Origin of the sequence: Tenacibaculum sp. FZY0031 (assembly GCF_036350695.1) — a bacterium.
GTDB lineage: Bacteria > Bacteroidota > Bacteroidia > Flavobacteriales > Flavobacteriaceae > Polaribacter.
In genome coordinates this window covers 230,687-288,357 of the sequence record NZ_JAZDVY010000004.1, presented here as the reverse complement: position 1 = coordinate 288,357, position 57,671 = coordinate 230,687, and the positions used below count along the sequence as shown (strand labels likewise).

57 protein-coding genes and 3 tRNA genes (1 of these 60 cut by a window edge) are annotated in these 57,671 nt (G+C 32.6%); 30 read left to right on the top strand and 30 right to left on the bottom strand.

The window, feature by feature from the left end; genetic code table 11:
- Nucleotides 1–8 precede the first annotated feature (8 nt).
- Nucleotides 9–1,391: a TlpA disulfide reductase family protein gene (locus tag V1T75_RS07535; protein WP_330487932.1), complete on the top strand. Its 1,383-nt coding sequence runs from the start codon at nucleotides 9–11 to the stop codon at nucleotides 1,389–1,391.
- 59 nt (nucleotides 1,392–1,450) lie between these two features.
- Here the strand turns inward: V1T75_RS07535 and V1T75_RS07530 are convergent, their stop codons facing one another.
- Nucleotides 1,451–1,810, bottom strand: coding sequence for a YraN family protein (locus V1T75_RS07530; protein ID WP_330487931.1), 360 nt, complete (start codon nucleotides 1,808–1,810; stop codon nucleotides 1,451–1,453).
- A 52-nt stretch (nucleotides 1,811–1,862) separates the two neighbouring features.
- On the opposite strand from V1T75_RS07530, the gene V1T75_RS07525 reads away from it, so the two are divergent.
- A complete protein-coding gene (locus V1T75_RS07525; RefSeq protein WP_330487930.1) occupies nucleotides 1,863–2,060 on the top strand; it encodes a YgaP family membrane protein in 198 nt (65 codons plus the stop codon).
- Here V1T75_RS07525 and V1T75_RS07520 read toward each other — a convergent pair.
- Nucleotides 2,057–3,043: a S66 peptidase family protein gene (locus V1T75_RS07520; protein WP_330487929.1), complete on the bottom strand. Its 987-nt coding sequence runs from the start codon at nucleotides 3,041–3,043 to the stop codon at nucleotides 2,057–2,059. The two genes, V1T75_RS07525 and V1T75_RS07520, sit on opposite strands and share 4 nt — an antisense overlap.
- Before the next feature lie 115 nt (nucleotides 3,044–3,158).
- Here V1T75_RS07520 and metG point away from each other — a divergent pair, with 115 nt between their 5' ends.
- The 3 genes from metG (at nucleotide 3,159) to V1T75_RS07505 (ending at nucleotide 8,979) form a co-directional block, all read left to right on the top strand.
- Entirely contained in the window at nucleotides 3,159–5,213 is a 2,055-nt protein-coding gene (gene metG / locus V1T75_RS07515) for a methionine--tRNA ligase (protein ID WP_330487928.1), read from the top strand.
- A gap of 70 nt (nucleotides 5,214–5,283) precedes the next feature.
- Nucleotides 5,284–6,786 (top strand): hypothetical protein, encoded by a 1,503-nt coding sequence (locus V1T75_RS07510; protein ID WP_330487927.1) that lies wholly within the window; start codon nucleotides 5,284–5,286, stop codon nucleotides 6,784–6,786.
- Between the two features lie 69 nt (nucleotides 6,787–6,855).
- Nucleotides 6,856–8,979, top strand: coding sequence for a Tex family protein (locus V1T75_RS07505; RefSeq protein ID WP_330487926.1), 2,124 nt, complete (start codon nucleotides 6,856–6,858; stop codon nucleotides 8,977–8,979).
- A 69-nt stretch (nucleotides 8,980–9,048) separates the two neighbouring features.
- On the opposite strand, the gene V1T75_RS07500 is transcribed toward V1T75_RS07505, so the two are convergent.
- The gene (locus V1T75_RS07500; RefSeq protein WP_330487925.1) at nucleotides 9,049–10,443 is read right to left on the bottom strand and encodes a hypothetical protein; all 1,395 of its coding nucleotides are present in this window, start codon (nucleotides 10,441–10,443) and stop codon (nucleotides 9,049–9,051) included.
- A gap of 128 nt (nucleotides 10,444–10,571) precedes the next feature.
- Here V1T75_RS07500 and V1T75_RS07495 point away from each other — a divergent pair, with 128 nt between their 5' ends.
- From V1T75_RS07495 to V1T75_RS07485, 3 genes are all read left to right on the top strand, one after another.
- Nucleotides 10,572–11,090, top strand: coding sequence for an RNA polymerase sigma factor (locus tag V1T75_RS07495; protein ID WP_330487924.1), 519 nt, complete (start codon nucleotides 10,572–10,574; stop codon nucleotides 11,088–11,090).
- A gap of 53 nt (nucleotides 11,091–11,143) precedes the next feature.
- Nucleotides 11,144–12,046, top strand: a complete 903-nt coding sequence (locus V1T75_RS07490) for a FecR family protein (RefSeq protein ID WP_330487923.1) — start codon at nucleotides 11,144–11,146, stop codon at nucleotides 12,044–12,046.
- Between the two features lie 85 nt (nucleotides 12,047–12,131).
- Nucleotides 12,132–14,537 carry a TonB-dependent receptor gene (locus V1T75_RS07485; protein WP_330487922.1) on the top strand — a complete coding sequence of 802 codons (2,406 nt, stop codon included), beginning with the start codon at nucleotides 12,132–12,134 and terminating at the stop codon, nucleotides 14,535–14,537.
- A gap of 123 nt (nucleotides 14,538–14,660) precedes the next feature.
- On the opposite strand, the gene V1T75_RS07480 is transcribed toward V1T75_RS07485, so the two are convergent.
- The 3 genes from V1T75_RS07480 to V1T75_RS07470 form a co-directional block, all read right to left on the bottom strand.
- Nucleotides 14,661–17,498 (bottom strand): TonB-dependent receptor domain-containing protein, encoded by a 2,838-nt coding sequence (locus tag V1T75_RS07480; RefSeq protein ID WP_330487921.1) that lies wholly within the window; start codon nucleotides 17,496–17,498, stop codon nucleotides 14,661–14,663.
- 39 nt (nucleotides 17,499–17,537) lie between these two features.
- Complete coding sequence (locus V1T75_RS07475; RefSeq protein WP_330487920.1) at nucleotides 17,538–18,281, bottom strand: energy transducer TonB; 744 nt, start codon at nucleotides 18,279–18,281, stop codon at nucleotides 17,538–17,540.
- Nucleotides 18,282–18,440: 159 nt separating this feature from the next.
- Nucleotides 18,441–18,776: a single-stranded DNA-binding protein gene (locus V1T75_RS07470; RefSeq protein WP_330487919.1), complete on the bottom strand. Its 336-nt coding sequence runs from the start codon at nucleotides 18,774–18,776 to the stop codon at nucleotides 18,441–18,443.
- A 171-nt stretch (nucleotides 18,777–18,947) separates the two neighbouring features.
- On the opposite strand from V1T75_RS07470, the gene V1T75_RS07465 reads away from it, so the two are divergent.
- Both V1T75_RS07465 and V1T75_RS07460 read left to right on the top strand, forming a co-directional pair.
- Entirely contained in the window at nucleotides 18,948–19,490 is a 543-nt protein-coding gene (locus V1T75_RS07465; RefSeq protein ID WP_330487918.1) for a GNAT family N-acetyltransferase, read from the top strand.
- On the top strand, nucleotides 19,480–19,830 hold the full coding sequence (locus V1T75_RS07460; RefSeq protein ID WP_330487917.1) for a hypothetical protein: 351 nt from the start codon (nucleotides 19,480–19,482) through the stop codon (nucleotides 19,828–19,830). Before V1T75_RS07465 ends, V1T75_RS07460 begins: the two co-directional genes overlap by 11 nt.
- On the opposite strand, the gene V1T75_RS07455 is transcribed toward V1T75_RS07460, so the two are convergent.
- Nucleotides 19,831–20,298 (bottom strand): CBS domain-containing protein, encoded by a 468-nt coding sequence (locus V1T75_RS07455; protein ID WP_330487916.1) that lies wholly within the window; start codon nucleotides 20,296–20,298, stop codon nucleotides 19,831–19,833. It lies immediately after the preceding gene.
- 101 nt (nucleotides 20,299–20,399) lie between these two features.
- Between V1T75_RS07455 and V1T75_RS07450 the strand changes: the two genes are divergently transcribed.
- Complete coding sequence (locus V1T75_RS07450; RefSeq protein WP_330487915.1) at nucleotides 20,400–22,700, top strand: M20/M25/M40 family metallo-hydrolase; 2,301 nt, start codon at nucleotides 20,400–20,402, stop codon at nucleotides 22,698–22,700.
- A 55-nt stretch (nucleotides 22,701–22,755) separates the two neighbouring features.
- Here the strand turns inward: V1T75_RS07450 and pyk are convergent, their stop codons facing one another.
- The 5 genes from pyk to V1T75_RS07425 all read right to left on the bottom strand — a co-directional run bounded on the left by pyk (nucleotide 22,756) and on the right by V1T75_RS07425 (nucleotide 26,980).
- The gene (pyk, locus tag V1T75_RS07445) at nucleotides 22,756–24,183 is read right to left on the bottom strand and encodes a pyruvate kinase (RefSeq protein WP_330487914.1); all 1,428 of its coding nucleotides are present in this window, start codon (nucleotides 24,181–24,183) and stop codon (nucleotides 22,756–22,758) included.
- A 4-nt stretch (nucleotides 24,184–24,187) separates the two neighbouring features.
- Complete coding sequence (locus tag V1T75_RS07440) at nucleotides 24,188–24,658, bottom strand: IPExxxVDY family protein (protein ID WP_330487913.1); 471 nt, start codon at nucleotides 24,656–24,658, stop codon at nucleotides 24,188–24,190.
- Between the two features lie 84 nt (nucleotides 24,659–24,742).
- Nucleotides 24,743–25,480, bottom strand: a complete 738-nt coding sequence (gene rnc / locus V1T75_RS07435; RefSeq protein ID WP_330487912.1) for a ribonuclease III — start codon at nucleotides 25,478–25,480, stop codon at nucleotides 24,743–24,745.
- 6 nt (nucleotides 25,481–25,486) lie between these two features.
- Complete coding sequence (gene fabF / locus V1T75_RS07430) at nucleotides 25,487–26,737, bottom strand: beta-ketoacyl-ACP synthase II (protein ID WP_330487911.1); 1,251 nt, start codon at nucleotides 26,735–26,737, stop codon at nucleotides 25,487–25,489.
- 6 nt (nucleotides 26,738–26,743) lie between these two features.
- Complete coding sequence (locus tag V1T75_RS07425; protein WP_028891431.1) at nucleotides 26,744–26,980, bottom strand: acyl carrier protein; 237 nt, start codon at nucleotides 26,978–26,980, stop codon at nucleotides 26,744–26,746.
- A gap of 180 nt (nucleotides 26,981–27,160) precedes the next feature.
- Here V1T75_RS07425 and purN point away from each other — a divergent pair, with 180 nt between their 5' ends.
- Nucleotides 27,161–27,730 carry a phosphoribosylglycinamide formyltransferase gene (gene purN / locus V1T75_RS07420; RefSeq protein ID WP_330487910.1) on the top strand — a complete coding sequence of 190 codons (570 nt, stop codon included), beginning with the start codon at nucleotides 27,161–27,163 and terminating at the stop codon, nucleotides 27,728–27,730.
- Nucleotides 27,723–28,361, top strand: coding sequence for a ribonuclease H family protein (locus V1T75_RS07415; protein ID WP_330487909.1), 639 nt, complete (start codon nucleotides 27,723–27,725; stop codon nucleotides 28,359–28,361). The genes purN and V1T75_RS07415 overlap by 8 nt, the downstream gene beginning before the upstream one ends.
- Nucleotides 28,362–28,417: 56 nt before the next feature.
- On the opposite strand, the gene V1T75_RS07410 is transcribed toward V1T75_RS07415, so the two are convergent.
- The gene (locus V1T75_RS07410; protein WP_330487908.1) at nucleotides 28,418–28,765 is read right to left on the bottom strand and encodes a toxin-antitoxin system YwqK family antitoxin; all 348 of its coding nucleotides are present in this window, start codon (nucleotides 28,763–28,765) and stop codon (nucleotides 28,418–28,420) included.
- A gap of 172 nt (nucleotides 28,766–28,937) precedes the next feature.
- Here V1T75_RS07410 and V1T75_RS07405 point away from each other — a divergent pair, with 172 nt between their 5' ends.
- From V1T75_RS07405 to V1T75_RS07395, 3 genes are all read left to right on the top strand, one after another.
- Nucleotides 28,938–29,138: a dodecin family protein gene (locus V1T75_RS07405; protein ID WP_330487907.1), complete on the top strand. Its 201-nt coding sequence runs from the start codon at nucleotides 28,938–28,940 to the stop codon at nucleotides 29,136–29,138.
- Nucleotides 29,139–29,209: 71 nt separating this feature from the next.
- The gene (locus V1T75_RS07400) at nucleotides 29,210–29,566 is read left to right on the top strand and encodes a DUF1304 domain-containing protein (RefSeq protein WP_330487906.1); all 357 of its coding nucleotides are present in this window, start codon (nucleotides 29,210–29,212) and stop codon (nucleotides 29,564–29,566) included.
- Between the two features lie 55 nt (nucleotides 29,567–29,621).
- Nucleotides 29,622–30,428, top strand: coding sequence for a mechanosensitive ion channel family protein (locus tag V1T75_RS07395; RefSeq protein ID WP_330487905.1), 807 nt, complete (start codon nucleotides 29,622–29,624; stop codon nucleotides 30,426–30,428).
- On the opposite strand, the gene tsaB is transcribed toward V1T75_RS07395, so the two are convergent.
- From tsaB to cyoE, 9 genes are all read right to left on the bottom strand, one after another.
- Nucleotides 30,425–31,099 (bottom strand): tRNA (adenosine(37)-N6)-threonylcarbamoyltransferase complex dimerization subunit type 1 TsaB, encoded by a 675-nt coding sequence (gene tsaB / locus V1T75_RS07390; protein WP_330487904.1) that lies wholly within the window; start codon nucleotides 31,097–31,099, stop codon nucleotides 30,425–30,427. The two genes, V1T75_RS07395 and tsaB, sit on opposite strands and share 4 nt — an antisense overlap.
- 97 nt (nucleotides 31,100–31,196) lie before the next feature.
- A complete protein-coding gene (locus V1T75_RS07385) occupies nucleotides 31,197–32,528 on the bottom strand; it encodes a TolC family protein (protein WP_330487903.1) in 1,332 nt (443 codons plus the stop codon).
- A 400-nt stretch (nucleotides 32,529–32,928) separates the two neighbouring features.
- Nucleotides 32,929–33,453 (bottom strand): DUF420 domain-containing protein, encoded by a 525-nt coding sequence (locus V1T75_RS07375; RefSeq protein ID WP_330487901.1) that lies wholly within the window; start codon nucleotides 33,451–33,453, stop codon nucleotides 32,929–32,931.
- 1 nt (nucleotide 33,454) lies between these two features.
- On the bottom strand, nucleotides 33,455–34,102 hold the full coding sequence (locus tag V1T75_RS07370) for an SCO family protein (protein WP_330487900.1): 648 nt from the start codon (nucleotides 34,100–34,102) through the stop codon (nucleotides 33,455–33,457).
- 11 nt (nucleotides 34,103–34,113) lie between these two features.
- Nucleotides 34,114–34,761: a hypothetical protein gene (locus V1T75_RS07365; RefSeq protein ID WP_330487899.1), complete on the bottom strand. Its 648-nt coding sequence runs from the start codon at nucleotides 34,759–34,761 to the stop codon at nucleotides 34,114–34,116.
- 66 nt (nucleotides 34,762–34,827) lie between these two features.
- On the bottom strand, nucleotides 34,828–35,166 hold the full coding sequence (locus V1T75_RS07360; protein ID WP_099215117.1) for a cytochrome C oxidase subunit IV family protein: 339 nt from the start codon (nucleotides 35,164–35,166) through the stop codon (nucleotides 34,828–34,830).
- Nucleotides 35,167–35,185: 19 nt separating this feature from the next.
- Nucleotides 35,186–36,169 (bottom strand): cytochrome c oxidase subunit 3, encoded by a 984-nt coding sequence (locus tag V1T75_RS07355; RefSeq protein ID WP_330487898.1) that lies wholly within the window; start codon nucleotides 36,167–36,169, stop codon nucleotides 35,186–35,188.
- Nucleotides 36,170–36,225: 56 nt separating this feature from the next.
- A complete protein-coding gene (locus tag V1T75_RS07350; RefSeq protein WP_330487897.1) occupies nucleotides 36,226–36,810 on the bottom strand; it encodes a cytochrome c oxidase subunit 3 in 585 nt (194 codons plus the stop codon).
- Complete coding sequence (cyoE, locus tag V1T75_RS07345) at nucleotides 36,810–37,748, bottom strand: heme o synthase (protein WP_330487896.1); 939 nt, start codon at nucleotides 37,746–37,748, stop codon at nucleotides 36,810–36,812. The genes V1T75_RS07350 and cyoE overlap by 1 nt, the downstream gene beginning before the upstream one ends.
- A gap of 137 nt (nucleotides 37,749–37,885) precedes the next feature.
- On the opposite strand from cyoE, the gene V1T75_RS07340 reads away from it, so the two are divergent.
- The 10 genes from V1T75_RS07340 (at nucleotide 37,886) to arsM (ending at nucleotide 44,096) form a co-directional block, all read left to right on the top strand.
- Nucleotides 37,886–37,957: transfer RNA gene (locus V1T75_RS07340), tRNA-Gly, on the top strand.
- A 23-nt stretch (nucleotides 37,958–37,980) separates the two neighbouring features.
- A tRNA-Leu gene (locus V1T75_RS07335) sits at nucleotides 37,981–38,069 on the top strand.
- A 63-nt stretch (nucleotides 38,070–38,132) separates the two neighbouring features.
- A tRNA-Leu gene (locus tag V1T75_RS07330) sits at nucleotides 38,133–38,218 on the top strand.
- A 357-nt stretch (nucleotides 38,219–38,575) separates the two neighbouring features.
- Nucleotides 38,576–39,283: a DUF547 domain-containing protein gene (locus V1T75_RS07325; protein WP_330487895.1), complete on the top strand. Its 708-nt coding sequence runs from the start codon at nucleotides 38,576–38,578 to the stop codon at nucleotides 39,281–39,283.
- A 73-nt stretch (nucleotides 39,284–39,356) separates the two neighbouring features.
- On the top strand, nucleotides 39,357–39,692 hold the full coding sequence (locus tag V1T75_RS07320; protein ID WP_330487894.1) for an arsenosugar biosynthesis-associated peroxidase-like protein: 336 nt from the start codon (nucleotides 39,357–39,359) through the stop codon (nucleotides 39,690–39,692).
- A gap of 162 nt (nucleotides 39,693–39,854) precedes the next feature.
- The gene (gene arsS / locus V1T75_RS07315) at nucleotides 39,855–40,910 is read left to right on the top strand and encodes an arsenosugar biosynthesis radical SAM (seleno)protein ArsS (RefSeq protein ID WP_330487893.1); all 1,056 of its coding nucleotides are present in this window, start codon (nucleotides 39,855–39,857) and stop codon (nucleotides 40,908–40,910) included.
- 224 nt (nucleotides 40,911–41,134) lie between these two features.
- Entirely contained in the window at nucleotides 41,135–41,578 is a 444-nt protein-coding gene (locus V1T75_RS07310; protein ID WP_330487892.1) for a rhodanese-like domain-containing protein, read from the top strand.
- The gene (locus V1T75_RS07305; protein ID WP_330487891.1) at nucleotides 41,571–42,173 is read left to right on the top strand and encodes a TIGR04282 family arsenosugar biosynthesis glycosyltransferase; all 603 of its coding nucleotides are present in this window, start codon (nucleotides 41,571–41,573) and stop codon (nucleotides 42,171–42,173) included. Before V1T75_RS07310 ends, V1T75_RS07305 begins: the two co-directional genes overlap by 8 nt.
- A gap of 48 nt (nucleotides 42,174–42,221) precedes the next feature.
- The gene (locus tag V1T75_RS07300; RefSeq protein ID WP_330487890.1) at nucleotides 42,222–43,037 is read left to right on the top strand and encodes a purine-nucleoside phosphorylase; all 816 of its coding nucleotides are present in this window, start codon (nucleotides 42,222–42,224) and stop codon (nucleotides 43,035–43,037) included.
- Between the two features lie 90 nt (nucleotides 43,038–43,127).
- Complete coding sequence (gene arsM, locus V1T75_RS07295; RefSeq protein WP_330487889.1) at nucleotides 43,128–44,096, top strand: arsenosugar biosynthesis arsenite methyltransferase ArsM; 969 nt, start codon at nucleotides 43,128–43,130, stop codon at nucleotides 44,094–44,096.
- Between the two features lie 83 nt (nucleotides 44,097–44,179).
- On the opposite strand, the gene V1T75_RS07290 is transcribed toward arsM, so the two are convergent.
- The 3 genes from V1T75_RS07290 to V1T75_RS07280 all read right to left on the bottom strand — a co-directional run bounded on the left by V1T75_RS07290 (nucleotide 44,180) and on the right by V1T75_RS07280 (nucleotide 47,137).
- Nucleotides 44,180–44,665 carry a hypothetical protein gene (locus V1T75_RS07290; RefSeq protein WP_330487888.1) on the bottom strand — a complete coding sequence of 162 codons (486 nt, stop codon included), beginning with the start codon at nucleotides 44,663–44,665 and terminating at the stop codon, nucleotides 44,180–44,182.
- An 80-nt stretch (nucleotides 44,666–44,745) separates the two neighbouring features.
- Complete coding sequence (locus V1T75_RS07285; RefSeq protein WP_330487887.1) at nucleotides 44,746–45,933, bottom strand: hypothetical protein; 1,188 nt, start codon at nucleotides 45,931–45,933, stop codon at nucleotides 44,746–44,748.
- A 10-nt stretch (nucleotides 45,934–45,943) separates the two neighbouring features.
- On the bottom strand, nucleotides 45,944–47,137 hold the full coding sequence (locus tag V1T75_RS07280; protein ID WP_330487886.1) for a hypothetical protein: 1,194 nt from the start codon (nucleotides 47,135–47,137) through the stop codon (nucleotides 45,944–45,946).
- 141 nt (nucleotides 47,138–47,278) lie between these two features.
- Between V1T75_RS07280 and V1T75_RS07275 the strand changes: the two genes are divergently transcribed.
- Nucleotides 47,279–49,462 (top strand): transglycosylase domain-containing protein, encoded by a 2,184-nt coding sequence (locus V1T75_RS07275; RefSeq protein WP_330487885.1) that lies wholly within the window; start codon nucleotides 47,279–47,281, stop codon nucleotides 49,460–49,462.
- A 26-nt stretch (nucleotides 49,463–49,488) separates the two neighbouring features.
- On the opposite strand, the gene V1T75_RS07270 is transcribed toward V1T75_RS07275, so the two are convergent.
- The 5 genes from V1T75_RS07270 to panC form a co-directional block, all read right to left on the bottom strand.
- The gene (locus V1T75_RS07270) at nucleotides 49,489–50,841 is read right to left on the bottom strand and encodes a TlpA family protein disulfide reductase (RefSeq protein ID WP_330487884.1); all 1,353 of its coding nucleotides are present in this window, start codon (nucleotides 50,839–50,841) and stop codon (nucleotides 49,489–49,491) included.
- 106 nt (nucleotides 50,842–50,947) lie between these two features.
- Nucleotides 50,948–52,309: a DNA repair protein RadA gene (gene radA / locus V1T75_RS07265; protein ID WP_330487883.1), complete on the bottom strand. Its 1,362-nt coding sequence runs from the start codon at nucleotides 52,307–52,309 to the stop codon at nucleotides 50,948–50,950.
- 35 nt (nucleotides 52,310–52,344) lie between these two features.
- A complete protein-coding gene (locus V1T75_RS07260; protein ID WP_330487882.1) occupies nucleotides 52,345–53,295 on the bottom strand; it encodes a lysylphosphatidylglycerol synthase transmembrane domain-containing protein in 951 nt (316 codons plus the stop codon).
- Between the two features lies 1 nt (nucleotide 53,296).
- Nucleotides 53,297–53,647, bottom strand: a complete 351-nt coding sequence (gene panD, locus V1T75_RS07255) for an aspartate 1-decarboxylase (protein WP_028891458.1) — start codon at nucleotides 53,645–53,647, stop codon at nucleotides 53,297–53,299.
- 96 nt (nucleotides 53,648–53,743) lie between these two features.
- Nucleotides 53,744–54,595: a pantoate--beta-alanine ligase gene (panC, locus tag V1T75_RS07250; protein ID WP_330487881.1), complete on the bottom strand. Its 852-nt coding sequence runs from the start codon at nucleotides 54,593–54,595 to the stop codon at nucleotides 53,744–53,746.
- Nucleotides 54,596–54,691: 96 nt separating this feature from the next.
- Here panC and V1T75_RS07245 point away from each other — a divergent pair, with 96 nt between their 5' ends.
- The 3 genes in view from V1T75_RS07245 to glmS are tightly spaced (at most 9 nt apart) and all read left to right on the top strand, a layout consistent with a single transcriptional unit that may run on beyond the window.
- On the top strand, nucleotides 54,692–55,507 hold the full coding sequence (locus V1T75_RS07245) for a glycogen/starch synthase (protein WP_330487880.1): 816 nt from the start codon (nucleotides 54,692–54,694) through the stop codon (nucleotides 55,505–55,507).
- A complete protein-coding gene (locus V1T75_RS07240; protein WP_330487879.1) occupies nucleotides 55,507–57,060 on the top strand; it encodes a DUF4270 family protein in 1,554 nt (517 codons plus the stop codon). The genes V1T75_RS07245 and V1T75_RS07240 overlap by 1 nt, the downstream gene beginning before the upstream one ends.
- Before the next feature lie 9 nt (nucleotides 57,061–57,069).
- A protein-coding gene (glmS, locus tag V1T75_RS07235; RefSeq protein WP_330487878.1) for a glutamine--fructose-6-phosphate transaminase (isomerizing) crosses the window boundary here: on the top strand, nucleotides 57,070–57,671 show its 5' end (the start). The gene runs 1,255 nt beyond the window's last position; only the first 602 of its 1,857 coding nucleotides appear in the window; it begins with the start codon at nucleotides 57,070–57,072; its stop codon lies off the right edge, out of view.

The following is a 57,671-nucleotide window of genomic DNA, read 5'->3' as shown; positions in this document are numbered from 1 at the left end:
AAAATATTATGATGAAAAAATTACTGGCTCTATTAATATTCACCACATCACTTGTAAATGCACAGTACACTGTTAAAGGTACCATGACCCCTCCAGACAAAGGAGATTGGGTTATTTTATATAAAATTGAGGGAGCAAAACAAAAGTTTCTTTCAAATACCACTATTAAATTTGACACAGTTGCTATAAGTGGTGAACAACAAGTTTTAGGAAAGTTTAGCTTTGAACTACCTAACACAGCAACTCCTGGAGCCTACAGAGCTACTTATAGAAATTCTGGTGCTGGTTTTGTTGATTTTTTCTTCAATAAAGAAAATGTTGAGTTTGTTTTCAACCCAAGATATCCTGATCAATCAGTTCTTTTCACGAGTTCTAGAGAAAATAAACTATACAGTGAATACTTACAAGCATACAATGCTGTACAAAAAAAGATAGATTCGTTACAGGCTTCTTATATCGAAACAAATTCAAAAGATGCAAAAAAAGCATATAAAAAAGAACTTAAAGAATTAGAAGATGTACAGGAAACTTATGAAAACAAGTCTGAAGGAATGTTGGTCAATAGCTTTATAAGAGCTTCTCGTCGATATAATTCATCTAACCCGCATGATAACATACAAGATTACTTATCTGCTACCAATGAAAACTTTTTTGAATATGTTGATTTTAAGAGTGATGAATTATACAACTCTTCTTTTTTAATTGATAGAATTAACGACTATGTTTTTTACTTAAACTATTCTGAAGATAAAAATGTTCAACAAAAATTAATTAAGGAATCTATTACCAATGTTATGAAGAAAATTTCTTCTAACAAGTTAGAAAAAGCAGTAATCGATTATTTAATTAGTGCACTTACTGACAAGCGTAACGGACCAGTTGTAGATTGGATGTTTGCGGAATATTATGATAAACTTCCTACTGAAGATCAAGATGCCGATTTTAAAAAGGAAAAGCTAGATGTGTTACTAGCAACAGTAGGTAGAGTAGCTCCTGACTTTTCTTGGAAAGAAGGTGATGAAGAATACAAACTATCTACATTAAATGATGGTAACAAGTATTTATTAGTATTCTGGAGTACTGGTTGTCCACACTGTGTAAAAGAAATTCCTGAACTTTATAAGTTTATGCAAACTCATAAAGAAGTATCGGTAGTTTCTTTTGGTATTGAAAATGAAGAAAACGAATGGGATGAGTTTGTTAAAAACCTACCAGGATGGCACAATGCTATAGGAACACATCCTGAATATAAATTTGACAACGAAACCGTAAAAAAATATAACCTACTTGGTACTCCATCTTATTTCGTATTAGATAAAGACAAGAACATTATTGCCATGCCTGATCATGAAGAAGATGTAGAAAAGTACTTTAATAGTAATAACGAATAGTTAAACACTAATAAAACAGCATAAAAAAAGCTCAACAAACTTGTTGAGCTTTTTCTTTTTTAAAAATATAAAAATGCATCTTCAATATGTGTTATTACAAACTCATTTCGTTGTTTAATAATAGCAATGATATCAAACCGTATTTCTACATCTAAATCACGCTTTATAACGTAATCGTCTATAGCTGTAACTAATAGTTTTATTTTCTTTGGATTCACAAAGTCTTGTGGATTTCCAAAATAAGTTGTCGATCGCGTTTTAACTTCAACAACGGCTAATACATCTTTATTTTGGGCAATGATATCAACCTCCGCTTTTTGAAATCGGTAATTTGTTTCAACAATAGTATATCCATTTTTAACAAGATAATCTATTGCTAATTGCTCTCCTTTCTTACCAAGTTCATTGTGTTGTGCCATTTAAAAACTTATATTTGAGTAACCTTAAATCTTTTTATCATGAAAAAAAAACATGGGAAACACCGATAAAGCTATTAGAACTTTAATCGCTTTAATAATAGCTGCGCTATCTTACTTTGAATTTATTTCAGGAATTTTTGGTAATATCTTACTCGTACTGGCCATAATCCTTTTAGTTACAAGCTTGATAAATTTTTGTCCACTATACAAGTTATTAGGAATAAACACCTGTAAAACAAAAAACAGTTAATTAAACTCTACCAAACACTGCTTATTCTTACGTATCAATAATTTAACTTCGCTACCCATTATCAATGCTCTATTATCTGGTTCGTGACCTGCGGGAAAATTAAATAGCACAGGAATATCTTCAGGAACAACCTCTAAAATTAATTGTTCTATGGAGCTTCCCCACGGTGTTGTGTTTCTTTTAATTTTAGTCATATCACCAACAACAACAGCCTTTACTTTTGTAAAGTACCCTGCACGCTTTAAGCTTTGCAACATCCTATCTATCGAATATTTATACTCCCCTATTTCCTCTATAAACAAAACTTTTCCATCTGTAGAAAGTTGACTTTCTGACCCTAGCATAGAAGCCAAAATAGCAATATTACCGCCTATTAACTCTCCTGAAACCTCACCTACTCTATTCTCTTGTGAAGCAGGAATTTCATAGCGTAATTTTTCTCCAAATAATGCTTTCTTAAAAGTAGCGATTGTTTGTACAAGATCTTCTGGGTCTTCTTCCATACTTGTACCCATCATCGCATGTAACGTTTCAATTCCTAAGTTATGAACGTGATTATGAAATGCTGTAATATCAGAATAGCCTATAATCCATTTTGGATGTTTTTTAAACTTCGTAAAATCCAATTTATCTAAAATCCTCACAGAACCATATCCTCCACGTGCACTCCAAATTGCCTTAATACTAGGATTGTCTAACGCATCTTGAAAATCTTGACAACGCTCTTCATCGGTACCTGCAAAATGATCATTCTGAGCAAATAGATGTTTTCCATACACCACTTTTAAGCCCCAACTTTCTGCTAATTCTTTTGCTTTATCAATGGTTTGTTTACGATTTTTTAAAATTCCTGCAGGAGCAACAATTGCAATAGTATCTCCTTTCTTTAAATACGGTGGTGTGGTCAACTTCATAGTTTCATTTTGCGCGTAGACTGATGTAATTATCAGTAAAAAAAATAAGATGAAAATTCTTTTTTCCATAAACAAGTCTCTTTTCTTGATCTTAAAGGTTTAAAATCTATCAAATGTACCTAATTTATAACAGTATAAAAAATTGCTTTTTCGTACTTTTGCGCTTTAATTTTAGTAGAAAAACATGAGTACACCAAAAAGATATACAATTACAGCAGCATTACCTTACACCAATGGACCAATCCACATTGGACATTTAGCAGGTGTATATGTTCCTGGAGATATTTATGCACGTTACCTGCGTCAAAAAGGAAAAGACGTAGCCTATATTTGTGGTTCAGATGAACACGGAGTTGCAATACCCATGCGTGCTAAAAAAGAAGGTGTTACTCCACAAGATATTATTGATAAGTACAACGGAATCATCAAAAAATCATTTGAAGATTTTGGTATTTCTTTTGATAACTATTCTCGTACTTCAGCTGAAATTCATCACAAAACAGCTTCTGATTTCTTCACAAAGTTGTACAACGATGGTGAATTTATTGAAGAAGTTACTCAACAATTATATGACGAAGAGGCAAATCAGTTTTTAGCAGATCGTTTTGTCATTGGTACATGCCCTAAATGCGGAAACGAAGAAAGTTATGGTGATCAGTGTGAAAAATGTGGTACCAGTCATAACGCTACCGATTTAATCAATCCTAAATCGGCTATTACTGGAAATGTTCCTACCTTAAAAGAAACTAAACACTGGTTTTTACCATTAGATAAGCACGAAGATTTTTTACGTGAATGGATTTTAGAAGGACATAAGAACGATTGGAAACCAAATGTATTAGGACAATGTAAATCTTGGATTGATGACGGTTTACGCCCTCGTGCCGTAACTCGCGATTTAGATTGGGGAATACCTGTTCCTGTGGAAGGTGCTGACGGAAAAGTATTATATGTTTGGTTTGATGCTCCTATTGGTTACATCTCTTCTACTAAAGAATGGGCAGAACGAGAAGGTAAAAATTGGAAAGATTATTGGAAAAAAGACGATACTAAATTAGTCCACTTTATTGGTAAAGATAATATTGTATTCCACTGTATTATTTTCCCTGCCATGTTAAAGGCACATGGTGATTTTATTTTACCAGAAAATGTACCAGCTAACGAGTTTTTAAATTTAGAAGGAAATAAACTATCAACTTCTAAAAACTGGGCGGTTTGGTTACATGAGTATTTAGAAGAGTTTCCTAACCAACAAGATGTATTGCGCTATACCTTAACAGCCAATGCTCCTGAAAATAAAGACAACGATTTTACTTGGAAAGATTTTCAAGCTAAAAACAACAACGAGTTAGTTGCTATTTTTGGAAATTTCATTAACCGTGTGGTAGTATTAACAAACAAATACTACAACGGACAGGTACCACCTGCGGGGAAATTCTCAGAAATTGACAAAGATACTTTAGAGCAATTACAGCAATTCCCAGATATTATTGCAAAATCTATCGAACGTTATCGTTTTAGAGAAGCGTCTCAAGAAATGATGAATTTAGCTCGTTTAGGTAATAAGTATTTAGCTGACGAAGAACCTTGGAAGGTGATTAAGGTTAACGAAGAGCGCACCAAAACTATTATGAATGTTGCCTTGCAAATCGCAGCAGGTTTAGCGATAGTATCAGAACCATTTTTACCATTTACCTCAAGTAAATTAAAGTCAATTTTAAATATTGATACTATGCTTGCTTGGAATGATGTAGCTGAAAAAGATATTCTATTACCAGCTGATCATCAAATTAATAAAGCTGAATTATTGTTTTCTAAAATTGAAGACACTGCAATTCAAGCACAGTTAGACAAACTAGAAGCTACTAAAAAAGCGAATGAAGCTGCTAACAAAGTAGTTGAGCCTCAAAAAGAGACTATTGAATTTGATGATTTCACCAAAATGGACATTCGAATAGGAACTATTGTTGCGGCTGAAAAAGTAGCTAAAACAAAAAAGCTACTGAAACTTACCGTAGATGTTGGCATTGACACACGTACGATTGTTTCTGGAATTGCTGAAAGCTTTAAACCAGAAGATATCGTTGGGCAACAAGTATCTGTACTGTGTAATTTAGCTCCAAGAAAATTACGTGGTGTAGAGAGCCAAGGAATGATTTTAATGACCGATACTCCTGATGGTAAATTAGCCTTTGTACAACCTTCAGAAAAGGTGAATAATGGAGAATTTATCGCTTAAACAAAAAACTGTATTTACTATATTTGAAACCTCGCATAAAATGCGAGGTTTTTTTATAGTATAAATTAGCATGAAAAAAAATTTTACAACTACCTTCCTATTAACCTTTTGTACAACGTTTTTTAGTCAACAAAAACTGGTTGAATTTAATAATTCACTGAAAGATAATAACTCTAACATAAAAGACATTTATACTCTGGTAAATCACCAAAATAATTTCTTTTCAATTTTCTTTGCTGACGCCAAAAATGTATACTCTTATAATTTTGATAATACTTTCTCTATTAAAAGTAAGCTATTGTTTGAAAATAAAAGGAGAAAATACAAAGACATTATTGGTTATAGTTTTCTCGAAAATGGAGATTATAAACTATATCTTAAAAATAAAGAAAATGATTTTTTAGAAATTTATTTTTCTTTAAATGAAAATACTTCGACATCTAAAGAATTTAAACTTTTTAAAGATTATGAAACGTATCTACAATCTGTTACTATAAATAATAAATTTTACCTTATATCTGGCTCAAAAGAAGTTAATGGTTTATACTTCTATACTTTTGATGAAGATAAACCACGAAGAAATAAGATTAATTTGGATAAACTAGACTTAGTATCATCTTCTGGTGAAAAAAAAGAGCTAATGTCTATTTTAATGAAATCATTACCTCTATTTAAGTTTGATGAGAACACACCTAATTCCATGGAAATTTCTTCAAAGAAACAAAAAATGTATGCTCAAGATGAATCAATTATTTTTACCCTAAATAATAACTCAGATTTTACACAAATTGTCAAAATAGATTTAAAGAATTTTATTGCTTCTTCTTTTAAATTAAAGACCCCTCAGGAAGATATAAAAAGGCGCAAAAAGAAATCCAACTCATATTTACTTAATAATAAAGTATTTTCTCTTACCTTTTCTAAAGAAAAACTCAATTTTAATATTATAGATTTAGCAAATAGAAGAACTATAAAAGAGTTTTCAGTATCAAAAACAGATACTATTAAATTTAAAAACTCTCCTATTGAAACACGTACTGGCACCTACAAAAAATACAATGATTTAAAAAAAACGAAGAAATTTTTTAACACTATGAGCTATGCCAACCCAGCTATTAATGTTGTTTTTAATAATGATAAATATTATCTAACGATTGGAGGTTCATTAGGTCCAGTTACCCGAGGTGTTAGTAGTTCTGGAGTGGGGGGTGGTTTTGGTACCAACAGTTTAACTTTACCAAAAGGTCACTCTGTTTCTTACTCTAACAATGTTGGCAACAGTTTTTACTATTACACAAATTCAGATGAATTTAACTTTATAAAATTTTCTAGCATTTTAAATGAAAAGTTTTCTCATTTAGAAGACGAAAAAAACGCAAATGTTTTTGAAAAAATTAAAGACTATCTAGACCCTGAAAGATCTAAACTTAAACTTTCTGATTTTTTTCATTTACCTTTTAAAGGAGATAAGTTTGATCCAAATGATGGAGTATTTAAGTACAAAGACTTTTATATTTATATTGATTATAATCAGAAAAATGAAACTTTTAAACTGTTAAAATTTACCAACTAAGACAAAAGTTAATACTATGTATAAAAGCCTCGAAAATAGCAAGGTTTTTTTATTCTAAAATATTTTTAAATGCAACTTATCTCCTATATAACCTCTCGTACACAAATCTCAAAACAATCAATTCAAAACACGATTGAACTGTTAAATGAAGATTGTACCATTCCTTTTATATCCCGTTACCGAAAAGAAAAAACAGGAAATTTAGACGAAGTTGAAATTGGTCAAATTGTACAGTTCAAAGAACAATTTGAAGCCTTAGAAAAACGGAAAGCAGCAATTTTAAAAGCCATTGAAGAACAAGATGCTTTAACTGATGAGTTAAAAGCAAAAATTGAAAAGACAGATGATGTAACTACCCTAGAAGATATTTACCTACCTTATAAGAAGAAACGTAAAACCAAGGCTGAAACCGCTCGTAAAAATGGCTTAGAACCTTTGGCGAAGATGATTATGAGTCAGCGAGTAAACGATTTGGACTACACCGCTTCAAAGTATGTAAACAATGACGTTGAATCTGAAGAAAAAGCGTTAGAAGGCGCTCGCCATATTATTGCTGAATGGATTAATGAACGTACGGATATTCGAAATAACATTCGTTATCAATTAGAGCGTTTTGCTACCATTGCAACCAAGGTTGTCAAAACTAAAAAAGAGGACGAAGCTGCTCAAAAATTTAAAGATTATTTTGATTGGGAAGAAAATCTAAGTCGAATTCCTTCTCACCGATTGTTAGCTATTTTACGTGCAGAAAAAGAAGGATTTATTCGTGTAAAAATTAGTATAGACGACGAACGAGCATTGCAAAAAATGGAAGACAGAGTTATTCGTTCACATAACGAATGTGCTGAACAAATTGAATTAGCCATTACTGACGCTTACAAACGTTTGTTATTCCCTGCGCTGTCAAACGAAGCTTTAACAATTGCTAAGGAAAAAGCAGACGAAAGCGCCATCAACGTATTTGCTAAAAACCTACAACAATTACTGTTAGGTTCCCCATTGGGTGAAAAACGAATTTTAGCTATTGATCCTGGATTCAGAACAGGGTGTAAAGTGGTTTGTTTAAACGAACAAGGAGACTTATTACATAACGAAACTATTTTTCCGCATGCACCTCAACATCAATCTAAAGAAGCAATGAACAAGCTTTGTTCTTTGGCAGATGCTTATAAAATAGAAGCGATTGCTATAGGTAACGGAACCGCTTCAAGAGAAACAGAACAATTAGTAAAACGTGTATATTTTAAAAATTCAGTAGAAGTCTTTGTAGTAAGCGAGGCTGGTGCATCCATTTATTCAGCTTCTAAAATTGCACGAGATGAGTTTCCTAATTATGATGTAACTGTTCGTGGGGCTGTTTCAATCGGGCGTCGATTAGCTGACCCTTTAGCTGAACTGGTAAAGATAGAAGCAAAATCAATTGGAGTTGGGCAATATCAACACGATGTAGACCAAACACAATTAAAAAAATCATTAGATACGGTAGTAGAACACTGCGTAAATAAAGTTGGTGTAAATATTAACACTGCCAGCGCTTCCTTATTAAGTTATGTTTCTGGTATCGGTCCTAAATTGGCTGAAAACATTGTGAACTATCGAAATGAAAATGGGGCTTTTCCCAATAGAATAACGATAAAAAAAGTCCCTCGTTTAGGCGGAAAAGCATTTGAGCAATCCGCTGGATTCCTACGAATTAAAAACGGTGATAATCCACTAGATGATTCTGCTGTACATCCAGAGCGCTATGCTTTAGTAAAACAAATAGCCAAAGATGTTGGCAAAAAAGTAGATGACTTGATTGGAAATTCTTCTGTTTTAAAACAAATTAAACTCCAGCAGTACGTAACTGAATCTTTCGGGTTGCCAACACTACAAGATATTGTGAAAGAGTTGGAAAAACCTGGCTTAGATCCTCGTGAAAAAGCCAAAGCTTTTAGCTTTAATGAACATATTAAAACGATAGATGATGTACGAATAGGTATGGTACTACCCGGAATTGTAAATAACATTACTAACTTTGGTTGCTTTGTTGATATAGGTATTAAAGAAAGTGGCTTAGTACATGTATCCAATCTTGCTGATACATTCGTACAAGATGTTAACGAGCATGTAAGTTTACATCAACATGTTCAAGTTAAGGTACTAGAAGTAGATACTGCCAGAAAACGGATTCAATTAAAACTCGAAAAATAAAAAACCAGCTACTCTAGCTGGTTTTTCCCAATCAAAATCAATAAAAGGAATATAAATTTGGCACTTCCTTTAGTTGATACGTTTTATAACTAACCTTTTATCATTCGCTTCTAAAACTACTTCTGTTTCAGACATTACAGCAACTTCCCACTCTTTATTAAATGCATTTACAGGTTCGTCTGAAAAGTTTAAAGCTAGCATACTCCCATCATTTAACGACTCCCAAACACCTTCTATTACAGCTCCGTCCTTTTTTGCTTTAACTACATTCTCTGAATAAAAATAAATTTGATAATCGGCAAAAACTGCTGTTTCATCTTCTCCGGTATTTTTATAGCTTTCAACAGCCCAAATGCTACCTTCTGCTAATAGAATAGCATTCAATCCATCTTTTACAGTAGAGCATTGACTTTTAAAGCGAAGGTGGTTTCCTTCAAGTAATAAATGCACACTTACTTCCCCTGAATCTTCTTTAACTTCGTGTAAATACCACGTTCCGTTAAAAGCTGGATAATCCGGTATATTGATTGAAAAACTCATCTCATTCCCTTCTCCTGTTATTTCCCATATTCCTTCTGAAATATCTCCGTTATTATCTATTTTTATTGACCCGTTTTCTCTAAATGAAAATGTAAACATTTTAAACTCTTCCGTAAGATACTCTTCATTTAAGTATAATTTTTCTACACTCCATTCATTACAATTTGCAAATATTTTTTTAATTCCTTCTGTACTACATTTATCACAATCATCATCGTTATAGTCATTATCATCATCTTCATCACAACTATTTTTTGCTGCTTCTAGCGCTTCTTCTAACTCTTGCATATTATTAATATACACATAGGTATCTCCATTTAATATTACTTTAAAAGGAAACTCTATTGTTACTGCTGAGTAGTCTTCTAAGTCTTCAATCAGCTTATGCATTTGTTCATCATCTTCAATGGTAATGGTGAGTATTAACTCTAAATTAGCATTAAATACTGATGCTTTAAGTGGGTAATAAAAATCTAAGCACTCAATATCATCGTCAGCTTCATTTTCTCCTGTACAATTTTCTGCTAAACGCTGTAATTCTTCATCAGAATTTACTGTTTTAACCGTATAATCACTTAGTATAACTTCTATAGGATACGAAATAACAATAGCATCTACATCGTTGTCAAACAAATCAAAAATATCTTCAATTTCTTCATAGCCATCTTCATCATTTACTGTTATTTCTTTTGAATTTACGGTAACGGTTACTGGTAATTTAACACTCAAACAACTAGCCTTATCAATAATATTGTCTTTAGAACCATCTTTTGCAACAGTATTTTTCATCAATTTAGCTACTGTCGAATTTGCAGCAAGTTCATTTTCTATTGGGGGATCAATAATTTGAATCTCTTCCGTTCTACACGAAAACAATATTAGTAATGTACTAAATAGCAACAAGGATGTTTTAAAAAATTTCATAATTTCTGGGTTATTTATTTGTTTTAGTTCGATTTATTGCTCCTTTCATATAAAACAACTAACTTTTACAATATCCCAATAAAAAAATATTTTTTATACCTTTCTCCCTCTTAAAACCTTATTTTAGTTTGTCTAAATCCCTATATCATAACATTTGTGGTGAAAAGAAATTTTCTTTATTGTATAAAAAACATGCTCAAGAGCTGGGTGCTTTTTTATACTACAAGTACGGAAGTGCTTTAAACCCTACCGATAAAGTTCAGGATGCTTTTATTAAGTTATGGGAAAATTGTGAAAAAATAATTCCTGAAAAAGCTAAGTCCTTTCTTTATACCGTTGCTAATAATTTAATGTTAAACGCTGTGAAGCATCAAAGAGTTGTTTTTAAGCACCAAGAGATAAAGCCCAAAGATTACACAAATGAATCTCCTGAATTTATGCTTCGTAAAAAAGAATTTTTACAGCGATATGAAAAAGCTTTATCAAACCTCAAAGAAGAGGAACGTGTGGCTTTTATGTTGAATAAAATAGAAGGTAAAACACACAAAGAAGTTGGAGAAATATTAGGCATTACAAAAAAAGTTGCTGAACATAGAATTTATTCGGCGTTTAAAAAATTAAAAAATCAATTAGATGATTTGAAATAAAAATTTTGGGATATTTACCTACTAAGGTGTTTTATTAATATAGACAATCAGTCATGAAGAAGGATGATTTAATACAAAAATGGTTACACAACGAGTTAACCGATAAAGAACAAGCAGCTTTTGACGCTCTGGAAGAAGCCAAGTTTCTTGAGGAAATTATTCAAGAAGGTCAACGTTTTAAAGCTGACAAGCATATTTCTATCCCTTCTTTCGAGAGCTTAAACAAGCGTTTATCTTCAAAAACAACCTCAACAAATTGGTTTTCGATTCTCTCTAAAATTGCCGCAGTATTTATTATAGGTTTAGGAATGTTTTATTTTTTGAATACTGATGACGTAACCGTTTTTAGTACTCGATATGCCGAGAGCAAAGCCTTTACACTTCCAGATAATTCTTTAGTAAGACTCAATGAATTTTCTCACCTTGAATACAATGCGAGCACATGGAAAAAGCGACGAAGTTTGCACCTTAAGGGTGAAGCCTTTTTTGATGTTGAAAAAGGAATGCGTTTCGATGTAATAACTAAAAATGGAGTTGTGAGTGTTTTAGGTACTGAATTTAATGTACTAGACAGAGATAGTATTTTGAAAGTTTCATGTTATGAAGGATTGGTCCAAGTGAGTTATGATGATAAAATTACAACACTCCCTGCTGGAAAAGAGTTGAGTATTATAAAAGGCATTGAACAAAACACCCATACCGTTTTATCCCAACCCAAGTGGTTAAAAAACATGAGTGCTTTTGAAAACGCATTATTTACTGATGTTGTTGTTGAACTTGAACAACAATACAACATTAAGATACAACTTAACATACATAATAGTACTCTAAAATTTACTGGTGCTTTTACCAATAATAATCTTGACAAAGCCCTAAAATCTATCACTCATCCGTTTAATTTATCGTACGAAATTAAAAATGAGCAACGAGTAATTATATGGGATGAACAACAGTAAGTTTTACATTTTATTTACATTCTTCTGGTGTCTTTGGCTCTCAAGTATACAGGCCCAGAAAATAGATGAAAAAACACCGCTTAAAGTGGTTTTACAACAAATTGCTTTTACTCACAATGTTCAATTTAACTACAATAGCAATTTAATTAAAAACACCTATACATACCCTGTTTCTAATAAGCTTAACTTAAATGAAAAACTTAAAACACTAGAAGTCCAAACTGGTTTTGTATTTACTCATATAGACACGCAAATAATTGGCATATCTTCTCCCTTAGTAATTTGTGGTTATATCAAAGACATTACCACAAAAACTCCTTTGATTGGAGCAACCATAACTACAAAAAAAAGCCATGCCATAACTAATAATGAAGGCTTTTTTAAACTCAAAGTTAAAAGCAGTTCAGAAAAAATAAACATTCGTTTTATCGGTTATCATACAATGACTCAGTTAGCTAGCGAATTGGCTTCTACAAACTGCAAAAACCTTTATTTAACTGAGTATCAGGAATTAATTTCTAACATCAGCATTAATGGATATTTGGTAAAAGGTATTGATAAAACTATTAATGGTAGCACAACAATCGATTTTACAAAATTCACACTGCTCCCTGGATTAATTGAAACAGATGTACTACAAACGGTACAAGCTTTACCAGGTATTCAAAGTGTAGATGAAACCGTTTCAAACATTACAATTAGAGGGGGGTCACACGATCAAAACCTTATTTTATGGGATGGCATAAAAATGTATCAAACTGGACATTTTTTTGGATTAATTTCAAGCTTCAATCCAAAAATCACACAAACTGCAACCGTAATTAATAATGGTACTGATGCTTCTTACTCTAATGGGGTTTCAGGAACCATTCATATGAAAACCAACAATGAATTACAAACAGATTTTACTGGAAGTTTGAGTTTGAATTTTATCAATGCCAACATTTTTGCTGATATTCCTTTAGGAAGAAAATCTTCACTACAAATTGCTGCTCGAAGATCTATTGACGATTGGATTAAAACCCCTACCTACCAAAATTACTTTAAACGTGTTACCCAAAGTACCGAAATAGAAAACAATGACAAAAACGTTACCAATTCTAATCAAGATTTTAATTTTTACGATACTTCTTTACGATGGTTGTACACCCCAACCAACAAAGATATTATTCGGGTAAACTTTATTTTAATTGATAATAACTTAACTTTTGATGAAACTGCTATTGTACATAACTCAACAGAAACTAAACAAAGTAGTTTGTCACAACAAAGTATTGCTGGTGGTATTCATTATCGTCGAAAATGGACCCCTAAATTTAGTACCATCATACAACTTTATGAAACAGATTATAACTTACAAGCTACCAATGCAAATATTTTAGATAACCAACGTTTTTTTCAAGAAAACATCGTTTCAGAAACGAATATAAAACTAGAAGCTGCCTACACCAAAAATAACTGGAAATACAGTGGTGGTTATAATTTTGTTGAAACACAAATAACCAATCGTAACGATGTTGACAATCCTAGATATTTAAGATTATTCTCTAATGTTATAAGAGAGCATGCTATTTTTGGACAAACACAATACCATAATTCATATAGTAATATTACGATAAAACCTGGGGTACGTGTAAACTATATTAAAAAATTTAACCAAATACTTATTGAACCTCGATTAAGCATTTATAAAAAAATAAGCAATACTTTTTCTTTGGAAATTTTAGGAGAGTTCAAGCATCAAAACGTATCTCAAGTTATTCATTTCCAAAATGACTTTCTTGGTGTTGAAAAGCGCAGGTGGCAAGCATCTGACAATGATAGTATTCCTATATTAAAAAGCAAACAAGCCTCTATAGGGTTCACCTATAAAAAGAAACAATGGCTTATAGATGCTACAGGATACTACAAAAAGGTGGATGGTATTACCACACAAAGCCAAAGTTTTACCACCAAATATGAATTCAGTAAAAACAAAGGAAGCTACAATGCTTTTGGTATTGATTTTTTATTGCGAAAAAACTTCAAAAACCTAAGTACTTGGTTAAGTTATTCGTTTATTCAAAATACTTACTCTTTTGATAATTTAGTAGAAAAACAATTTTCGAGTAATTTTGATATTACCCACGCTGCTACCATAGGGGGCACATATTCAAATAAATTATTTAACATGTCACTGGGACTAAATTACACCTCTGGAAAACCAACTTCTCAACCTGTTTTGGGTAATGAAATTGTTAATGATGAAATTAATTATGGTACTGCCAATAATAGTAGACTTAAAAATTATTTAAGAGCAGATGCTTCTGCTCTTTACAAAAAACAACTAACTGATGATATAAGTGTAAATATAGGTGTTTCTGTATGGAACTTATTGAACACCAAAAACACTATTAATAATTATTACAGAATAGAACATAACAACGCTAATAAGTATGCTCGTTATTCATTAGGTACAACGCCTAACTTTTTATTGAAACTAAATTTTTAATTAATTCTTTTCTGCCCTCTCTTATATCATGCCTTAAACTACCAACAACAAAACAATCCGTAATTAAAAAGCAGTATCAACCTTAGGTTGATACTGCTTTTTTAAGCTTTAATAAATTGTTTTTTAGTTATTAATTATCCAAGAGATATAATATAACTGACCTATTTTTCCAGATCCAGGAGCTACGTAGTATTCTTTTCCAAATAAGTTTGTTCCTCCAATCTTAATTCGAGATTTAATTGATGGAATTCTATAGTTTAATTGTGCATCAATTACTGTTCTTTCAGCAATATCTCCCTTTACAAAGTTTGAAACCCATCTATACTTATCTTGCCATCTTGCACTCACTCCAAAACCAAAATTATTAAACAGATTTTCATTCCCAAACTGTGCCTTTACAGTATGTTTTGGGGTGTTAAAATTAGGTTCAAATAAACCATAATCCTTGTCTTCGTATGTAAAATCAATAAAGTTATAGTTAAGTCCAAAATCAAAATTGCTAAATAGTTTTGTATGCATACCAAAACCAAAACCGTATGACTCTACCTGTGAATTACTATTGGTTGTTATTGTAAAGTCTCTTACTAAACCTGCACTAAACGCTTGATTAGCCTCTTCATCTAATATAACGACACCATCTCTAACAAATCCATACTTATTTTGTGGCTCTTCTAATTCCGCTTCTGTAGCTTTTCTATTTCCGTAAGGGTATACTTTTCCTGCATTAGGTACTGTTACATCTTGATAAAACACGAAGTTGTCATGTGTACTATAAAAAGCATTTATATCTACATCTACATTTGTTTCATTATTTAAACGGAACATACTTCGATACCCTAACTCTATTGTTTTTACTACTTCAGGTACCAACTCATCATACTGAGATTCTATGTAGGTAGCTCCGTTATATGTTGCTTGATCGTAATAAACACTTCTGGTTAACAGCGAGTTATTAAGAATTTCATCTCCTGTTACTGTTCTAGTATCATAAACATAATTACTTAATTGGTCGTCCCATCTTATAAAATAGCTATCAGGATAAGCTATACGTCTTAAGTTATCTCCAATTGCTCCAACAGTAGTTTTTACTTGAGAATCAAAAAACATATACTGCTCTTGGATACTTGGATTACGGAAACCTGTTTGGTACGACGCTCTTAAAACATGGTTTTTCTCTTCTCCTAAAGCGTAATTCACCGCTAATCTTGGAGAGTAATTTCCTTCAAAATTATCAGATTTATCGTAACGAATAGATCCTGTTAGTTTTAGTCTTTCTTCAAAAAATTTCTTTTGAATTTGTGTATACATCCCATACTCTTCTATACTAACCTTTTCTTTTTTATCATTAAATAGTGTTCCTTTAGATCTTGGATTATATTCACGATAAGAAGCTCCCACTTGTACATCAGCCCATTCGTTTAATAATCTTTTAAAGTTATAATTACCATCTAAATGAGTGTAAGAACTTTTTTCATAAAGCTTACTTCCTCCATCAGAAATTAATGTGCTTGTTATTCTGGTAAACTCTCTAGCGAACCCATTGGTTCCATACGCTAATCTATCTCTATCAGCGTATGCTCTTGCCTCTTCCAATGATTTTCCTTGTACATATCTTTGATCGTAAAATTCATCTGCATAAACTCCCATCGATTTTACAGCTTCATTTAAAGCGCTTCCTGTTCTTGTTAAATCGTAAGAGTTTCCAGAATTATTTCCTGTATAATACCCTCTTACATAAAAATCATCTCCTTTGACTTCTAATTTATGTTGCCCAATGAAGTAACCACGTTGAGCTAACCTACTTGTTCCTTGAAAAAGGTTATCTCGTAATGATAATCTTGAAGTCAACTGAATTTCTAAAGACTCATCTTTAAAAGGTCTGAAATATAAAGATCCTGAAAACCTAGCATTTTTCGATTTAAAATTATTTCTAACAAGCTCAGCTTCTGTATACCCTGTTCTTCTTAAAAGAGTACCCCAAGCAATATTATCGCTATCATAAAAATTTAAGTCTCGGAAACTCTCATCTCCGTAGGTATTCACTCCATTATAATTAACAGTTGAATTTATTGTTCCATCTATTAATTCATTGGTATCAACCTCTTTATTTCTTAAATCATTGGCATGCCATTCTTCAGCTTCATAGTACGAAAAGTTAACTTTCGCAGCAAAAGCATCATTAAATTTGTACCCCATTCTTACTGCCACATCATAAAAAGGATTATTTCCTCCTGCTTCTTGACTCGTATAACCGCTTTTAAACATAGTCGTGATCCCTGTGTAATCAAAAGGGTTTTTGGTATTCATAAGCATGATTCCATTGTAAGCATTGGCTCCATATAAAGCAGAAGATGCTCCTGGTAAAATTTCAACGCTTTGAATGTCTAATTCAGAAACTCCAGAAAAATTCCCTGTACTATAACTTAACGCCTGAGCAGCTGTATCCATTCCATCAATCATTTGAACAAAACGCGTATTTGCAAAATCGGCAAAACCTCTTGTATTTATTGATTTGAACCCATAGCTCCCTTCTCTAGAGTTAATTCCTTTTAAATTTGTGAGTCCATCATAAAAAGAATTAGAAGTGTTTTTTCTTATATCTGCAAGTCCTAATCTCTCAACAGTTACTGGTGATTCTATAATTCTTTCTGGAACTCTTGAGGCAGAAATAATTACTTGATCTAACAACAAATTTTCTTTTAAGACTACATTTACCTTTTTTTCAAAAGATATAACGGGTACTTCTTCTGTTTTAAAACCAAAAGCAGAAACTATTAATGTTTGAGGCAAGGTATTACTTGATAAAACGATTGTGAAGTTTCCTTCTTCATCCGAAACCGCAAAATTTTCACCACTTGTAATTTTTGCATTGTAAAACGGTTCTAAATATTCATCGTATACAGAACCTGATATTTTTACCTGTGCATAACTTGTTATAGCAGCCAAGGTAAAAACAATCATTACTAATTGTTTTTGTAACATTTTAAATTTAATTGATTTTTATTCTTCTAATGAAAAGTTTATTGGAAAACCATACTTTACAGGTACTCGCTTTCCTTTATTTTTACCTGGTTCAAAGCGTGGTAGCTTAGATACTACTCTTTTGGCTTCTTCATTAAGGATTTCTCCTCCATCAGGACCAAGGGTTTTAATATTTGTTACATAACCATCCCTATCGATTATAAATCGAATCCATACTTCTCCTTCAATATGATTTCTTACTGCTTCGCCAGGGTAGCGGAAATGTTTATTAATATGCTTAACCATTTCTATGTTAAAACAGTCAAGCCTTTCTTTTTTCTTTGCGTTTTTACACTTGTCAAAAGAGGGTACTCTTTCAACATAATAAAGCTTTTGTGCTTTAGACAATTCTTCTTTCGATAACTTTTCAGTTATTCTTGTTAAATTATCTTTATAGCCTATCTCTTTTACCGCCTCTGTTTTTTCTATTGTTACTTCTTCTGAAGCAGAAACATCACTAACATTTAAAGTACTAACTGAGCTTATAGCTTGAGCTTTTTGCTTTGTAACAGCTCTTTTTTTAAGATACCTTTTACTTGCTGAAATTTTAACTTTGATTTGTCTATCAGCTTTCTTCTTTGAGTTCTTTACAGGCTCAATAGTACATTTTGTTATACTATTAACATCCATCACAGAATCATCAGGAGATTCACATACTTCCTGCTGAGCATAGAAATTAAAAGAGCAAAATAAAAATACTACTAGAAAGAAATTATTTTTCATATACATATGATTTAATTATCTAGTAAATTAGTTTGAAGTTAAAAGTTTGGTGGCGCGAATTTATAAAATTTTTAACATATAGAAAATAATTATTGAAAAAGAACGAGTTAATGCATTAACTCGTTCTTTTTCAAATCTTTTTCTTAGCTAAATTCCCACTTATTTGTTGCCTAACATTAGTAATTCGTTACAAATTACTTCTGTTATATAACGTTTGTTACCTTCTTTATCGTCAAAAGAACGAGAAGTCAACCTCCCTTCGATCATTACTTCTTTTCCTTTTTCTAAGTATTTTTCAACAATTTCTGCTGTTTTATTCCAAACAACTACATTATGCCATTGTGTATCTGTCACTTTTTCACCTTGGGCATTTTTGTACGTTTCATTGGTTGCAATGGCAAACTTTGCTAGTTTTTTTCCACTCTCTAAAATGATGATTTCTGGCATATCGCCTAAATTACCAATTAACTGTACTCTGTTTTTTAGTGCGTTCATAATATTTACTTTTAATGTTAAACAGTTAAGACTTGTCATTCAATCGAATTGACAGTGCAAAGATGAAACAGCAAGCAAATTAAAACCGGTTAGTAATCAGTTGTTTTCGTTTGTAATTGAATGTAATCGTTTAATTATTTTTTAATATATTTGAAATCAAATACTTACAGCATGAAATTTTATTTAGAAACCGAGCGTTTAATTTTAAGAGAACTCCAAGCAAGTGATTTGGAAGGTATGTTCGAGTTAGATTCTAACCCTGAGGTCCATAAATATTTAGGGAACAATCCTATTACGACGCACAAACAAGCTGAAGATGGTATCGCTTTTATACAAGAACAGTATAAAGAGAGGGGTATTGGTAGGTTTGCTTGTATAGAAAAAGCTTCTGGTGACTTTATTGGTTGGTCTGGATTGAAACGTAATGAAGGAGAAAAAGAAGCATTAAATGGTTTTACTAATTTTATTGATATTGGTTATCGTTTTATTCCGCGTTTTTGGGGTAAAGGTTATGCTTCAGAATCTGCTTTTGCTTGTTTAGACTTTGGTTTTAAAAAAATGAATTATGATATTATATACGGCGCAGCTGATGTAGAAAATATTGGTTCTAACAAAATTCTACAAAAAATAGGACTTTTCTTTGTAAATGAATTTGATTATAAGGGAATTGATGTTAACTGGTACGAACTTAAAAAATTAGACTATGAACGATAAGAAGTGCTTAGAATGTGGAGATAAAGTTATTGGTAGGGTTGATAAAAAGTTTTGTTCTGATTACTGTAGAAATGCATATAATAACAAAGTTAACAAGGAGAGTAAAAACCTAATTAGAAACACAAACAACCGGTTACGAAAGAATTATAAAATTCTTTCTGAGTTGAATACTTCTGGTAAAACTAAAGTAACTCGTCGGAAGTTATTTGATAGAGGTTTTGACTTCAAATTTGTTACATCACTTTACACCACAAAAGCAGGTAGTACCTATTTTTATGTGTATGACCAAGGATATTTAGAGTTGGAAAACGAAATTTATTTATTGGTAAAGCAAGATTAGTTATTTCCACGTATTCCCTTTTAATTTCATGGCAGCAATAAGCACATCTTTTTGACTAATTTGCCCCGCTAACTTACCATTTAGAACGATAGGAAAACGTCTTCTACGTGATTTTAAAAATTTATTAGCTGCATCTAAAATATTCATATTACCATCAATTGTTTCAACTTCTCTAACCATGGCTTTTCCAACCGTATTGTTCTTACTAATTGGTAGGTTGTAATACCTACTTTCCGATATTTGTTTTATACAATCACCTTCTGAAATAATTCCTATTAATTCATTTTTTTCATTAACAACAGGTCCGCCTGATATTTTATGCTTAATAAGTATATCTATCGCATCTTCAATAGGTTGTTCTTCTCTAAATGTTATTAATTTTTTGGTCATATAATCAGACACCAAAATTGGTACATTCTCTTCTTGAGGTGTATTCGTCCTCTTTCCTTGAAAACTTTTAATTGCCATAATCTTAAATTTTACTCTTAAATATACTGATTTTTAACCGATTACAATTACCCCCTCTTAAAAAATAAATTACTTACTTTTATAAGTACTAAAATCCAACTATGAAATCATCAAGAAATTACCTTGCAGTTCTCATCATTATTTTAACTGTTTACTGGAGCTTTAACGATATACTTCCAAGTGTAACCTCTTCAAAAAAAGAAATTAGTGCTACTGAATTTTCAATTGATAATGCACTATATCATTTAAAAAACATCTCTCAAAAACCACATCATACTGGATCTAAAGAACATAAAAAAGTACAAGAATACCTAGTTCAAGAGTTACAAAAACTAAATTTAGAACCTGAAATTCAATATCAAACTGCTATTAATAAAAAGTGGAGAGCAGCAACCACTACAGAAAATATTATTGCTAAAATTAAGGGCACTGAAAACGGCAAAGCTTTACTGCTTTTAACCCACTACGATTCTAATCCTCATTCATCACTAGGTGCAAGTGACGCAGGTTCTGGTGTCGTAACTATTTTAGAAGGTATACGAGCTTACCTAGCCGCAAATAAGACGCCTAAAAACGATATTATCATACTTTTTTCGGATGCTGAAGAGTTAGGTCTTTTGGGTGCACAGGCTTTTGTTGAAAAGCATCCTTGGGCAAAAGATGTTGGCTTAGTTCTCAATTTTGAAGCTCGCGGTAGTGGTGGTTCTAGTTACATGTTGATGGAGACTAACGGGAAAAACAAAACATTATTAACTGAGTTTTTAAATGCAAACCCTAATTATCCAGCTGCTAACTCTTTAATGTACGGTGTATATAAAAAACTTCCTAACGATACGGATTTAACTGTTTTTAGAGAAAAAGGAGATATTAACGGATTTAATTTTGCCTTTATTGATGATCATTTTGACTATCACACCGAACAAGATTCCTACGAAAGATTGAATAGAGAAACATTATTACATCAAGCAGACTATTTTACCACTTCGTTAAACTATTTTGCGGATGCTGATTTAACGAACTTAAACAGTGACACTGATTATATTTATGTTAATTTTCCTTTTACTAAGTTGCTAACATATCCGTTTTCTTGGGTACTGCCAATGCTTATCATTGCCTTTTTGTTATTTATAGCACTGGTTGCAGTTGGTATATATAAGAAGAAGATGACAATTGTAGGTATCTTAAAAGGCTTTATTCCTTATATGGTATCTTTAGTATTGTGCATCGCTATTTCATACGGACTGTGGCAATTATTGTTAATTATCCATCCACAATATACCGACATGCTTCATGGTTTTACCTATAATGGATATCAATATATTATTGCTTTTGTTCTTTTAAACCTTTGGATTCTTTTTAAAGTATACAATAAACTAAAAGAAGCCAAAGCCATCGATGTACTAGTCGCTCCTATAACTTTTGGATTGGTTATAAATGTTATAATTTACATGAATTTACCAGGAGCTGGCTTCTTTATTATTCCTGTTTTTGCTTCTTTATTGATTTTAGCAATCTTACTCTTCATGAATATTAATAAAGCATCTAGAGCTACACTATTTGCAATTATATCTATTCCAACAGTGTATATGATTGCTCCTATGGTTCAATTATTTCCTGTAGCGCTAGGTTTAAAAACAGTATTTATTTCTGCCATACTTCTGGTGTTTATTTTCGGATTGATGCTTCCTGTTTTTTATCAGGAAAAAACTAAAAACGGATGGCAAACGTTGACTGGTTTTCTTGCGTTATTATTCTTTGGGTATGCAACGTTTAATAGTGGTTTTTCAATTGAAAAGAAAAAACCTAATAGCTTAGTTTTTATTCAAAATTCTGATACTAATACCTCCTATTGGGCAAGTCATAATAAAACATTAGATGGATATACAAAACAATATTTTAACGACGAGTCTAAACAAGGTGGAGCTGATTTAATGGCTGGAAAAAGTAAATACAACACTTCTTTTAACTATTACCAAAAAGCTGAAAATAAAGACATTCGTATTTCTAACATCAAGATTCATCAAGATACCGTTGTTAATAACCAACGAAATGTCTCATTTACAATCACTCCTACTCGTAACATTGATAAATACGAGTTGTATACAAACACTCAAATAGAGTTAACTAATTTTACTGTAAACGGAACTTTATATGATAAAGGAGAAGCTTTTACAGCCGATAAAGGAACCTTGTTAATTTATCAAATGGCAAATACTGATAAAGACTTGACTATTTCTTTTACAATTGATAAAAACACCGAGCCTGATATTGTAATTAATGAAATATCAAACGATTTATTATCGCATCCTAAGTTTACTATACGACCTAGAAGTGAAATAATGATGCCAATGCCTTTTGTGGTTAACGATGCGATTATTTGTACTCGAAAGCTTAAACTATAAAATATAAAAAAGCTCAACTTAAAAGTTGAGCTTTTTTATATTTTATTGCCTTTATTTAGTCAATATGAGAAACACGTAACGTATTCACCATTCCTTTTGCTTTCACTGGCATTGAAGAAAGGTTAATTATAAAATCTCCAGTTTTTACATAGCCTTTTTCTTTAGCTATTTCGTTAATATCTTCAATCGTATCATCAGTACTTAATTCTCTATCATAAAAATAAGCTCTAACACCCCACAGAAGATTTAACTTTCCTAAGATTCTTTTCTCAGATGAAAATGCCAATACGTGTGATTTTGGTCTCCAAGCTGAAATTTGAAAAGCTGTATACCCACTATTAGTTAAGGTTGATATTGCTGCTGCATTGATATCATCTGCCATTAATGCTGCATGATGACATACCGATTTTGTAATAAATCTTTTCGTACGAATATGAGGCGGTTCTTGCGGAACTTCAATTAAGTCTGAAAACTCAACACTACCAATAATTTCAGTCATTTTTTGAATAACTCTAACAGGATGTTTTCCTACTGAAGTTTCACCTGATAGCATTACAGCATCTGCTCCATCCATAATAGAATTTGCTACATCATTTACCTCTGCTCTTGTTGGCACAGAGTTTTCAATCATAGTTTCCATCATTTGTGTAGCAATAATAACTGGTATTCTGGCTAGTTTCGCTCTGCGAACTAAGCTTTTTTGAATTAAAGGTACATCTTGCATAGGTACCTCTACCCCTAAATCTCCACGGGCGACCATTAATCCATCACAGTACGGAATTAAAGCATCAATATTTTCAACAGCTTCAGGCTTTTCTATTTTTGCTATTACTGGAACCCTGTAACGAGATTTTTGTTTAATGATGTCACGTAAAATACGTAAGTCTTCTGGTGTTCTTACAAACGAAAGAGCAATCCAGTCTACCTCTTGTTCTAAAGCAAAAACTACATCTTTTTTATCCTTTTCTGTTAAAGCTGGTAATGAAATTTTCGTATTTGGAAGGTTCACTCCTTTTTTCGATTTCAGTGCTCCTCCAACAACTACTTTGGTTATAACTTCACTTTCTTTGTCTGTAGCAGTTACTTCAAACAATAGCTTACCATCATCAACTAAAATTTTCTCCCCTACCTTTACATCTTTTGGAAAACGTTGGTAGGTCATGTATGCTTTTTCTTGTGTTCCTTCACACTTTTCTGTCGTAAAAGTAAAGGTATCGCCTGCTTTTAATTCTACTCCTTCCTGCATTACACCAACTCTAAGTTTTGGCCCTTGTAAATCGGCTAAGATGGCTACATTATAACCTCTTTCTTCATTTATCTCGCGTATTTGACGTACACGTTCTTTTACTACTTCATAGTCGGCATGTGAAAAATTAATTCTAAAAACATTTACACCAGCTGCAGCCATATCTGCTAAAATTTCTTTTGTGTTTGTTGCTGGACCTAATGTCGCTACAATTTTTGTTTTCTTGTTATGTGGCATATAATTAAAAAATTAAAAAATCTTTCGATTTTAATGAGTTTACCTCTATTTGATAAGAGGTTATTATTTGAGGTATTTGTTTAATAACTTCAATAATTTTTACAATTGAGTCGTAATCAAAATCTCCTTCTAACTTTAAAAAAAAGTCAACTTTTTTCTTTTCTGGTATCAACCGCGTTATTGAATCACTTTGATTAAAAAGACTTATTGATTCTGCTTCAAGAGTTGACTTATAAGCATTTGCTATTAAAAACCAATCTTGACATAATTTAACATTAGTATACTCGTATACCGTGTAAGATGATAGATTTCCTTTTTTAACAAAATCTAAATCGTAACCTGCCCTATTAAACTTAATTTGTAAATATTGGTTTAATAAATATGCTAATTTATACTCGTTTAAAGTAGTATGAATTCCAATCAATATATAATTATCGTTAGAAAATTCATTTATGTTCACCTCATAAATTGGCATAAAAACAATTATTTGTTTTTGCTAAATTAATGAATGTATAGAAAATACTATGTAAATTTTACGAAAACGTTTTTTGTTTACGTGTTAAGATTTAAGCATTTGGTTTTGCATGGCAAAATACACCCTTTTTGCAGCGATTTCTTCTGCTTTTTTCTTTGATGTTGCTCTTCCTTTAGCTATAATATTACCATCGATACTAACACGTACACTGAAGTGCTTCTTATTTTGATTCCCTGAATCTTCGTAAGACTCGAATTTATACTTTTTCTTTTGCTTTTGGCACCATTCAATTACAAAACCTTTATAACTAGATATTTTACCTTCTAATCGCTCTATATCTACATAAGGCATTATTACTTGTTCATAAATAAATTGATGACAGTAATTGTATCCTCTATCTAGATAAATTGCCCCTATAAGCGCTTCAAAAATATTTCCGTGAATATTATTGCTAACGTGCTCTTTAGAAATATTACTTTTTACAAATCTAATTAACTCTAAATCTTTCCCTAGATTGTTCAAATGTTCTCTGCTTACGATTTTAGATCGCATTTGAGTTAAATATCCTTCATCTCCTTCCGGTACTTTTTTAAACAAGTAAGAAGCTATTACTGTACCTAAAATGGCATCTCCTAAAAACTCTAAACGTTCGTAGTTTATAGGATGTCCATTACTATCTACTAATTTTAAAGATCTGTGCGTAAATGCTTTTTTGTAATACGATAACTTAATTGGTTTAAAATTAAGCAGTTCTTTTAATTCGTAGTAGAAGTTTTCATCCGCTTTGTTTTGGGGTTTAACAATTCTACGAAGAAAATTCATAAAAGGTTAATCTAGTTTTTTAAAGGCAACACAAGCATTATGACCACCAAAACCAAATGTATTGCTCATTGCAACTTTAATCTCTCTTTTTTGAGCTTTGTTTAACGTTAAGTTTAACTCTGGGTTGATGTTTTCATCAACGTTAGTGTGATTAATTGTTGGGGGAACAATACCGTGCTCCATTGCTAATAACGAAGCAATTGCTTCAATAGCACCAGCAGCACCTAACAAATGTCCTGTCATAGACTTTGTTGAGTTGATATTAATGTTTTTAGCATGATCTCCAAACACCTCAGAGATTGCTTTTAATTCTGCAACATCTCCTAAAGGGGTTGAAGTACCGTGAGTGTTGATATGGTCTACGTCTTCTGGTTTTATTCCAGCGTTTTCAAGACAGTTTTTCATTACTGCAATTACACCTATTCCTTCCGGATGTGGTGCTGTCATGTGGTGAGCATCTGAAGACAATCCTCCACCAATAACTTCTGCATAAATTTTAGCTCCACGAGCTTTTGCATGTTCATATTCTTCTAAAACTATGGCACCAGCTCCTTCTCCTAAAACGAAACCATCGCGTTCAGCATCAAAAGGTCTTGAAGCTGTTTCTGGACTTTCATTTCTTGTAGATAAAGCATGCATAGCATTAAAACCACCCATTCCAGCAATTGTAACAGCAGCTTCACTACCACCTGTTACAACTACGTCGCAGTGGCCTAGTCGAATATAGTTTAACGCATCAATCATAGCATTTGCTGATGATGCACAAGCAGATACCGTAGTATAGTTTGGCCCCATAAATCCATTTTTAATAGAAATATTTCCAGGAGCAATATCTGCAATCATTTTTGGGATAAAGAATGGGTTAAATTTTGGAGTACCATCACCTTTCGCATAGTTTAACACTTCATCTTGAAATGTTTCTAAACCTCCAATACCCGCTCCCCAAATAACGCCAACTCTTAACTTGTTAACTTCATCTAGGTTTAACTTAGCATCGGCAATTGCTTCGTCTGAAGCAACCATTGCGTACTGCGTAAATCTATCCATTTTACGCGCCTCTTTTCTATTTATAAAATCGGTCGCGTTGAAACCTTTAAGCTCACATGCGAAACGAGTTTTGAACTTGGCAGCATCAAAATACGTTATAGGTGCTGCTCCGCTAACTCCGTTAACCAAGCTATTCCAATACTCTTCTTTATTGTTTCCTATTGGCGTTAATGCGCCAAGTCCAGTTACTACAACTCGTTTTAATTGCATATAATCTTATTTTTTTGCGTCTTCAATATAGCTAATCGCTTGACCTACAGTACCAATGTTTTCTGCTTGATCATCTGGAATTTGAATATCAAATTCTTTTTCGAATTCCATGATTAACTCAACTGTATCTAAAGAATCTGCTCCTAAATCGTTTGTGAAGCTTGCTTCGTTAGTTACTTCGTTATCGTCTACTCCTAATTTGTCTACGATAATTGCTTTTACTCTTGATGCAATGTCTGACATAATTTGTTTGTTTTAAAATTTAAAATCGAGGCAAAAATACAAATCTTAGTTATTAATTCTAACTTTTGCTCAAAAATGTGATGTCTAAAATAAAAAAAATACCTGAATATTTTGCTACAAACACCACCATTGTTAATAATTATTCTTTTTTTTGTAGTAACAAAACAACTAAATTTTAACATGAAACGCATCGTTATTTTTGCTTCTGGTTCTGGTTCTAATGCCGAAAACATCATAAAATACTTCAACTCTTCTAAAACTGCGATTGTTACTCATGTGCTTTCTAACAACCAGCATGCCAAAGTTTTTGATCGTTGTGAGAAACTAAATGTTGACGCATCGTTATTTGATAAAGAAAGCTTTCATAAAGAAGATACGGTATTAAATTTTTTACTTGCAGAAGCTGACATTATTGTATTAGCAGGGTTTTTATGGCGTATTCCTTCTAAAATTGTAGACGCTTTCCCTAATAAGATAATAAATATACACCCTGCTTTATTACCAAAGTATGGAGGAAAAGGAATGTATGGAATGAATGTACACAATGCTGTAAAAGAAAATAATGAAACTGAAACTGGCATTACCATTCACTACGTAAACGAAAATTACGATGAAGGCGCTATTATTTTCCAAGCTAAAACGGTTGTTTCTACGGATGATACTCCGGAAACTATCGCTCAAAAAGTTCACGTGTTGGAATATAAACACTTCCCAAAAATTATAGAAGAGCTTATTTTACAAAATGGGTAAAAAGAAAAAATACTACGTAGTTTGGAAAGGAAAAAAAACAGGGGTCTTTTCTTCATGGGACGCTTGTAAAAAGCAAATTGATGGCTTTACTGGAGCACAATACAAAGCTTTTGCCGATAAAAAAGAAGCTGAGTTAGCAATAAAGAAGAGCTATAACGACTACAAGGGAAAAGACACTAAAAAAACAACACTTTCTCCAGAAGAAAAAGCTACCTACGGTTCTCCTATTTTAGAAAGTATTTCTGTTGACGCTGCTTGTGCAGGAAACCCTGGCTTAATGGAATATAGGGGGGTGTTGACCCATAACAAGAAAGAAATATTTAAAATGGGGCCATTTAAAAACGGTACTAATAATATTGGTGAGTTCTTAGCTCTCGTCCATGGAATTGCCCTGTTAAAAACTAAAAAAATGGATTCTTATCCTATTTATTCTGATTCTAAAATTGCTATGAGTTGGGTTAAAAAAAAGCAGTGTAGAACCAATATTACATTTGACAGTTCTAATAAAGAGGTTTTAGACTTAATTAAACGTGCTGAAAACTGGTTACAACAAAACACTTTTACAAATCCTTTATTGAAGTGGGAAACCAAAGCATGGGGAGAAATTCCTGCTGATTTTGGAAGAAAATAAAAAACCGAGCATATTCAAATACTCGGTCTAATTCTCTTATTCTGCAAAATATTAACTTATTTCACTGCCATTTTGGTTTCTTCTTTCCAAGTTTGTACACTTGCTATGGCATTATCTTTAAAATCGATTTCTTTCAATCCATCTTCTTTCCACATAAACCATTTACCTACTTTTTTTCCTGCTTCATAATGACCAATAGCCACCTTATTTCCTTTCTTATCAAAAGAAGTCCAAGTACCTGTTAACTTTTTATTTTTGAAAAAACCTTGTTCTTTAATAGTACCATTCTCATAAAAATAAGTGGCTTTTACTAAATCACCTTCAACTTCATATTTTGGCTCTACATCTTGAGCTTGTATAAATGATACCGACAACATACAAGCTGCTAATACTAATTTTTTCATAATCTAAATCTTTTAAAGTTAATACCTGTTAACACAAATATACAAAAATTTTACATATTTGAAACATTTACATAACATTAAATTAACATTAGATGTTTTAACACTTGATTATCAAGTTGAAAAGACTGTAAAAAATCTTACATTTACATAAATTAATCTTAAAATTATTATTATGGCAGTAATGAAAGTTATTGAAATTTTAGCAAACTCAGAAGAAAACTGGGAAGATGCTACCAGAAAAGCCATTAAACAAGCTTCGAAATCGGTAAAAGGTATTAAATCTGCTTTTGTACAATCGCAAAGTGTAGTTGTGAATGATGATGAAATAACTGAATTTAGAGTAAATCTAAAGGTAACTTTTGAAGTAAAATAACCTTAACCTAAACAAATTATTTACTATATGCGGTTTTGACAATTATCTAAACCACATTTATCTTTTAATTTATGATGAATATTGTACAATACATTCTCTTAACCTTGGTAGCTATAATTCATTTATATATTCTTGTACTAGAAATGCTACTATGGACCCACCCCAAGGGAATAAAAACTTTTGGTTTAAAATCAAAAGATTTTGCAGAAGAAACAAAAGTATTGGCTGCTAATCAAGGCTTATACAACGGTTTTCTAGCAGCTGGTCTAATTTGGTCTATTGCATCACAAAAAACCGATGTAGGTCTGTTTTTTTTGAGCTGTGTTTTTATTGCTGGTCTTTATGGTTCTTATTCTACAAAAAAACCTCGTATTTTTGTCATCCAGTCTATTCCTGCTTTCGCAGGAATAATTAGTCTAATGCTATAAGATTAACCACTACTAACTAAAATCATTTATTAACAACTAAAATTTACCATAAAAAATGGAAAAGTATTTAGAAAAATTTCAGGACCTCATAGTAATGTATGCTCCTAAAGCGATTGTTGCTATTATTATTTACATTGTAGGTTCTTACCTTATCAACTTAATTCTTAGAGCAGCAAAAAAAGTAATGTCTAAAAGAGAGGTAGATATTACATTGCAAAAATTCCTAGCTAACTTATTAAACTGGTCATTAAAAATTCTTTTAATTATTACTGTAATAGCAAAATTAGGTGTTGAAACCACTTCTTTTGCGGCTATTTTAGCTTCAGCAGGTTTGGCTGTTGGTTTAGCTTTACAAGGCTCTTTAGGTAATTTTGCTGGAGGTGTTTTAATTATGCTTTTTAAACCGTTTAAAGTTGGTGATTTAATCGAAGCTCAGGGAGAAATTGGGGTTGTAAAAGAGATTGAAATCTTTACCACCAAACTCATAGGATTATCTAATAAAGAAATAATCATCCCTAACGGATCTTTATCGAATGGAAATATTATAAATTATTCTTCGGAAGGGACTCGTAGAGTGGATTTAACTTTTGGTGTTTCTTACGACGCAGACATTAAGCAAACTAAAGAAGTATTAATGAATGTTATCACTTCGCACCCCAAGGTATTAAAAGATCCTGCTCCGACAGTAAATGTGTCTGAATTAGCAGATAGTTCTGTGAATTTTGCTGTAAGACCTTGGTCTAAAACAGAAGATTATTGGGCTGTTTACTTTGACATAACAGAAAATACTAAAATTGCCTTAGATAAAGCGGGAATAGAAATTCCTTACCCTCACTCTGTTGAAATCCACAAAGAGAGTTAACGTTTTTTTTCAGGCGTAACCACAAAATCTTTTAAATAAAAAGGTTCAAAATAAGCGACATCTTCGATGTCGTTTTTTTTGTACTTATCAAAACTTAACTGAACCATTTCTTTCGCAGAAGGAAACTCTCCATCAATAAAAACTGCATTTTCGTGCGTAATAACTTCTTTGCACTTTTCTGCTCCATCCCCTAAGAAATATACTTTTCCTTTTAACAAGTACTCTTGAAAAGAATTTTCGTCTATAATTTCAGCTTTTATATCTCTTACTCGTTCGTGTTTAGAATTATATACAGCTGCATATACTTCCATACGTCGAGCATCTAACATCGGAATAATTACTCCTTCTTCCATAGAAACTTTATGAGCCAAAGATTGCAAGGTTTCTATAGCTATTAAAGGTTTATCAAAAGCAAAACACAGCCCCTTAGCTGCTGAAACTCCAATGCGCAATCCTGTATAAGAACCCGGCCCCTTACTTACTGCCACAGCATCAATATCATTAAAAGAAAGCTTTGCTTCCTGTATTACCTGCTGAATAAATAGGTGTAGTTTCTCAGCATGTGAATAGTTTCCATCATTTAACTCTTGTATTGCTAAAAGCTCTCCTTTAGCTGCTACACTAACCGAACAGTTTTTAGTTGCAGTTTCTATATGTAAGATTGTTGCCAAATCTGAAATTTATTTTTGGCAAAGATACATTATAAAGAAAAACCTCATTAGTAAAATTCTAACAAGGCTCTTCCAACAATAAATATATCTTTCTAAATTATTCTACGATTGACTCTCCGTAGTAAAATTTCAATACTTTCGTTTTAAACACATAATCATATTTTGCTCTAATTATTGCTCCTTCCGCATTCACCAATCGGTTACGTACTTGATCAAAATCAAATTGAGTCATCGACCCATAGTCGTAGCTAACTTGGGCATTTTTAAAAGCTTCTTTTTGAGCCTCTAATGACACTTGTGCTGCTTCATAGGTTTTAGCAGCTGCTTTTGCATCTAAAAAAGCACTTTCTATTTCTTGTTGTAATTGTAATTTTTGATTTTCTAAAGCAAGTTCAGAAACCTCTTTATTTATTACAGATTTAGTAACCCTATTTTTTGTTTGAAAACGATTAAAAATTGGAATATTAAGTGATAAACCTATATTATATCTAATTCTATCTTTTGTTTGCTTAAAAAAGTACTCATTAGTTTGGCCTGGAAATAGGTTATTAAACTGGTGAAAATAAGAACTACTTGCTCCTATAGAATAAGACAAGTTGGGTAAGTAAGCTCCTTTTTCTAGCTTAATATTTAAGTCAGCGTTGCTTACATCTAACTTTGCTCTTTCTATATCTGGCCAAGCAGTTAATGCTTTTTCATATACTATATCTGAGTTATCATATAATAATGCTGCTGAAGGTGAGCCTACTTCAATATCAGCTACATCAAAATCTTTAGAAGGTATTTGCAATAATTGACTTAACCTTAGTAAGGCTATGCTCAAAGTATTTTCTTGTAACACTACACTTTGAACATCATTCGCAGCAGTAGACTCCACATTTAATAAGTCTCCTTTTGGTATTACCCCTCCTTCAAACTGAGCTCTAGCTCTTTCTATTTGCTTTTTACTAATCTCTGCTTGGACTGTTGCAACCTCTAAATTTTCTTTAGCAAACAATACATTTAAGTATTCATTTACTACATTTAAAGAAATGTCATTTTCTATTTTTGCTAAATCCAACTCACTTCCTTTAACACTCAATTCTGCCTGTTTTTTTTGGTTAAGATTTCTGAAACCGTTAAAAATAGTTCCTCTACTTGACAGACTGAATGAAGAATTAAAATTTTGTGTATTCTTTAAAACTCCTGTTTGATCTGGTGATAAACCAGAACTAAAACCAGCACTTGAAGAAGCGTTTAAATCAGGTAAAAAATTTCCTTTAGATATTTCAACGTCCTTTTCAGCTAACTGAACGCTTAAGCGATTTTGCTTAACTGATATGTTGTTTTTTAAGGCGTAATCTACACACTCTTTAAGTGTCCATTGTTTTTGTGAAAAAACAGCTACAGAAGTAAAAATAGCTGCAAATAATGCAATTTTAGTTTTCAAAAGATCAATATTTTTTATTTAAACTCAGTTAGTTGATATTTCTAAAAGTAGAAATATATTGCTTTTCTGTTAATTAGAAAAACTAGCAAACAATTCTGTATCCTACCGTATAAATACGGTAAGTTATTTTTTACTGCGACTATATGACGATTAAAACTGAGAAATGTTACAAAAAATATTCTTGATTTTGAAATACTAGTTTTTTGCTTTCTTTTTGTGACGGTAAATAAAGTAAAATAAAAGTCCGACTAATATATATGGAAACACCATTAAGTAAGTAATTCCATTATTTACTCCCTCAGCGATCGTTTCATTACCTCCTTCAACGACAGCCTTACACATTGCACATTGTGCAGAAGCATTAAGGGAAAATACTAGAAATATAAAAAATATAATTTTTTTAAACATAATAAGGTGATATCATTAAATAAACAACTACTCCTGTAACCGCTACATATAACCATAAGGGAAATGTAATTTTTGCAATTTTTTTATGTTCAGGAAAATTCCCCAAACGAGCTCTCATAAAGGTTATTAAGACAAATGGGATAATGATAATTGATAATAATATATGAGTTATTAAAATAAAAAAGTATACATATTTAATTATCCCTTCTCCTCCAAATTTAGTAGAATCTGAAGTCATGTGATATGCCACGTACATCACCAAAAACAACGCAGAACAAACAATAGCTGTGGTATTTAGCTGTTCATGCAATTTTCTTTTTCCATTTTTAATTGCTACTACCGAAGCAACTAGCAACACAGCCGTAAAACCATTTATACTAGCATAAATAGGCGGTAAAAAAGACAATGGTTCTACATTAGGTATTTTAATTCCAAATAAAGCAGCTACTGCAATAGGAATTACGATAGAAATTACGGTAATAAACTTTTTATACTTTTTTTCTTCTGCTGTACTCATCTTACTCTTTCAGTAATAACTTAATATCTTCTTTTAACTCACTAATTTGGTTTCCAAAATTATGCTCATCCAAGGCTCTGTAGTACATAATTGGATTACCATGTTCATCATAACGTGAACGAATGTATCCATCTTTATCTACCAATGCAAACAAACCAGAATGCTCAAAACCACCATGGCTAGCTTCTCCTTTACCAGCATATAGCTTGAAACCTTCATTCGACAAATCATATACAACATCCTCTGACTTCCCTGTTAATAAATGCCAGTTTTTATGGTTTATCCCATTATTCTTTGCATATTCTTTCAATTGGTGTGGTGTATCAATTTCAGGCGTAATTGAAAAGGATGCTATCCCGAAATTCGGATTCCCCATAAATTCATTTTGAATTTCTACCATTTGTGCATTCATTAAAGGGCAGATAGTAGGGCAAGTGGCAAAAAAGAACTCAACTACATACACTTTTCCTTCGTAGTTTTTATTAGTGATTGTTTCACCGTCTTGATTGATAAATTCAAAGTCTGGCACTTTATTGAATTTATGCAAGTTAGCTGTTTGGAAGTGAGCTACAATTTTAGGGATTGCATAAATACCAAAAAGCAATACGATTAGTGAAATACCTACGTATGAATAATTTTGTTTTTTCATCTGAGTTTTCCTTAAATTTCTCTATCTGCGTTGTTCTTTTTTAATGCCAAACGATACTCTGCCAGTACTACTTTAACATCATCTTTCATTTTATTATTTAGTTCAGCTACAGACTTCATATGATAGCCAAACAACTTACCTCCTGCACTGTCCTCATCATCTGTTCTTCCTCTTAAACTCCCCTTTTTATCAATTATAAAAGCCTTTGAAGAATGTAAGTTTTTATCTAATGACTGATTTGTTTTAAAACTATCGTACAATACTTCAATTTCAGCTTCACTAGCATAAATAAAGTTCCATTTTATCATGTTTGTAAAAGCTCCTATTTCTTTCTGAAGTTTTTCTACGTCTTCTTTGGCTTCGTTGGAAGCAATAACGATTAACTGGAAATCTTTAAATCCATAAAATGGTTTGTAAATCTTTTCATTAAGGTTAAACAATTCTCCTTTTGCCTCTTCTACATTACTTCCTATAAAGGCAACTATTGATATTCTTTTATCAAACTGGTGTTTTTTACTTATTGAAGAAATATCAATTACATTTTCTGTTAGTACAGGTAACTTTGCAAAGTTATTGATTCCTAATGATAAAAATATATAAAACAATAATGGCACGATGAACAGTGCAAACAATACTATATTTCTTTTTGTTTTATCCATTTTATTATAAATTTAAGTATAAAAAAAGGTGGTTATGACACCACCTTTAATTTTTATTTTATATGATTACCATTTTACTAATGGTGCTAATGTATCGTATAAGTAACCACCTTCTATTAATACTAAGGTTACTAAGTAACATATTAGAAAGACAGCTGTCCAAACGATAGCACGTCTAAACCAAGGTTTTTCTCCTTCTAAGTGCATAAAAGCCCATGCAATGTAGTATGCTTTTACAATTGTTAAGATAATGAATATCCAGTTTAACCAACTAGTACCCCATCCGTGTAAATGTAAACCTGCTGGTTTTACAATACCTAAAGCTACCTCTACTGTTGTTACTATTGTTAAGATTGCTAAAACAATCCAAATTCTTTTTGTATTTGATTCGTGTGCGTGACCCATTTTTACTCTTGTTTTTTGATTATACTAAGTAGAAGAAAGTAAATACAAATACCCAAACTAAATCTACAAAGTGCCAATATAAACCTACTTTTTCAACCATTTCATAGTGTCCTCTACGCTCATACGTACCTAACACAACATTAAAGAAAATGATAATATTGATTACAATTCCTGAGAATACGTGGAATCCGTGAAATCCTGTAATAAAGAAGAAGAAATCTGCAAAAATTGGGTTTCCATACTCGTTTACATGCAAGTTGGCTCCTTCTACAACCATTTTAGCTTTTCCTAATTGAGCTAAACTCTCTTCTCTTGATAAAATTATTTTTTGTTTGGTTTCAGGATTTACTTTTTCAATTCTGATTAATAGGGATGGATCTGCTTTGAAAGCTTCCTGTACCTGAGCTACTGAATATTGAGAAATTGTTGCTTCTTTTTCAAACCACAATCCATTTTCTCTTTGATGCTGAACTCTTTCATCTTTTCTCTCATTGTGAACAAAGTCTGCTAAAGCAATTTGATGACCGTCTTTTACAAACTGTAAAATATGATTATCTGTAGTTTTAACAGCACCATAAGATCCATTGATGAAATTTTTCCATTCCCAAGCCTGAGATCCAACGAAAATCAAACCGAAAACTATCGTAGCAAACATATACCAAGCTACCTTTTTTTGTTGCATTTTATGACCTGCATCTACCGCTAACACCATAGTTACCGATGATACAATTAATATAAACGTCATTAATGCCACATAGTACATCGGTGCGTGTACACCGTGCAATCCTGGAAAGTGTGTAAATACTTCATCAGCAATAGGCCAAGAATCAATAAATTTAAAACGTGTTAAACCATACGCTGCTAAAAAGCCCGAAAAAGTTAATGCATCCGATACGATGAAAAACCACATCATCATTTTACCATAACTAGCGCCAAATGGTTTTACACCACCTCCGCTCCAGGTCTCCTTGTTGTCAGAATTTACAGCAATATTTGCTCCCATAAATCTCTTATTGTTAATTTTTGTTAAATCAGTGCGCCAAAATTACGCATTTTTCATCATCTAATAAAATAGAAAAAGAAAAATAGATAAATCCACAGTACATCAACGAAATGCCAAAAGATTGCACCGAGTTCAAACCCAAGCATATCGGCTGAAGAATACTTCTTTTTAAAATGATTATAAATAACGACTAAAAGCACGATTACACCTGCCAATAGGTGCAAAATATGCATAAATGTTATTCCTATAATAAACGATGTAGATACGGTGCTTTCTGGCCCTGTAAAATAAAGTCCTACAGCCTTTAGCTCATTAAAGCCTACATATTGATACCATACAAAACCTAAACCTAAGACTAAAGTTATTAGTAATAAAGTAAATGAAGCTTGTATATTATCTTTTTTTAATAATTTTTGAGAGAAAAATAGCGTAATACTACTTAACACTATTAATACCGTACTTATATAAAATGCTTGAGGTAAATCAAACGTAACCCAATCTTCACGGTTCATACTAACTACATAAGCACTTGTTAACCCTGCAAAAAACATCACCATGCTAATCATGGAAATCCATAACATTGGTTTAGCCGATTTACGTTTCGCTACTTTTAATTCTTCTTTCAATGATTGTTCACTCATTAGTGTAAAAATTTATCTACCACATAAATTATGGGTACAATTGTGATATAAAAAACACTCGCTAACATTAATTTACGAGCATCGGTATTTTTTTGTGTTTTGTATAAAACTATCCCATAGTAAAGCATCAACAACCCTAATAATAAAATAATTGCTGCTGTTATAGGGTATATATAAAAGTCTCCCGTCACCTTTAACACAGGCGCAATCGACATTAAAATCATAATACAGGTATAAAAAATAATTTGCACTACTGCTCCTTTGTCTTTTTTATCCATAGGAAGCATATGTAAACCTGCTTTTTTATACTCTTCAAACTGTAACCAACCGATTGCCCAAAAATGGGGGAATTGCCAAAAAAACTGAATCATAAATAAGAATCCTGCTTCTATACCAAATTTTCCTGTTGCTGCTACCCAACCTAACATAAAAGGAATAGCGCCAGGAATAGCGCCTACAAAAACGGCTAAAGGCGTTACTGCTTTTAAAGGTGTGTAAGCACTGGTATATAAAAAGATAGAAATTGCGCCAAATAAGGCACATTTAGGATTAATCGCATATAAAATAGCAATACCGGCAATAGTAAATAATGTAGCAATGATTAAAGCTGTAGTTGCTGACATTCTTCCAGAAGGTAACGGACGGTTTTTTGTGCGTTGCATGACGGCGTCAATATCCTTTTCTATTACTTGATTAAAAGCATTTGATGCCCCAACCATTAAGTACCCGCCTAAAGCTAATAAAACTATGGTAGTATAATTAATCGATTCTGCTCCTAATAAATATCCAGTGATAGAAGTAAAAACCACACTAATGGATAACCCAACTTTCGTTAACTGTTTAAAGTCTTTAACTATTGATTTTATGGAAGTTTTAGTATGTACAGATGAAACGGAATCCACTTCTAATTTTAAAAAATTTCTGCAAAGATATTCCATTCTTATTGAACCACCATAAATTTTTATTGGAATTAAAATTGAAAAAAATTAAAAACTGCTTTGTAATTAAAAAAATGGTGTTATATTTGCACCCGCATTCGCAGTAATGCACGTTCATTAAAATAAAAAATGACTACGCGAAAGTAGCTCAGGGGTAGAGCATCACCTTGCCAAGGTGAGGGTCGCGGGTTCAAATCCCGTCTTTCGCTCAAGCCTTTTTATAAAAGAGTATGCTGAAGTGGTGGAATTGGTAGACACGTTGGACTTAAAATCCAATGAGCCGTAATGCTCGTGCGGGTTCAAGTCCCGCCTTCAGTACCAAGAAACCTCACTTGTATGAGTGAGGTTTCATTTTAAAAAAGTAGTCATTAACAAAGCACATACGCTGAAGTGGTGGAATTGGTAGACACGTTGGACTTAAAATCCAATGGGCCGTAATGCCCGTGCGGGTTCAAGTCCCGCCTTCAGTACAAAAGCCTTAACATTTAGTTGTTAAGGCTTTTTTTATTCTTATATCCCGTCCTAAAGTAAGTTCACACATAATCGCCTTATTTATAAAAAGTAATTAAGTATGGTATTTAAGGTAAAAATATCATTTTAGTTTTGTTATATCTTAATACGAAGCTAAAAGCTCATTCTTTAAAAACCACAACATTACTGCTGTGGTTTCATCTTTGTTATTTTTTAAAATTTAATTTCTAATTGCCTACTCATAACCGCCACTAGTAAATACTAGCGGGAGCGGTTTTTTTTGTATCTACAACTTTTAGAAACATTCTTTGTAATGTATCTTTCAAACGCACGTCTAAACTTCAAAATCGAAAATCATGCGAAATATCTTTTTACTGTTAAGTTTAGCTTTTTTTCTAAACTCTACCGCTCAAACCAACACTTTTGATGCGTTACTAAAAAAACATGTAAATACTAAAGGAAACGTTAACTATAAAGGGTTTAAACAAGACGAAACACAACTTAAAGCCTATTTAAATGAGTTAGCCAACACGAAACCACAAAAATTCTGGTCGGCTACCAAAGCAAAAGCTTTTTGGGCAAACGCTTATAATGCTTATACCATCAAATTGATTTTAGATAATTACCCTCTTAAAAGCATTATGAATATTAAAAAGAACGGTAAAAATGCTTGGGAAATACCTTTTGCTAAAGTTGGAGGAAAAACATACACCTTAAATCAAATTGAACACGAGATTTTACGTAAAAAATATAGTGACCCTAAAATTCATGTGGCCGTAAATTGCGCTTCAGTTTCTTGCCCTAAACTACCAAATTATGCATTTACAGAAAAAAATTATGAATCAAAAACTACTCTTTTAATGAAAAGGTTTATTAACGACTCCTCTAGAAATAAAATTTCAGAAAATAACATTCTACTATCTAAAATATTCGAATGGTTCAAAGGAGATTTTACAAAAGAAGGAGACTTAATCAACTTTCTGAATCAATATTCAGATGTAAACATCAATCAAAAAGCTAAGATTGGTTATTTAAAATACGATTGGTCATTAAATGGGAAGTAATCTCATTACACTTTTGTAAAACAGCAGTGAAAACAATTTGGTATTTTTACTTTTTTAATAGAAACAAAGAAGCATGTCAAAAACATATTACGATCCTGCCGACTTACGCAAGTTTGGCAAAATAACAGAGTGGAGTGAAGAACTTGGAAACAAGTTTTTTGATTATTACGGAAAAGTATTTGAGGATGGAGCTTTAACCGCACGTGAAAAGAGTTTAATTGCCTTAGCTGTTGCACATACTGAACAATGTCCTTATTGTATTGATGCCTATACTAAAGACGGATTACAGCGAGGCATTACCAAAGAAGAAATGATGGAAGCAATCCACGTTGGAGCCGCTATTAAAAGTGGAGCAACCTTAGTACACGGAGTTCAAATGATGAACAAAGTCAATAAATTAGAAATGTAAGCAGAGAACCAATTTTGAAAATCAAAATTGTGTGAATCGCTTATCCTGAGCATTGGTTGAAATCAAAATGCATTTTGATTGAAAGTACACTAGGAACTAGTCGAAGGATATTAAATACTAAAAATGATGAAGAGCTGAACTTATTTCAGCTTTATAGGAAGGATGATGAAAAAATCTTTAAAATCTAGAAATAACGATTTGGCAAACACGCAACGTCAGCTTGAAATCTTATCAAACGGAATTTTTGCTAATGGTGAATTGCCTACGTTTGCCCAAAAACTCAAAGAAACCAATCAGTTTCCATTGCGTCCTAAAAAATTAGAAATTCTTCAAATTAATTTAGGATATATGTGCAATCAAGTTTGCGCACATTGCCATGTAGATGCGGGTCCTGACCGAAAAGAAATCATGACCTTAGAAACCATGAAACAGTGTTTAGAAGTGATTCGAAAGACTGGAGCACATACCTTAGATTTAACGGGTGGCGCACCTGAAATGAATCCGAACTTTCGATGGTTTGTCGAAGAAGCTTCCAAAGCAGGAATTAAAGATTTTATTGTGCGCTCTAACTTAACAATCATCAGAGCGAATAAAAAATATTACGATTTACCCGAGTTCTTTAAAAAACACAATGTACATGTAGTTTCTTCTATGCCTCACTGGACGCGTGGAAAAACCGATAAACAACGTGGAGATGGTGTTTTCGATAAATCTATCGAAGCTCTAAAAATGTTAAATGCTCTAGGTTATGGAATTGAAGGAACTGATTTACAACTAGATTTAGTCTACAATCCGTCAGGAGCTTTCTTACCAGGAGATCAGGTTGCCTTAGAAAACGATTTTAAAAAAGCTTTAGATGAAGATTTCGGAATCTCATTCAACAGTTTATTTGCCATTACCAATTTACCTATCAGTCGATTTTTAGATTACCTAATTGCTTCTGAAAACTACGAAGATTATATGTATTCGTTAGTAGACGCCTACAATCCGATGGCAGTAGAAAATGTAATGTGTACCAATACATTATCAGTAAGTTGGGACGGATATTTATACGATTGCGATTTCAATCAAATGCTAAATTTGAAAGTAGCTAGTAAGTCCCAACACATTTCTGAATACAACGAAGCTTTGTTGCAAAACAGAAATATTATCATCAATCAACACTGTTATGGTTGTACTGCTGGTGCAGGAAGTAGTTGTCAAGGAACCGTAGCCTAGTTCAATGAATTAACGAAACAATGTAGTAATGTAAAAGTAAAATAATGTCACATCGAGTGATTTTTCTGATATTTTGGAAGAAAAATTGTATCGAGATGTAATCACTTTAATTCTCTATAGATTTTATCAAACACCGTTGAATATCTTTAAACATGAAAAACCTCATCTTTCTCATATTTTTAGTATCCGTAAATTCTTTTTCGCAAAAAAACCTACAACAGTTATTGAAAAAATATAACACTGAAAGTGTTCCGTATATTTCTGTTAGTGAACTACAAAAAGAAAAGCCTTTCGACTCCGCTCAAGGTGACGGCATAATTATACTAGACGCTAGAGAACCCAAAGAGTTTGAAGTTAGTCATCTTAAAAACGCGATGTGTGTTGGCTATGATTTTTTCAACTTAGAAAATACCTTAGCAAAACTTCCGAAGAATAAAAACACTAAAATTGTGGTGTATTGCTCGTTAGGTATTCGGTCAGAAGAGGTTGCTGAAAAATTACTTAAAGAAGGTCACATCAACGTCTTTAACCTATATGGCGGGATCTTTGAGTGGAAAAACCAAGGAAACACAATCGTTAATCTACAAAACAACCCAACAGAAAAAGTCCATGCTTTCAATAAAGAATGGAGTAAATGGTTACATAAAGGAGAAAAGATTTATGAGTAAAAACTTATTATTAATTTTTACCAGAAACCCTGAATTAGGTAAAGTAAAAACACGTTTAGCTAAAACAATTGGAGACGAAGCTGCCTTAAATATTTATAAATTCTTATTAGCACACACAAAACAAGTCACCCAAAATTTATCTTGTGACAAAGCCGTATATTATTCAGTAAAGATTCGTGAAAATGATATTTGGGATGCTCCAGTATATCAAAAGCATCAACAAGAAGGAAGTGATTTAGGTATGCGAATGTACAATGCTTTTCAACAAGCATTTTCTTCTGGATATGAAAAAATTGTAATTATTGGTAGTGATTTACCTGATATAACTTCCAAACATATTAATGAAGCTTTTGAGAAACTCAACTCAAACGATGTCGTTATAGGACCAGCAGAAGATGGCGGTTATTACCTATTAGGCATGAAAAAACTCCATGCTACCGTTTTTCAACATAAAAACTGGGGAACCTCAACCGTTAGAAAAGATACCTTAAACGATTTACAAAACGAAACCGTACATTTGTTGGAAACCTTAAATGATGTAGATGTTTTTGACGATATCAAAAACATTCCTATATTCAATCAATTTTTAAACTAAGCATTATATCACCCTGAGCGCAGTCGAAGGGTCTTTTCAATATAAATTATGAAAAAACAACAACTACAGGAAACACAAGAATTTCTTCAACACAAAGGAATTACCCACCCAGAAATAGGAATTGTTTTAGGAACAGGGTTAGGAAAATTAGTTGATGAAATTAGCATTGAACAAGAAGTTTCGTATGCTGATATTCCACACTTTCCACAAGCAACTGTAGAGTTTCACTCCGGAAAGTTAATTTACGGAACCCTATCGGGTAAAAAAGTGGTGATTATGTCTGGGCGTTTTCATATGTACGAAGGATATAATTTATGGGAAGTAACCTATGGTATTAGAACCATGCACGCATTAGGTATTCAAACTTTGTTAGTTTCTAATGCTGCAGGTGCTATCAACCTTTCTTATAAAAAAGGAGATTTGATGTTATTAGAAGATCACTTGAATTTACAAGGAGGCTCTCCCCTAGCCTTTAAAGGAGCTAATGAGTTTGGAAATATTTTTGCCGATATGCTAGAACCGTATTCAAAAAAATTAAACACTCAACTAAAAGCTATTGCCAAAGCGAACGACATAGACCTGAAAGAAGGTGTATATGCAAGTGTTGTAGGTCCGCAATTGGAAACCAGAGCTGAATACAGAATGTTACAAATTTTAGAAGTAGATGCGGTGGGAATGAGCACGGTACCTGAAGTTATCGTGGCAAAACAACTCAATATTCCGTGTGCAGCCGTTTCTGTATTAACCGATGAGTGCGATCCTAAAAATTTACACCCTGTAAATATTAGCGAAATCATTGAAGTTGCTGGAAAAGCAGAGCCTAAAATGATTACGCTATTTAAAGAATTGATTACTAATTTATAGAAGCAAGACTATTAGACTTAAGAATCAAGACAAACAATACAAGTTTTTATTCTTTTACCTAATAGCATAGCGGTCTTTTATCTTAAAAATATGAGTTACTTAGAAACCACCAAAAATGTATATAAAGAAGCAGCCTTAACCCCTGATGTTGGCTTATGCTGTACCACAAACCCTATTTGGGAGTTACCAGGATTAAAAATTCCAAAAATCATGCAAGAAATGAACTACGGATGTGGTTCTACCGTACATGCACGCGATTTAACCAACAATCCTAAAATATTATATGTAGGTGTGGGTGGCGGAATGGAATTGTTACAGTTTGCGTATTTCTCACGTCAGAAAAACGGCGTGATAGGAATTGATGTGGTAGATGAAATGTTGGAAGCTTCTCAAAAGAATTTTTTGGAAGCCGAAGCGCAAAACGATTGGTTTAAAAGTGAGTTTGTCGATTTACGCAAAGGTGATGCTTTACACTTACCGGTAGAAGATAATTCGATTGATGTGGCTGCTCAAAACTGTTTGTTTAACATTTTTAAAGCTGAAGAGCTGAAAAAAGCCATTGCTGAAATGTATCGCGTGTTAAAACCTCACGGGCGTTTGGTAATGAGTGATCCAACCTGTGAGCAACCTATGAACGAAACCTTACGTAACGACGAACGTTTGCGTGCCTTGTGTTTAAGTGGAAGTTTACCGATTGCGGAATATGTAAAAATGCTCACAGACGCTGGTTTTGGAACCATTGAAATTAGAGCGCGTAAACCATACAGAATTTTAGACCCTAAAAATTATCCTACGGATGAACTGATTTATATCGAATCGATTGAAGTAGCTGCTATTAAAGATCCGATGCCTGCTGACGGACCTTGTATTTTTACAGGAAAAGCTGCCATTTACTTTGGTAATGAAAACTATTTTGATGATGGCGAAGGACATACCTTATTAAAAAACCAACCTTTAGCGATTTGCGATAAAACAGCTGCAGCTTTAAAAGCGTTGGGAAGAGACGATATATTTTTCTCAGAATCTACCTATCATTACGACGGTGGTGGATGTTGTTAAACAACTAAAAAAGCCTTACAGGTTTCAAAATCTGTAAGGCTTTTTAGCTTTACGTTTCTCAAATACGTTTACTTTTTCCAGTGTTATTTTGAGTTTTTTGTTTTCTTATTTTCTTTTTCGATTTCCTGAGAAGTTTCTTCTATTTGTGTTTCTAATTTGGCGATATCACTATTAATACTTCGCAGCCTCTCAGTATTTTTAGCAATTTTACCATTCATTTTTGCTAAAGTTTTAAGCAGTTTTTTCTTTCTCTTTTGTTGTTTCTTATTCAACTTCATGTCAGAGCCTTGCAATAAACTGAGATCTTCTCTTGTGGTTGACAATTCGTTTTTAAGAGTACGAATCTTATACTCAATTTTTACTTTCTTCCCTTTAGCTTTCGCTAACTTTTGTTGATCTGTTTCATAGTTTCTTTGCAACATTCGCATCATTTGTTGTTGTTGCATCATCATCTGATGTTGCTGTGACACAATATTATTGATTTGAGCAGTACTGGGTGGACTCGGAAACCTCTGGGATAATACCACTACAGGGAATAACAATAAATAAATTAACAGTTTATTTTTCATGTGATCATTAATTTTAAATAACCTGTACTTATCATTAAGAACAACGATAAAATAGCAGGTTTTTATTAGTACGATAATTTTTATTTTTCTTCAATCAACTTCTCCAATCGATTCACCTTTTCTAATAAGGCCTTTAAAACTTTATTCTCTTTATCAAGCTTTTCAATTCTTGCTTGTTGCCCCTTTAACAATTCAATCTCTTTGTTTTGAGATTGTAATTTCTTTTCTTGCGCAATCGTATACAAGGTTAACTCTTCTATTTTTTGAAGTAACTGAATTTGAAAACTACCAACATTAACACCATTTTGTTTCATTTCTTTAGCGGATGCTATTTCAGGTAGGTGTCTTTTTTCTTTTATGTGGTTTTCTACTGATTCTAAAGTTGGTAAGTTATAACTTTCTTCAAAAACAAAATCAGCAGTCGGGGTATTAGTTACCTTAATTTCTTTTGATTCAAACTTTCCATTTAATGCAGCGTTTCCATTATGTGAAATTTTTAAAAGATCTCCGTTTACATTACGAAAATTAAACCCTCTAACACTCGAACTATTTGTAAAGTTAACTCCGTCATCATTTACTCCAATATCTAAAGTGTAACCACTAGTGTTACTTCCTCTAAGGAAACTCAAAGCTTGTCCTCCATTTTGAATGTGTAATTTAGCTGCTGGACTAGAAGTTCCTATTCCTACATTACCATTTGGAAGAATTGTCATCCTATCAATTACTTTATCTAAAGTACTACTATTATAATCTTGGAGAGAAAAAACCATCTTTGGATTTACATATCCAGGATTAGAATTTGTATTTTCAATTCGAATATTTCCTGAATAGGAGTCAGAATCTTTTTCTCCAAAAATTAATTCTGCTTTATCTCCAGATGTTCTTGCATCCCCTGACTTTAGAATTTTAATCTGGCTGTTCACTGTTAATTGTTTATCAGGGCTTGTAATTCCAATTCCAACATTACCAGTAAATAATGCACTTTTATTACCCTCTATGGAAAAAGCAACATTACTATTCCCTGTCTGCCCCACTGGACCAGCCACAACAACAAAACGTCCTCCTTGTTCTGGAATATTATGTAATAACCATTTGGCTTCAGAACCATTTCCTCCGTAACTATAGAATCTAGACTTAATAGCTTGCCAGCTAATTCCCTTATAAAAATTATTCCCGTTAAAATAATTGTCTCCCTCTCCTGTCTGTGCTTTTATCGTAAGCACAAACCCTGTTATAGCAATAACAGTAATTTTAATTTTCGTTTTCATTTAAGAATGATTATAGTTTACTTTCCTTTAATATTTTTCTTACTAACTCTTTTAACTTCTCAATTTCATTTGCCTGTTGATTTAATAGCTCTTTATAATCCTTTAAATTTTCTTTCTGATTGTCCAACTTATTTTTCTGATTATTTATTTTCTTTTCTTGTTGAATTGTATACAAAGTTAGTTCTTCAATTTTCAGTAACAATTTAGCATCCATTGCTCCTAAATAAAAGCCATTTTTCTCTACTTCTTTCGCACTAGGTATGCCTTTTAAATGCCCTTTTTCTTTAATATGACTCTCTACCTCTTTTAAAGTGGGTAACTCATACTCTTTTTCAAAAACAAAATCTGACCAACCACTTCCTTCTACTTTTATTTCTCTTGCTCCAATAGAACCTTCTACAGCTAACTTATGAGATCCAGTAGTTGTGGTTCCTACACCAACGTTTCCATTAGTTTTTATAATCATTTTTTCAGTACCATTGGCAAACAAACTAAGATCTTTAGTTGACTGTGCACCTACAATCGTTTTACTTGCTTCCCAACTTAATAATCCATGATCCGCTGTATTTCCCCAAGTAAACACGCCATCTCCCCTAAATTTCATTCTATTATTTAATTGTAAAGTAGTCACACCTGAAGTTCCTGCATCTTTAATTTGTAGCTTGGCCTCTGGGTTTGTTGTGCCTATTCCAACATCACCATTTACAAAAAGTTTATTTCTTAAGTCTAATGTATTAGAGAACATCGTTTTAAATTGAATATCTCCTGTTTCGTAAAACACGCTTCCAGTACTCACTGGTAATGCTCCAGAGTTTAATACAAAGCCACTAGCTTTTCCTTCAATATTATGCAAATGAAGAGAACTACTTTGGCTTATAGCTCTATCAAAATAAGCTTCTAAATAATAGTAAGTATCGTCTTTTGTAATTCTAATTTGCTCAACATATCCATTTCTAACCCCTTTTACGTCCATCAAAAAGCTTGTAGACCAATCTTTAAAAACATCAATAACTACTTCTTGAGGTGTATACGCTCCTCCGTTCAATGAAACTACAACTCTTTCAGCTCCTCTTTGCCCTAAAGTCCATTTTCCTACCTGAAACCATCCAGCATCAGAAGTTGTAAAGGTGGTATTTGATACAGACTGCGCCTTAATTTGAAAACAAAAGGATAAACACAGTAATAAAACTGATAATTTTTTCATAACATTTTTGGTTTTTACGTTTAAATCACAAAAATATCGTTTTTTTGGAGTTTGTTTATACTTGATATTAAATAAGTTTTACACCTATAATATTGGTCGTATTTTTACAATTTTACCAACTAATCATCGTTTAATGACACAATGAAAACACTCAAAGAAATACAACTTCAACTTAAAGAAAATAAGAAACTAACCCTTGTATTAAAATATATAACAGGAGTTGTACTGTTTGGAGTTCTTTTAGTAGTATTGTTATTCTCTTTAGTGTATTTTGAAGTGTTTGGTAAATTACCCAACAAAAAAGAATTAACCTCTGTCATAAACGAAGAAGCTTCTTTAATCTATTCATCAGACGAGGTAATTATCGGGAAAATATTTGCTGAGAATAGAACCAATGTTCAACTAACTCAAATTCCAAATCACTTAAAAAAAGCACTCATTGCTACAGAGGATAAGCGATTCTATTCCCATAACGGATACGATGGTCAAAGCTATGCGCGCGTTTTCTTTAGAAGTATTCTATTACAAGACGCCTCTGGAGGTGGTGGAAGTACAATTACACAACAACTAATTAAAAACCTCTACGGAAGGCAGTATCATGGATTTTTGAGCATGCCTATTAACAAAATTAAAGAACTCATCATTGCTAGTCGTATGGAGAAGTTATACAGTAAAGATGAAATATTGTTATTGTATTTGAATTCGGTTCCGTTTGGCGAAAATAGTTTCGGAGTAGAATCGGCTGCTAATCGATTTTTTAACAAATCAGTCAGTGAATTAAACATTGAAGAATCCGCAATACTTGTAGGGATGCTAAAGGCTAACACCTATTACAATCCTAGATTGAATCCAGAAAATGCTAAAAAACGTCGAAACACGGTTCTTCAGTTAATGAATAGCGAAGCGTATTTAAACAATAAAGTTACTGATAGTTTACAAAAACTACCTATTACACTCAACTATCATAACCTTGATATCAACACAACGGCCGGTTATTTTACCTATCAGGTAAAGAAAAAAGCTGCCGAACTCATAAAAAAGAGCAATGAAACTTCTAACAGCAAGTATAACTTAGAAACCGACGGTTTAAAAATTCATACGACGCTGAATTATGAGATTCAAAAAGTTGCGGAAAAAGCTGCTAAAGAGCAACTCATCGTCAAACAACAACAACTAGACAAAGAGTTAGCTTCAAACAGACTAAAAAGTAGATGGCTACAAAAGCAGCAATTCACAGAAAAGGATAAGCAAAATAGAACTATTCAACTATTTGATTGGGATAGTACAAAGACCATTACTGGTAATAAAATTGATAGCCTTTGGTATTATGATAAAATGCTAAATGCTTCTGTTTTGGTTACAAACCCGAAAAACGGAGCCGTAATTAGTTGGGTGGGTGGTAATAATTTTAACACGCTACCTTTTGATATGGTGCTATCGCACCGCCAAATAGCCTCGGCATTTAAACCGTTTTTGTATGCTACAGCGTTGGAAAACGGAATTTCTCCTTGTGATTATTTTGAAAACGAAGAAAAAACCTATCCAGAATACGATAACTGGAAGCCACAAAATGCCGATCATAGCACTACTCCTGATAAAAAAGTTGCCATGTGGTATGCCTTAATTAAATCGATGAACATCCCTAGTGTAAATCTATATTTTAAATTAGAAAAGGAATGGTTAATCAACGCTTGTGAAAAGCTACTATTTCCAGAAATCACAAACAATGCTCCTTCTATTGCTTTAGGAACGTTAGATTTATCACTATTTGAAGCTACAAGAGCCTACGGTGCCTTTGCTAATAAAGGTGAAATGAATGACCTATATATGATTAGCAAGATTACCGACAAAGAGGGAAATATCATTTATGAAAGTGAAAAACAAAAGGCAGAAAGAGTATTTACAGAAGAAAGTACGCAAACACTCACTACTATATTACAACAAGCTGTAGAACAAGGAACAGGAGCCAGTATAAGAAGCAGGTATAAAATCAAAAGTCCGTTAGCCAGTAAAACAGGTACTGCTCAAAACTATACCAACGCTTGGTTTATGGCGTATACACCAAATATTGTTCTTGGAACTTGGGTTGGAACTTCTAAAAACGATGTACATTTTACTAGCGGAAATGGTTCTGGTTCTTCTTTAGCGCTGCCAATCGTTGCTAACGTTCTAAAAGAAATTGAAAACAACCCTGAACTAAAGGAAAAATACTTAACCTCTTTTGATATTCCTGATGAAATTTCTTCCTCAATAGACTGTACTCCTTATAGAGAAAAAGGAATTAAAGGGTTTTTCAACAGACTTTTTGGAAAGAAAAAGGAATAAGTTTAACACTTTAAAAAGTTAGAAACCTAATTCAACAGCTCATCCAAAAGAGTTTTTGTCTTATCAAAAGAAGGCCTCGGTGCTTCAGTTGTTACAATCTTACCTTGAGGGTCAATCAAAATAAAACGAGGAATAGAAGTTACTGCGTAGGCATTCATAAAATCACTCTCAAATGATTTATCAGCAAATAATTGCACCCCTACTAGTGCTTTATCGTTTATCATATTTTTCCATGTATCCTTATCCTCTTTCTTATCTACAGAAATACTCACGAATACAATATTCTTATCATGATAACGCTTCTCTAATTCCTTCAGATAAGGAATCTGCTTAATGCATGGTGTACACCAAGTTGCCCAAACATCAATGTAAACATACTTCCCTTTAAAACTCTCTAAACTAAACACTTTACCTCCTACATCCTCAAAACTAAACTCTGGTGAAGCATCTCCTACGTTTAATGCTTTTGAATTAATTATTTTCTCATATTTTTTTTCAACAGCTTCAATAAAAGGTTGGTGATTGGTAACCCTTTTAATAAGATCAAGATAATCTTTTGCACGATCCTCCTTGATTGTTATTTTAGAATAAAACCCATTTACTAAACTAATAGCTAATTCTTTTGATGGAGCCCTGCGTAAAACATTTAACATTTCATCTACATTAGGGGCTACATCTATACGTTTACTCCAAACAGAATTCACCAAATAACGAAAGTATAACTGTTTTTTATAATCCTTATCATTATTGAGATTCACTTTTTTTATTGGCTCATAAAAATTCTCTGAAAGTATAATATCATCTCCTAAATAAAACTTATAATTTGATTTATAATTTTGAATATTAAGAAGTCTTTCATACTCTAATGATTTTTTTTCCTCTTTTACAAAAAATCTCTCAACATCATATTGAGACAATAAAGTTAAATGAGCATCTTTAATTTTCATTAAGTTTTTGAGATATACTATTTCATCTACTTTATAAAAAGCTTCAAAATCTTTGGTTAGTTCTTCTTCTACTTCTGCTTTCTTAGCAAGGTATTTATTTCGTGTTGCTCCTTTACCTTCAAAAACAAGAGTTTCTTTAAAGTTTTTAGCATCAAAAAAAATACTCAACTCATCTTTAGGGTTAAGATAAATGTAAATGGTATTACGTCCATATTTAAGGAAATAATAACCTCCTTCTATTTCAGCAGAAATACTGAACTTACCATCAACATCAAGTTCAGTAAATGTTAATTTTTGATTATTAAGGTATGTAATAGTAATCGGATCAGATGAATGATTCTTTACTTGTCCTAAAATATTTACTTTTCCTGAATTTCCAATTGCAGATAAGCTAATAAAAACTGCAAAAAAAGTATGGATAAACTTACTCATTTGTGTTGGTAATTAATTACAAAAACGCGCTAAAGGTAACAATCTATTTCATTACTATACACCACAAAGACTAACAATTTTAACACATTGTAAGGATACACCTCCCTCAAGCAAACAAGGTAGCAAAAGCTTCTTCAATCTTACTTACTAAAATCAGTTTTATAGAATGGTTTTTACTGGTAATCTTGTTGTATTTTGAGGTTACAAAGGTTTTATAGCCTAGTTTTTCAGCTTCGGTAATGCGCTGATCTATTTTAGAAACAGGACGAATTTCACCTGCTAAACCTACTTCGGCTGCAAAACACACATCGGGATTGATGGCTAAATCTTGATTTGACGATAAAATCGCTGCTACTACTGCTAAATCTATTGCTGGGTCGTCTACATGAATTCCACCCGTAACATTTAAAAACACATCTTTTGCTCCTAACTTGAAACCCGCACGTTTTTCTAACACTGCTAAAATCATGTGCAGACGTTTTAGGTTATATCCTGTAGTAGTTCGTTGTGGCGTTCCGTAAACCGCTGTAGAAACCAAGGCTTGAATTTCGATCATCAACGGACGAATGCCTTCTAAAGTTGAAGCAATAGCTGTTCCGCTTAAATCGGCATCTTTTTTCGAGATTAAGATTTCTGAAGGATTGGATACTTCTCGCAATCCATCTGATAACATTTCGTAAATCCCTAACTCTGCAGTAGAGCCAAAACGGTTTTTTTGCGAGCGTAAAATTCGATAGGTATGGTTTCGGTCTCCTTCAAATTGCAACACCACATCTACCATGTGTTCTAAAATCTTAGGCCCTGCAATATGTCCTTCTTTGTTGATATGCCCGATTAACAATACTGGAGTTGCTGTTTCTTTTGCAAACTTTATCAATTCTGCCGAAGTCTCTCGTATCTGCGAAATACTTCCCGGTGAAGCTTCAATCGTATTAGTATGTAAGGTTTGAATAGAATCTATTACCAATACCTCTGGCTGAACTTCTTCAATATTTTTAAAAATTTGTTGGGTGTTGGTTTCGGTAAGAATTAAACAGTTAGGATTTTTTCCTTCGATACGTTCTGCTCGCATTTTAATCTGCGACTGGCTTTCTTCTCCAGACACATACAACACTTTTTGTGGAATCTGTAAAGCAATTTGCAGCAACAAGGTTGATTTACCAATTCCTGGTTCTCCTCCCAGTAACACCACAGCACCTTTCACCAATCCACCACCTAAAACCGTATCTAATTCTTGGTTTTTAGTACCAAAACGCTCTTCAGGATTCAGTTGAATATCTTCAACCCGTAAAGGTTTTGCGACTCTTTTTTGTGCGTTTGATGGCGATTTCCAACTTCTTTTTTCTTCTTTTTGAATGACTTCTTCAACAATAGTGTTCCATTGTTTACAAGAGCCACATTGCCCTACCCATTGTGCATGTTGTGCGCCACAGTTTTGACAGAAAAAAGTCGTTTTGGTTTTTGCCATTCGATTTGTAAGATTTACTTACAAAGAAAAGAAAACTATTTGTTTTTATTGTAGATGGGCAAGAACAAAAACGCCAATCCACCAAAGACAATGATCATAGCCGTTTGAGCGGTCCACATAATCCAACCAAAGGCTGTCGCGGGTTCTTCTGCAATTCCAAATAACGCTAAGGCTCCAGCTACAGCAACAGGATACAATCCTATTCCTCCATTAGTAGCTGCAATTGCAAATCCACCAGCGATAAATCCGATCAGAACACCTCCTAAAGGAACATGTAACCCTTCAATTGCTGGAATCGTTGCCCAAAACATTAACACATACATCAACCAAATAAAAACAGTATGAAAAATGAATGCCCATTTATGCTTCATTTTAAAGATACTGGTAACTCCTTCAATTAACCCAACAACGAAGTTCTTGATTTTTAATCCAATTCCTGATTGCGCTTTTTTTACAAAACGTGTAAAAACTAAAAAAACCAGGACTAATCCTACTAAAAGGATTCCTATTTTAATTGGATCAAAATTTTTAGTCAGTAATTCAAAAATAAAATCAAATTGCACAAAAAGTGTAATTATTATGATACTAAGCATCATGATTAAATCTGCCATTCGTTCGGCAACGATAGTACCAAAACCTTTTTCAAACGGAATATTTTCATAATTCGTCATTACAGCTGCTCGAGAAACTTCCCCTGCTCTTGGTACTGCATAATTCACTAAATATGCTACTAAAACTGCCATAGTACTATTGCCAAAATCTGGTTTGTACCCCATTGGCTCAAGTAAAAACTTCCAACGATAAGCACGAGATAGATGACTTAATATTCCGAAAAACAACCCTAAAGCTATCCATCCGTAATTAGCATCTTTAAAGTATTGAACTAAGGTTTCAATTGAAATTTTTGACAGTGAATACCAAACTAAAAAACCTCCCAAAATGAGAGGTAATCCTATTTTTATAATTTTCTTGACTGATGTACTCAAACTATTCTAACAAGTTGTTTTCTTCGTTAGGAAATACTAATTGTGGCTTAAATTTCTTAGCTTCTTCTAATTCCATAAAAGCATATACAATTAAGATAAGTACATCTCCTTTTTGAACCCTACGAGCTGCTGCCCCGTTCAATGTAATTTCTCCACTCTTTCTTGGCCCTGGAATTGCATAAGTTTCTAAACGCTCTCCATTATTGTTATTCACAATCTGTACACGCTCACCTTCAATAATTCCAGCAGCATCCATTAAATCTTCATCAATGGTGATACTTCCTATATAATTTAAATCCGCATTAGTTACTTTAACACGGTGTATTTTAGATTTTACTACTTGTACTAACATGCTGCAAAAATAATTGTTTTTTAATGAATACTAGGTTGTTTTTTGATGATTTTAACATTATTACAAACCTCCTTCTAAACCTTAAACACTAAGTTTTTAATTATTCTTTAAACGAATATTATCAATTAAGCGAATATCTCCAGCAAAAACAGCGATAAAGGCACGATACTTTGTATTTTCTTTAATCTCTGTTACCGTTTGTAATGTTTTTTCATCTGCTATGGTAAAATATTCTAACTCAAATAACGGATGTTTTTTAAATTGTTGTTCTACCCATTTGGTTAACTCTTCTGGACTATTTGCTCCAAATTTCTTTTTCGCCTTTTTCAATGTCTTATAAATAAATGGCGCTGTCTCTCTATGTTCTTTACTTAAACGAGTATTTCTAGAACTCATTGCCAATCCATCTTCTTCTCTAAAAATGGGTCTTCCTTTAATTTTTACAGGAAGTTTGTATTTCTCTACTAATTTTTTAATAATTTGCAGTTGCTGAAAATCTTTTTTACCAAAATAAGCGGTATTTGGTTCCACTATTTCAAATAGTGCTTTTACAATCGTTCCTACTCCATCAAAATGACCGTCTCTAAACTTTCCTTCCATTTGATGTTCTAATCCATCGAAATCAAACTTTTCAGAAGTTACATTTTCGGCGTATATTTCTTCTACTGAAGGAAAGAATAACACATCACAATCTACAGATTCCAACAACGCTACATCACTTTCGTATGTTTTAGGGTATTTCTCTAAATCTTCTTTATTATCAAACTGTGTAGGGTTTACAAAGACACTAACCACTGCAATATCATTCTTTTTTTTGGCTCTTTTAATAAGCGATAAATGCCCTTGATGCAGAGCTCCCATAGTTGGGACAAACCCGATGGACTTTTTATCCTTTTTTTGAGTGGATAAAAACTCTTTTATTTCGGATTTTCTTGTGAAAATTTTCATTGTTATTTAATTGAAATGCATGCAAAATTAGCAATTTAACACGATTTTTGCATTAAATTTCGTATTTTTGCACCTTCAATAAAAGAGACCGATTTAATGAAGGATAAGAGAATTTTATATGTTTCATCAGAGGTAACACCATATTTACCAGAAACAGAATTATCGTCTACCGCATTTAACGTTGCTAAAAATGCACATTCTAAAGGAATTCAAACCCGTATATTCATGCCTCGATTTGGGGTGATTAATGAGCGAAGGCATCAGTTACATGAGGTTATTCGTTTATCGGGTATGAACTTAATTATTAACGACATGGACATGCCTTTGATAATTAAAGTTGCTTCGATTCCTAAAGAAAGAATGCAAGTGTATTTTATTGATAACGATGAATATTTTAAGCGTAAAGCTGTATATTCTGACGAAGATGATGCGTTATTTGATGATAATGATGAACGTATGATTTTCTTCGCCAAAGGTGTTGTTGAAACTGTTAAAAAGCTGAATTGGGCTCCTGACATTATTCATGTTCATGGGTGGATGGCTTCATTACTTCCTTTGTATTTAAGAGAATTTTATAAAGAAGAGCCATTGTTTGCTGAAAGCAAGATTGTAACTTCGCTTTACAATAGTGATATTGAAGACTTGAATAAAGAGTTAGCTAACAAAGTTCGCTTTGATAAAGTTGACGATTCTAAAGTAGCAACAATTGAAACACCAAGTCATATTAATATTTTAAAAAGCGCTATTGAAAATTCAGATGCTATCATAAAAGGTAGCGAGGTTTTACCTGAAGAAATTGAGGCTTTCATGGATGAAAGTGATGTGAAGATCTTAGACTTTCAATCGGAGGAAACTTTAACTGAAGCATATTTAGAATTTTATAAAGAGAACGTTTTAGAATTAAGCGAATAATGATTAGAAAAATTGGTGTACTTGGTATTAGCTTGCTATGTTTAGCAACTATTACGTCTTGTGAAAAAGATTTTAGTGAGATTGGAACAAATGTTGTTAACAACGATAAATTCGAAACTGGGGAAATCTTATTGGATGTTGAAATAACTCCAATAGATATAGAAAGCGTACAAGCTGACAATATCAATGCTAACATTAATGAGTATTGGTTAGGTGTATATAACAACCTTAATGCAGAAAAAATTGAGGCTTCAATAATTTCTCAAATTGGATATGTTATAAACCTTAACAATAAGGATACTGATACCACTGCATTTAACCTTGATAAGGTGGTCTTAAAAATCCCATACCAAGCAACCTCGACAGGAACAACTGACGGCGTAACTAGTTTTAAATTAGACTCTGTTTTAGGCAATCCTAATATTGCAACTTCTATTCAAGTTTTACAAAATGAAACTTACTTAAATATATTAAACCCTAGTGATCCTTCTAAAAGAAACACTTTTCTTTCTAATAATGACTACTTAGGCAACAATGTATTGAATGACGGAGGAGGGACATACGAATTAAAACCTAAGGCTACTGATACTCTATTTATTTTTGATAGAATTGATAGGTCTACTTCATTGACAAGTACTGATACATATAAAGATACTATTAGAGCTTCAAACTCACAAAACCTTAAAGTTCCGTTTTTGGCAATTCCGTTAGATTTTGACAAAATGAAGGATTTATTTTGGGATAAATTCGAAGCTCCAGAATTCGCATCTAAAGAAGCTTTTGATGATTATTTTAGAGGAATTAAGATACTTGCTACAGGAAGTGACGGATCTATGGTTCCTCTCGATTTAGCTTCTGTAAGTCCAACACCTTCTATAGATTTCTTATACACTAAATCTAGTATGGATGGTGCTACAATTAAAAAAACTACAAAAGGGGTATTTCGCTTCCCTTTATCTGGAATAAGGAATAGTTATTATAAAATGACTCCTGCTACTAACCCAGCTCCTACCAATAACTTCGTTATTCAAGGAACTGCTGGTAGCATGGCTGAAGTTAAAATCTTAGACGAATCAAAAGTTCAAGAATTAAAAAGTAACAATTGGTTAATTAATGATGCATCACTTACTTTCTACATAAACCAAACAATTAACAGTGATGCTAATACGACTCCTCAACAATTATTCTTATACCAAAATAAGGAGAACGAAACAGGAGGTATTTCACCTACACAGTTAACAGATGCATATGTTGACCCTAGCTCTTATGGTGGTGGCTTACAGAAAACAGATGATGATGCTCCTGAAAAATATACCTTTAGAATTACCGATTATATATCAAAACTGTTATCTGGAGGAGAAAACATAACGACTGATCCATTGGTTTTAAAAGTTTATAATCCTACAGATTCACCTGTAAATAATAATATTTTAACAACATCAGTTAAATCTTATAATTGGAATCCTAGGGCAGTAACTTTATTCAACGGAAACGAAGCTGCAAATGGAACTAAAAGAGCGGTTTTAAAAATATCATATTCAAAAGAAAAATAAGAAATTGTTATGTGTGGAATCACAGGATATATTGGACATAGAGAGGCGTACCCGATTGTAATTAACGGATTAAAACGCTTAGAGTATAGAGGTTATGATAGTGCAGGTATTATGATGTATGATGGCGAAACGATGCATTTATCAAAAACCAAAGGAAAGGTCTCTGACTTAGAGGTAATTACAAACAAAGAAGAGGAAAGAAAAAAAGGACAAATAGGTATTGGTCACACTCGTTGGGCAACTCATGGTGTTCCTAACGACGTAAACTCTCATCCTCATTTTTCTCAATCTGGCAACCTGGTAATTGTTCATAATGGTATTATTGAGAACTATGACACTATTAAAAAAGAATTGGCCTCAAGAGGTTATGTTTTTAAAAGTGATACCGATACAGAAGTATTGGTAAATCTTATTGAAGAAGTTAAAAAAAGTGAAGGATGCAAATTGGGTAAAGCTGTTCAGTTAGCATTAACCAATGTAATTGGTGCTTATGCTATTGCTGTCTTTGACAAAACCAAACCAAATGAATTAGTGGTCGCTCGTTTAGGGAGTCCAATTGCCATTGGGGTTGGAAAAAACAACGAAGAGTTTTTTGTCGCTTCAGATGCTTC

Excerpts from the sequence above, each read along its gene's own strand:
- V1T75_RS07535 (WP_330487932.1), top strand. The coding sequence starts at position 9 with ATGATGAAAAAATTACTGGCTCTATTAATATTCACCACATCACTTGTA.
- V1T75_RS07530 (WP_330487931.1), bottom strand. The coding sequence starts at position 1,810 with ATGGCACAACACAATGAACTTGGTAAGAAAGGAGAGCAATTAGCAATA.
- V1T75_RS07525 (WP_330487930.1), top strand. The coding sequence starts at position 1,863 with ATGGGAAACACCGATAAAGCTATTAGAACTTTAATCGCTTTAATAATA.
- V1T75_RS07520 (WP_330487929.1), bottom strand. The coding sequence starts at position 3,043 with ATGGAAAAAAGAATTTTCATCTTATTTTTTTTACTGATAATTACATCA.
- metG (WP_330487928.1), top strand. The coding sequence starts at position 3,159 with ATGAGTACACCAAAAAGATATACAATTACAGCAGCATTACCTTACACC.
- V1T75_RS07510 (WP_330487927.1), top strand. The coding sequence starts at position 5,284 with ATGAAAAAAAATTTTACAACTACCTTCCTATTAACCTTTTGTACAACG.
- V1T75_RS07505 (WP_330487926.1), top strand. The coding sequence starts at position 6,856 with ATGCAACTTATCTCCTATATAACCTCTCGTACACAAATCTCAAAACAA.
- V1T75_RS07500 (WP_330487925.1), bottom strand. The coding sequence starts at position 10,443 with ATGAAATTTTTTAAAACATCCTTGTTGCTATTTAGTACATTACTAATA.
- V1T75_RS07490 (WP_330487923.1), top strand. The coding sequence starts at position 11,144 with ATGAAGAAGGATGATTTAATACAAAAATGGTTACACAACGAGTTAACC.
- V1T75_RS07480 (WP_330487921.1), bottom strand. The coding sequence starts at position 17,498 with ATGATTGTTTTTACCTTGGCTGCTATAACAAGTTATGCACAGGTAAAA.
- V1T75_RS07475 (WP_330487920.1), bottom strand. The coding sequence starts at position 18,281 with ATGAAAAATAATTTCTTTCTAGTAGTATTTTTATTTTGCTCTTTTAAT.
- V1T75_RS07470 (WP_330487919.1), bottom strand. The coding sequence starts at position 18,776 with ATGAACGCACTAAAAAACAGAGTACAGTTAATTGGTAATTTAGGCGAT.
- V1T75_RS07465 (WP_330487918.1), top strand. The coding sequence starts at position 18,948 with ATGAAATTTTATTTAGAAACCGAGCGTTTAATTTTAAGAGAACTCCAA.
- V1T75_RS07460 (WP_330487917.1), top strand. The coding sequence starts at position 19,480 with ATGAACGATAAGAAGTGCTTAGAATGTGGAGATAAAGTTATTGGTAGG.
- V1T75_RS07455 (WP_330487916.1), bottom strand. The coding sequence starts at position 20,298 with ATGGCAATTAAAAGTTTTCAAGGAAAGAGGACGAATACACCTCAAGAA.
- V1T75_RS07450 (WP_330487915.1), top strand. The coding sequence starts at position 20,400 with ATGAAATCATCAAGAAATTACCTTGCAGTTCTCATCATTATTTTAACT.
- pyk (WP_330487914.1), bottom strand. The coding sequence starts at position 24,183 with ATGCCACATAACAAGAAAACAAAAATTGTAGCGACATTAGGTCCAGCA.
- V1T75_RS07440 (WP_330487913.1), bottom strand. The coding sequence starts at position 24,658 with ATGCCAATTTATGAGGTGAACATAAATGAATTTTCTAACGATAATTAT.
- rnc (WP_330487912.1), bottom strand. The coding sequence starts at position 25,480 with ATGAATTTTCTTCGTAGAATTGTTAAACCCCAAAACAAAGCGGATGAA.
- fabF (WP_330487911.1), bottom strand. The coding sequence starts at position 26,737 with ATGCAATTAAAACGAGTTGTAGTAACTGGACTTGGCGCATTAACGCCA.
- V1T75_RS07425 (WP_028891431.1), bottom strand. The coding sequence starts at position 26,980 with ATGTCAGACATTGCATCAAGAGTAAAAGCAATTATCGTAGACAAATTA.
- purN (WP_330487910.1), top strand. The coding sequence starts at position 27,161 with ATGAAACGCATCGTTATTTTTGCTTCTGGTTCTGGTTCTAATGCCGAA.
- V1T75_RS07415 (WP_330487909.1), top strand. The coding sequence starts at position 27,723 with ATGGGTAAAAAGAAAAAATACTACGTAGTTTGGAAAGGAAAAAAAACA.
- V1T75_RS07410 (WP_330487908.1), bottom strand. The coding sequence starts at position 28,765 with ATGAAAAAATTAGTATTAGCAGCTTGTATGTTGTCGGTATCATTTATA.
- V1T75_RS07405 (WP_330487907.1), top strand. The coding sequence starts at position 28,938 with ATGGCAGTAATGAAAGTTATTGAAATTTTAGCAAACTCAGAAGAAAAC.
- V1T75_RS07400 (WP_330487906.1), top strand. The coding sequence starts at position 29,210 with ATGATGAATATTGTACAATACATTCTCTTAACCTTGGTAGCTATAATT.
- V1T75_RS07395 (WP_330487905.1), top strand. The coding sequence starts at position 29,622 with ATGGAAAAGTATTTAGAAAAATTTCAGGACCTCATAGTAATGTATGCT.
- V1T75_RS07375 (WP_330487901.1), bottom strand. The coding sequence starts at position 33,453 with ATGAGTACAGCAGAAGAAAAAAAGTATAAAAAGTTTATTACCGTAATT.
- V1T75_RS07370 (WP_330487900.1), bottom strand. The coding sequence starts at position 34,102 with ATGAAAAAACAAAATTATTCATACGTAGGTATTTCACTAATCGTATTG.
- V1T75_RS07365 (WP_330487899.1), bottom strand. The coding sequence starts at position 34,761 with ATGGATAAAACAAAAAGAAATATAGTATTGTTTGCACTGTTCATCGTG.
- V1T75_RS07360 (WP_099215117.1), bottom strand. The coding sequence starts at position 35,166 with ATGGGTCACGCACACGAATCAAATACAAAAAGAATTTGGATTGTTTTA.
- V1T75_RS07355 (WP_330487898.1), bottom strand. The coding sequence starts at position 36,169 with ATGGGAGCAAATATTGCTGTAAATTCTGACAACAAGGAGACCTGGAGC.
- V1T75_RS07350 (WP_330487897.1), bottom strand. The coding sequence starts at position 36,810 with ATGAGTGAACAATCATTGAAAGAAGAATTAAAAGTAGCGAAACGTAAA.
- cyoE (WP_330487896.1), bottom strand. The coding sequence starts at position 37,748 with ATGGAATATCTTTGCAGAAATTTTTTAAAATTAGAAGTGGATTCCGTT.
- V1T75_RS07325 (WP_330487895.1), top strand. The coding sequence starts at position 38,576 with ATGCGAAATATCTTTTTACTGTTAAGTTTAGCTTTTTTTCTAAACTCT.
- V1T75_RS07320 (WP_330487894.1), top strand. The coding sequence starts at position 39,357 with ATGTCAAAAACATATTACGATCCTGCCGACTTACGCAAGTTTGGCAAA.
- arsS (WP_330487893.1), top strand. The coding sequence starts at position 39,855 with ATGATGAAAAAATCTTTAAAATCTAGAAATAACGATTTGGCAAACACG.
- V1T75_RS07305 (WP_330487891.1), top strand. The coding sequence starts at position 41,571 with ATGAGTAAAAACTTATTATTAATTTTTACCAGAAACCCTGAATTAGGT.
- V1T75_RS07300 (WP_330487890.1), top strand. The coding sequence starts at position 42,222 with ATGAAAAAACAACAACTACAGGAAACACAAGAATTTCTTCAACACAAA.
- arsM (WP_330487889.1), top strand. The coding sequence starts at position 43,128 with ATGAGTTACTTAGAAACCACCAAAAATGTATATAAAGAAGCAGCCTTA.
- V1T75_RS07290 (WP_330487888.1), bottom strand. The coding sequence starts at position 44,665 with ATGAAAAATAAACTGTTAATTTATTTATTGTTATTCCCTGTAGTGGTA.
- V1T75_RS07285 (WP_330487887.1), bottom strand. The coding sequence starts at position 45,933 with ATGAAAACGAAAATTAAAATTACTGTTATTGCTATAACAGGGTTTGTG.
- V1T75_RS07280 (WP_330487886.1), bottom strand. The coding sequence starts at position 47,137 with ATGAAAAAATTATCAGTTTTATTACTGTGTTTATCCTTTTGTTTTCAA.
- V1T75_RS07275 (WP_330487885.1), top strand. The coding sequence starts at position 47,279 with ATGAAAACACTCAAAGAAATACAACTTCAACTTAAAGAAAATAAGAAA.
- V1T75_RS07270 (WP_330487884.1), bottom strand. The coding sequence starts at position 50,841 with ATGAGTAAGTTTATCCATACTTTTTTTGCAGTTTTTATTAGCTTATCT.
- radA (WP_330487883.1), bottom strand. The coding sequence starts at position 52,309 with ATGGCAAAAACCAAAACGACTTTTTTCTGTCAAAACTGTGGCGCACAA.
- panD (WP_028891458.1), bottom strand. The coding sequence starts at position 53,647 with ATGTTAGTACAAGTAGTAAAATCTAAAATACACCGTGTTAAAGTAACT.
- panC (WP_330487881.1), bottom strand. The coding sequence starts at position 54,595 with ATGAAAATTTTCACAAGAAAATCCGAAATAAAAGAGTTTTTATCCACT.
- V1T75_RS07245 (WP_330487880.1), top strand. The coding sequence starts at position 54,692 with ATGAAGGATAAGAGAATTTTATATGTTTCATCAGAGGTAACACCATAT.
- V1T75_RS07240 (WP_330487879.1), top strand. The coding sequence starts at position 55,507 with ATGATTAGAAAAATTGGTGTACTTGGTATTAGCTTGCTATGTTTAGCA.